Source organism: Rhodohalobacter halophilus (assembly GCF_001715195.1).
Lineage (GTDB): Bacteria > Bacteroidota > Rhodothermia > Balneolales > Balneolaceae > Rhodohalobacter > Rhodohalobacter halophilus.
Genome location: NZ_MDWE01000037.1, coordinates 1 through 57,671 on the forward strand (window position 1 = coordinate 1; position 57,671 = coordinate 57,671).

The 57,671-nt window shown below is 44.0% G+C and carries 49 protein-coding genes and 1 tRNA gene (1 of these 50 running past the window's edge); 16 read left to right on the forward strand and 34 right to left on the reverse strand.

What is annotated here, in order from left to right; all coding sequences use genetic code 11:
- Nucleotides 1-327 (reverse strand): carboxymuconolactone decarboxylase family protein, encoded by a 327-nt coding sequence (locus BG260_RS10395; protein ID WP_245683952.1) that lies wholly within the window; start codon nt 325-327, stop codon nt 1-3.
- Nucleotides 328-446: 119 nt separating this feature from the next.
- Between BG260_RS10395 and BG260_RS10400 the strand changes: the two genes are divergently transcribed.
- Nucleotides 447-1,958 carry a hypothetical protein gene (locus BG260_RS10400; protein ID WP_069132405.1) on the forward strand — a complete coding sequence of 504 codons (1,512 nt, stop codon included), beginning with the start codon at nt 447-449 and terminating at the stop codon, nt 1,956-1,958.
- A gap of 6 nt (nt 1,959-1,964) precedes the next feature.
- On the opposite strand, the gene hemG is transcribed toward BG260_RS10400, so the two are convergent.
- Nucleotides 1,965-3,311, reverse strand: coding sequence for a protoporphyrinogen oxidase (gene hemG, locus BG260_RS10405; protein WP_069132406.1), 1,347 nt, complete (start codon nt 3,309-3,311; stop codon nt 1,965-1,967).
- Between the two features lie 149 nt (nt 3,312-3,460).
- On the opposite strand from hemG, the gene BG260_RS10410 reads away from it, so the two are divergent.
- Together BG260_RS10410 and BG260_RS10415 are read left to right on the forward strand one after the other, a co-directional pair.
- Nucleotides 3,461-5,692, forward strand: coding sequence for a TonB-dependent receptor family protein (locus BG260_RS10410; protein ID WP_069132407.1), 2,232 nt, complete (start codon nt 3,461-3,463; stop codon nt 5,690-5,692).
- Nucleotides 5,693-5,819: 127 nt separating this feature from the next.
- Nucleotides 5,820-6,638: an NAD(P)H-binding protein gene (locus BG260_RS10415; protein ID WP_069132408.1), complete on the forward strand. Its 819-nt coding sequence runs from the start codon at nt 5,820-5,822 to the stop codon at nt 6,636-6,638.
- A 4-nt stretch (nt 6,639-6,642) separates the two neighbouring features.
- Here the strand turns inward: BG260_RS10415 and BG260_RS10420 are convergent, their stop codons facing one another.
- The 3 genes from BG260_RS10420 to BG260_RS10430 are packed head-to-tail and all read right to left on the reverse strand — an operon-like array spanning nt 6,643 to nt 10,433.
- Entirely contained in the window at nt 6,643-7,311 is a 669-nt protein-coding gene (locus BG260_RS10420; RefSeq protein ID WP_069132410.1) for a metal-dependent transcriptional regulator, read from the reverse strand.
- 24 nt (nt 7,312-7,335) lie between these two features.
- Entirely contained in the window at nt 7,336-7,845 is a 510-nt protein-coding gene (locus BG260_RS10425) for a thioredoxin family protein (RefSeq protein WP_069132412.1), read from the reverse strand.
- Between the two features lie 14 nt (nt 7,846-7,859).
- Nucleotides 7,860-10,433: a PP2C family protein-serine/threonine phosphatase gene (locus tag BG260_RS10430; RefSeq protein ID WP_141691575.1), complete on the reverse strand. Its 2,574-nt coding sequence runs from the start codon at nt 10,431-10,433 to the stop codon at nt 7,860-7,862.
- A gap of 227 nt (nt 10,434-10,660) precedes the next feature.
- Here BG260_RS10430 and BG260_RS10435 point away from each other — a divergent pair, with 227 nt between their 5' ends.
- From BG260_RS10435 to BG260_RS10445, 3 genes are all read left to right on the forward strand, one after another.
- A complete protein-coding gene (locus BG260_RS10435; RefSeq protein WP_069132416.1) occupies nt 10,661-11,419 on the forward strand; it encodes an NRDE family protein in 759 nt (252 codons plus the stop codon).
- A gap of 78 nt (nt 11,420-11,497) precedes the next feature.
- Nucleotides 11,498-12,280: a glycosyltransferase family 2 protein gene (locus BG260_RS10440; RefSeq protein ID WP_069132418.1), complete on the forward strand. Its 783-nt coding sequence runs from the start codon at nt 11,498-11,500 to the stop codon at nt 12,278-12,280.
- A 15-nt stretch (nt 12,281-12,295) separates the two neighbouring features.
- Complete coding sequence (locus BG260_RS10445) at nt 12,296-13,273, forward strand: hypothetical protein (protein WP_069132420.1); 978 nt, start codon at nt 12,296-12,298, stop codon at nt 13,271-13,273.
- Between the two features lie 2 nt (nt 13,274-13,275).
- On the opposite strand, the gene BG260_RS10450 is transcribed toward BG260_RS10445, so the two are convergent.
- A complete protein-coding gene (locus BG260_RS10450) occupies nt 13,276-14,241 on the reverse strand; it encodes a glycosyltransferase family protein (RefSeq protein WP_069132422.1) in 966 nt (321 codons plus the stop codon).
- 166 nt (nt 14,242-14,407) lie between these two features.
- Between BG260_RS10450 and BG260_RS10455 the strand changes: the two genes are divergently transcribed.
- Nucleotides 14,408-15,421 carry a stealth family protein gene (locus BG260_RS10455; protein ID WP_069132424.1) on the forward strand — a complete coding sequence of 338 codons (1,014 nt, stop codon included), beginning with the start codon at nt 14,408-14,410 and terminating at the stop codon, nt 15,419-15,421.
- A 70-nt stretch (nt 15,422-15,491) separates the two neighbouring features.
- Entirely contained in the window at nt 15,492-16,211 is a 720-nt protein-coding gene (locus tag BG260_RS10460; RefSeq protein ID WP_069132426.1) for a stealth family protein, read from the forward strand.
- 284 nt (nt 16,212-16,495) lie between these two features.
- Here the strand turns inward: BG260_RS10460 and BG260_RS10465 are convergent, their stop codons facing one another.
- From BG260_RS10465 to BG260_RS10590, 26 genes are all read right to left on the reverse strand, one after another.
- The gene (locus tag BG260_RS10465; RefSeq protein ID WP_069132428.1) at nt 16,496-17,080 is read right to left on the reverse strand and encodes an MlaC/ttg2D family ABC transporter substrate-binding protein; all 585 of its coding nucleotides are present in this window, start codon (nt 17,078-17,080) and stop codon (nt 16,496-16,498) included.
- 12 nt (nt 17,081-17,092) lie between these two features.
- On the reverse strand, nt 17,093-18,475 hold the full coding sequence (locus tag BG260_RS10470) for a TolC family protein (RefSeq protein WP_083750258.1): 1,383 nt from the start codon (nt 18,473-18,475) through the stop codon (nt 17,093-17,095).
- A 152-nt stretch (nt 18,476-18,627) separates the two neighbouring features.
- Nucleotides 18,628-18,712 (reverse strand) — tRNA-Ser (locus BG260_RS10475).
- Nucleotides 18,713-18,716: 4 nt separating this feature from the next.
- A complete protein-coding gene (gene atpG, locus BG260_RS10480) occupies nt 18,717-19,607 on the reverse strand; it encodes an ATP synthase F1 subunit gamma (RefSeq protein WP_069132432.1) in 891 nt (296 codons plus the stop codon).
- A gap of 3 nt (nt 19,608-19,610) precedes the next feature.
- Complete coding sequence (atpA, locus tag BG260_RS10485) at nt 19,611-21,227, reverse strand: F0F1 ATP synthase subunit alpha (protein WP_069132434.1); 1,617 nt, start codon at nt 21,225-21,227, stop codon at nt 19,611-19,613.
- Nucleotides 21,228-21,245: 18 nt separating this feature from the next.
- Complete coding sequence (atpH, locus tag BG260_RS10490) at nt 21,246-21,791, reverse strand: ATP synthase F1 subunit delta (RefSeq protein WP_069132436.1); 546 nt, start codon at nt 21,789-21,791, stop codon at nt 21,246-21,248.
- A gap of 3 nt (nt 21,792-21,794) precedes the next feature.
- Entirely contained in the window at nt 21,795-22,313 is a 519-nt protein-coding gene (gene atpF, locus BG260_RS10495; protein WP_069132438.1) for a F0F1 ATP synthase subunit B, read from the reverse strand.
- 19 nt (nt 22,314-22,332) lie between these two features.
- Nucleotides 22,333-22,554, reverse strand: coding sequence for an ATP synthase F0 subunit C (locus BG260_RS10500; protein WP_069132440.1), 222 nt, complete (start codon nt 22,552-22,554; stop codon nt 22,333-22,335).
- 21 nt (nt 22,555-22,575) lie between these two features.
- Complete coding sequence (gene atpB / locus BG260_RS10505; RefSeq protein WP_069132442.1) at nt 22,576-23,640, reverse strand: F0F1 ATP synthase subunit A; 1,065 nt, start codon at nt 23,638-23,640, stop codon at nt 22,576-22,578.
- A gap of 24 nt (nt 23,641-23,664) precedes the next feature.
- Nucleotides 23,665-24,030: a hypothetical protein gene (locus BG260_RS10510; protein WP_069132444.1), complete on the reverse strand. Its 366-nt coding sequence runs from the start codon at nt 24,028-24,030 to the stop codon at nt 23,665-23,667.
- Between the two features lie 11 nt (nt 24,031-24,041).
- Nucleotides 24,042-24,254, reverse strand: coding sequence for an AtpZ/AtpI family protein (locus tag BG260_RS10515; RefSeq protein ID WP_069132446.1), 213 nt, complete (start codon nt 24,252-24,254; stop codon nt 24,042-24,044).
- A complete protein-coding gene (locus BG260_RS10520; protein WP_245683953.1) occupies nt 24,255-24,671 on the reverse strand; it encodes a bactofilin family protein in 417 nt (138 codons plus the stop codon).
- A 38-nt stretch (nt 24,672-24,709) separates the two neighbouring features.
- Nucleotides 24,710-25,558, reverse strand: coding sequence for a M23 family metallopeptidase (locus BG260_RS10525; protein ID WP_069132450.1), 849 nt, complete (start codon nt 25,556-25,558; stop codon nt 24,710-24,712).
- Nucleotides 25,559-25,604: 46 nt separating this feature from the next.
- Nucleotides 25,605-27,080: an IMP dehydrogenase gene (guaB, locus tag BG260_RS10530; protein ID WP_069132452.1), complete on the reverse strand. Its 1,476-nt coding sequence runs from the start codon at nt 27,078-27,080 to the stop codon at nt 25,605-25,607.
- Nucleotides 27,081-27,191: 111 nt separating this feature from the next.
- On the reverse strand, nt 27,192-27,515 hold the full coding sequence (locus BG260_RS10535; RefSeq protein WP_069132454.1) for a hypothetical protein: 324 nt from the start codon (nt 27,513-27,515) through the stop codon (nt 27,192-27,194).
- A gap of 80 nt (nt 27,516-27,595) precedes the next feature.
- The gene (gene purB / locus BG260_RS10540) at nt 27,596-28,888 is read right to left on the reverse strand and encodes an adenylosuccinate lyase (protein WP_069132456.1); all 1,293 of its coding nucleotides are present in this window, start codon (nt 28,886-28,888) and stop codon (nt 27,596-27,598) included.
- Nucleotides 28,889-28,897: 9 nt separating this feature from the next.
- On the reverse strand, nt 28,898-30,388 hold the full coding sequence (locus BG260_RS10545; RefSeq protein ID WP_069132458.1) for a M48 family metalloprotease: 1,491 nt from the start codon (nt 30,386-30,388) through the stop codon (nt 28,898-28,900).
- 46 nt (nt 30,389-30,434) lie between these two features.
- Nucleotides 30,435-32,309: a DUF2779 domain-containing protein gene (locus BG260_RS10550; RefSeq protein ID WP_069132460.1), complete on the reverse strand. Its 1,875-nt coding sequence runs from the start codon at nt 32,307-32,309 to the stop codon at nt 30,435-30,437.
- Complete coding sequence (murB, locus tag BG260_RS10555) at nt 32,309-33,364, reverse strand: UDP-N-acetylmuramate dehydrogenase (RefSeq protein ID WP_069132462.1); 1,056 nt, start codon at nt 33,362-33,364, stop codon at nt 32,309-32,311. Before murB ends, BG260_RS10550 begins: the two co-directional genes overlap by 1 nt.
- 2 nt (nt 33,365-33,366) lie before the next feature.
- A complete protein-coding gene (locus BG260_RS10560) occupies nt 33,367-34,758 on the reverse strand; it encodes a hemolysin family protein (RefSeq protein WP_245683954.1) in 1,392 nt (463 codons plus the stop codon).
- Nucleotides 34,759-34,877: 119 nt separating this feature from the next.
- Complete coding sequence (locus tag BG260_RS10565; protein WP_069132464.1) at nt 34,878-35,324, reverse strand: single-stranded DNA-binding protein; 447 nt, start codon at nt 35,322-35,324, stop codon at nt 34,878-34,880.
- A gap of 80 nt (nt 35,325-35,404) precedes the next feature.
- Nucleotides 35,405-36,151 (reverse strand): 2,3,4,5-tetrahydropyridine-2,6-dicarboxylate N-succinyltransferase, encoded by a 747-nt coding sequence (locus tag BG260_RS10570; RefSeq protein ID WP_069132466.1) that lies wholly within the window; start codon nt 36,149-36,151, stop codon nt 35,405-35,407.
- Between the two features lies 1 nt (nt 36,152).
- Nucleotides 36,153-37,034 (reverse strand): 4-hydroxy-tetrahydrodipicolinate synthase, encoded by an 882-nt coding sequence (dapA, locus tag BG260_RS10575; RefSeq protein WP_069132467.1) that lies wholly within the window; start codon nt 37,032-37,034, stop codon nt 36,153-36,155.
- Nucleotides 37,031-37,705 carry a dihydrodipicolinate reductase C-terminal domain-containing protein gene (locus BG260_RS10580; protein ID WP_069132469.1) on the reverse strand — a complete coding sequence of 225 codons (675 nt, stop codon included), beginning with the start codon at nt 37,703-37,705 and terminating at the stop codon, nt 37,031-37,033. Before BG260_RS10580 ends, dapA begins: the two co-directional genes overlap by 4 nt.
- A gap of 11 nt (nt 37,706-37,716) precedes the next feature.
- Complete coding sequence (lysC, locus tag BG260_RS10585; protein WP_069132535.1) at nt 37,717-39,060, reverse strand: lysine-sensitive aspartokinase 3; 1,344 nt, start codon at nt 39,058-39,060, stop codon at nt 37,717-37,719.
- A gap of 418 nt (nt 39,061-39,478) precedes the next feature.
- The gene (locus tag BG260_RS10590) at nt 39,479-40,129 is read right to left on the reverse strand and encodes a hypothetical protein (RefSeq protein ID WP_069132471.1); all 651 of its coding nucleotides are present in this window, start codon (nt 40,127-40,129) and stop codon (nt 39,479-39,481) included.
- 43 nt (nt 40,130-40,172) lie between these two features.
- Here BG260_RS10590 and BG260_RS10595 point away from each other — a divergent pair, with 43 nt between their 5' ends.
- From BG260_RS10595 to BG260_RS10620, 6 genes are read left to right on the forward strand one after another with little or no spacing between them, the layout of a single operon-like run.
- Nucleotides 40,173-41,759 carry an NFACT RNA binding domain-containing protein gene (locus tag BG260_RS10595; RefSeq protein WP_069132473.1) on the forward strand — a complete coding sequence of 529 codons (1,587 nt, stop codon included), beginning with the start codon at nt 40,173-40,175 and terminating at the stop codon, nt 41,757-41,759.
- Nucleotides 41,756-42,301 (forward strand): shikimate kinase, encoded by a 546-nt coding sequence (locus BG260_RS10600; protein ID WP_069132475.1) that lies wholly within the window; start codon nt 41,756-41,758, stop codon nt 42,299-42,301. The genes BG260_RS10595 and BG260_RS10600 overlap by 4 nt, the downstream gene beginning before the upstream one ends.
- Nucleotides 42,285-43,376, forward strand: coding sequence for a 3-dehydroquinate synthase (gene aroB, locus BG260_RS10605; protein WP_069132477.1), 1,092 nt, complete (start codon nt 42,285-42,287; stop codon nt 43,374-43,376). The genes BG260_RS10600 and aroB overlap by 17 nt, the downstream gene beginning before the upstream one ends.
- Nucleotides 43,377-43,406: 30 nt before the next feature.
- The gene (locus tag BG260_RS10610; protein ID WP_069132479.1) at nt 43,407-48,131 is read left to right on the forward strand and encodes a translocation/assembly module TamB domain-containing protein; all 4,725 of its coding nucleotides are present in this window, start codon (nt 43,407-43,409) and stop codon (nt 48,129-48,131) included.
- Nucleotides 48,132-48,143: 12 nt separating this feature from the next.
- The gene (gene rnr / locus BG260_RS10615) at nt 48,144-50,297 is read left to right on the forward strand and encodes a ribonuclease R (protein ID WP_069132481.1); all 2,154 of its coding nucleotides are present in this window, start codon (nt 48,144-48,146) and stop codon (nt 50,295-50,297) included.
- 18 nt (nt 50,298-50,315) lie between these two features.
- Nucleotides 50,316-53,699 (forward strand): BamA/TamA family outer membrane protein, encoded by a 3,384-nt coding sequence (locus BG260_RS10620; protein WP_069132483.1) that lies wholly within the window; start codon nt 50,316-50,318, stop codon nt 53,697-53,699.
- 78 nt (nt 53,700-53,777) lie between these two features.
- Here BG260_RS10620 and BG260_RS10625 read toward each other — a convergent pair whose 3' ends face one another.
- Nucleotides 53,778-54,224 (reverse strand): BrxA/BrxB family bacilliredoxin, encoded by a 447-nt coding sequence (locus BG260_RS10625; protein WP_069132485.1) that lies wholly within the window; start codon nt 54,222-54,224, stop codon nt 53,778-53,780.
- 120 nt (nt 54,225-54,344) lie between these two features.
- Here BG260_RS10625 and BG260_RS10630 point away from each other — a divergent pair, with 120 nt between their 5' ends.
- Nucleotides 54,345-55,160 carry a hypothetical protein gene (locus BG260_RS10630; protein WP_141691576.1) on the forward strand — a complete coding sequence of 272 codons (816 nt, stop codon included), beginning with the start codon at nt 54,345-54,347 and terminating at the stop codon, nt 55,158-55,160.
- Between the two features lie 306 nt (nt 55,161-55,466).
- Here BG260_RS10630 and BG260_RS10635 read toward each other — a convergent pair whose 3' ends face one another.
- Nucleotides 55,467-56,075, reverse strand: coding sequence for a superoxide dismutase (locus tag BG260_RS10635; RefSeq protein ID WP_069132489.1), 609 nt, complete (start codon nt 56,073-56,075; stop codon nt 55,467-55,469).
- A 207-nt stretch (nt 56,076-56,282) separates the two neighbouring features.
- On the opposite strand from BG260_RS10635, the gene sthA reads away from it, so the two are divergent.
- Nucleotides 56,283-57,671: the 5' portion of a Si-specific NAD(P)(+) transhydrogenase gene (sthA, locus tag BG260_RS10640; protein ID WP_069132491.1), read on the forward strand. Its footprint extends 57 nt past the window's final position; only the first 1,389 of its 1,446 coding nucleotides appear in the window; it begins with the start codon at nt 56,283-56,285; its stop codon lies off the right edge, out of view.

Sequence of the window (57,671 nt, forward strand, 5' to 3'; positions counted from 1 at the left end):
TTATACTCTCTCCACGTTTAGACCCCCCTCCCCTTCAAGAAATTCCAGCGTTTCCACTGCATGGCGCATATGAGGGATCACAATACTGCCGCCCACTACAAGCGCAACATTCAGTGCATCTACTATCTCATCTTTGGTAAATCCGCTTTTTGCACACTGTTCCAGGTGATAATCAATACAGTCGTTACAGCGAAGCACGGCTGATGCAACCAGACCGAGCAGCTCCTTGGTCTCTCCGGGAAGTGATCCGTCGCGGTAGGTGTTGCTATCAAGGTTAAAAAATCGTTTCACCCCGAGGTGGTTCAGATCCAGGATCTTGTCGTTCATCTCGGACCGTTTTTGTCGAAATTGTTCTAGTCGATTTGTTTTTTTAGACATATTCGTTTTGATTAGAGCAAACAGTACATTGAATTATCTTACAGCGGCAATTTACAAATTTTCATCACGTGTTTTTTAAACAGAAAACGTACCGACATAAACTGGTGGCCATGGGAGATAGTCTCGCCCAGGGGTTCAAAAATGGGGGAATCTATCGAACCGATCTCAGTTTTCCCTCAATTCTGAATCGTGCAATGAGCCCCGATCATCAAATGGAGCTTCCTTCCTTCTCCGCACAAGCCGGTATCCCGATCAATATGGAAGTTTTAATTCGCGGACTTGAGGAGGAACTGGGAGATGAAATCACCCTCTACAATTCGGTTCAGGCCGGACACCACATCTACTCAACTCTGAAACGAATTAAATCGTACTGGGAAGGCCAGATGATCTCCCTGAAGAATGAGGACCAGAGAGATCCCTATCACAATCAAGCTGTTTGGGGTTTTTCGATCAGTGATAGCTGGCTGCTGAATGAAAAATTCTGCCGGGAATATATTCGGAATAATAAAACTCAATATTCCGTTTTTAGTGTTCTCCCGGATCAAGCGATGTACACAACCGCACGCCTTGTTTTAAATCCAACCTTTGGCTCCCAGTACGAAAATCACAGCCAGGTTGACAACCTGAATGAGCTGAGTGACGACGGGGGTATTGAAAATCTGATCGCATGTATCGGGCATAATAATGTGGTAGGGGCGGTTACAAAGCTGAAAATTGAATTTTCTGAGGAGAGCGACCTTAACGCCCCCTACAATGAGAGAAATTGTACCGTGTTCCGCCCGGAGCATTTTGAACAGGAACTGCGAACTCTCTACGACAAATTGAGCCGGATGAATATCAAACGCGTGTTCGTCCCTACCATCCCGTACGTTACTATTCCCCCTGCTATCCGGGGAGTTAATAATGATTTCAGCACACCGCGTGATGGATATTTTGACTACTATGCCCGTTTCTGGATATGGGATGACGATTTTGACCCCAAAAAACATCCCCACCTCACCCGGGACGATGCCATCAAGCTGGATGAGATTGTGGATCAATACAATCACATCATCAAAGTTGTGGCTGATGAATTCGGATTTATCGTAGTTCCGGTTGCGCGCTATGTACAGGCTGCAGCACGACGGCGGCACCTCCCTGAAACGATTTCTCCATTCCCGAAAGGGTTCATTAAAGCGCTGAAAAAGAATCCAAAAACTTCATTTATGGTAAATGAGCTTGGAGAACCCACAATCTCAACGGATTACCTGAAAATAAATGAAGAGACCGGTAAAATTGAAAAAGGCGGAATCTTCAGTCTCGATGGGCTCCATCCATCTACAATCGGGTATGGCCTCATAGCCAACATCTACAAAATGAGCATGGAAAAGCACGGGGTACGGTTTGAACATGAGATCGACTGGGATTTTGTGATCGAAAATGAAACCCTGATCACCGACCCTCCAAAACTTCTTCACAATTTACGTCTACTGCTCCGTTTCCTCGCCGTTGGACGACAAGAGAAACTGATGATGTTTGGAAAGGGTGTTCTTCAGGAGATGGTGGAGATCTTTTCTCCAGGCCCAAAAGTGGAGCAGTAATCCTTGCTATAGAAGTTTTTCAGCCAGGCTCAACCCATTTTTAATGCAATCGGGAACCGAGATCCCATACCTGAAATTACCGGCCATGTTTAAACCCCGGTTTTGACTCTCAATTTCATTCAGCACATCCAGAACCTCATCATACCCTACGTGGTAGGCCGGAATGGACTTTGGCCAATAGATGTGATCTTTGAATTGAGGATCACCGTTAAGCCCAATCAAATCGTTCAATTCATCCAAAACGATGGTTAACAACGTTTCGCTGTCATTCTCAGCCAGATCGGGCTGCCGCCCGCCGCCGATAAAAACCGTAAGGAGGTGTGAATCCTCAGGTGCGCGATTTTCAAACAAGGTAGATGAAAAAAGTGCGCCAAGAATCTTGCGGTTCTCCGCTTCCGGCACTAAAAACCCAAATCCGTCCAGTGGATGATCTACATCTTCTTTTTTAAAACCGAGTAACATTACCGACAGAGGCGGATACTTTACGTTCTGTAAAGTCTGAAGCTGGGCATCCGTAATCGGTACAAGCTGCTTGTTGAGTTTGTATAAAGGTGTATTCATTACAACTTCATCATACGGACCAAACTCTCCCATGTTGGTTTTCAGTGTCCACTGTCCATTTGATTCTCGAACTGAATGCACTTCATGATTCAGATGTACATGGTTTAATTCGGAAGCTATAGAGTTGGGAAGCTGCTGTAATCCATTTTTGAATGATATCAGTTCCCGGTCAATCCTACCCTGCTCGTTTCGTTTTTTAGACCCCGCTATAGCTCCCCAGATCATCGAACCGTACTCCTGTTCAAGATTATCCATCAGTGGAAATGCGTGCCGCAGCGAGAGGTCTTCAGGCCTATTCGCATAGATTCCGGCTACGAACGGGTTGAGGGCATAATCCAGAATATCACTTCCAAGTCGTCTCTCTACAAACTCAGCAACGGTTTGATCCCGATCGCTATTTCTTGGTATAAACGGCTCCAAAAGAACCCTCAACTTACCTGTTATACTGAACAGAGGAGTTTTAACGGCCGACATCAACGAAGATGGCAGCGGCTCAAGATGTCCATTTTTAACAATGAATCTCTTTTCGGCCTCAGGGTTGGCAGTCACTTTATCGCCTGACAGCCCCACTTCGGTTAGAAACTCGGCCACCTGCCGATCTTTCAACAACAGAGTGTTTGGGCCATACTCTGCCTGCCACTGATCATTGCGCACCGTTTTTATAGCTCCGCCCGCCTCAGCTTTTCGCTCAAAAATTTCAACTTTGGCGCCTTTATTTTGAAGTTTCCATGCGGTAACCAGTCCGGTAATCCCAGCCCCAACAACTGCTATTTTACTATTTTTACTTGACATAAAATACTAGCTCAAATTCTTTCCTTTCATCTTATTTTAATTTAGAACAAATCTAAACAACCATTGCATGCAGGTTTTATGCTCCATAAATTTAGACTCATTCTAAATAATACGCGAAGCTAAATTGATAACCACGACGAATTAATCTGATGAATTTAAACAAACTAACTACGCTTCTATTTGTTTCTCTTCTGTTCGGTACAACTGCGATCGCCCAGGAGAGATCAACTGCTCAAAAAGATACCACAGATTCTATCGATAAGGTAATTCTCGACCGGATTACCGTAGTCGGTGCCCCTGCCTGGATCAGTAACATTCCGGGATCTGCAAGCTATGTGAGCCCGGAACAGCTCCAAAGGCAAAGTTACACAGATATCAACAGAATTTTGAGAACCGTAAGCGGAGTCAATATCCAGGAAGAAGAAGGATTTGGCTTACGTCCAAATATCGGCCTCAGAGGTGCCGGTGTTGAGAGAAGTTCAAAAATTAACCTGATGGAAGATGGCGTACTTGCCGCTCCGGCTCCCTATGCTGCACCGGCTGCTTACTACTTCCCAAACATGGGGCGAATCAGCTCTGTTGAGGTTCGAAAAGGATCTTCTCAAATCAAGTATGGCCCGAATACAACCGGAGGTGCCATCAACGTAATTTCCACACCGATACCAACTGAACGTAGCGGACGGGCCGAAGTAAGCATTGGCGAGCGATACTCGAACAAGCTCTATGCAAATTATGGAAACCGAACAGAACGCTTTGGTTACATGATTGAAGCGATGCAGATTGGAGATAACGGGTTTAAAAATCTGGACAATGGAGACGACACCGGATTTCTGGTGCGCGATTTTGTCGGTAAGTTCATGGTTCGCTCTGCTCCTGAAGCTTCCACGTTCCAGCGGCTTGAACTAAAACTTGGATATAATGATCAAGTAAGTGACGAAACCTACCTTGGTCTGACCCGTGAAGATTTTGCAGTATCACCTTTCAGACGATACGCCGGCTCACAAACCGATCAGATGAACACTGAGCACAAATCTATCATGGCACGCCATTTTGTTATGTTTAACAGCAACATCGATGTCACCACTACGCTCTATCACAATGATTTTGCGAGAGGGTGGTACAAGCTTGGCAGCGTTAATGGGACCGGAATTTCATCTGTACTGAATGATCCGGCATCCTATGCAAACGAACTGGACATTCTTCGCGGTCAGAACAGTGCAGACGATGCCCTGAATGTGCGATCCAACAATCGCGAATATTTTTCTCAAGGTGTTGAGTCAATCTTGGCTCTCAACTTCAGCGATGGCAGCATCAGTAACGAAATTGAGCTGGGCGTTCGCCTTCACCGCGATGAGGAAGATCGCTTCCAGTACGAAGATCTCTACAGAATGGAAAATGGAGCCATGATTTTAACCTCAGCCGGTGCACCCGGAACACAAGCCAACCGGGTTGGGTCTGCGACCGCACTTTCCATCTACCTGAAGGATGACATTGTAATGGATCGATGGACATTTACACCGGGAGTTCGACTCGAGAACATCTGGTTCTCCAATAAAAATTATGGTACCAACGACCCCGACCGGACCGGCTCATCACTATCAGAAAATGAATATACCGTCACAGAACTTATCCCGGGTGCAGGCGTAACATTTAAAGCATCTGACCAGATCACACTGATTGCAGGAATCCACAAAGGGTTTTCACCCCCAAGCCCAGGATCCTCTCCTGAAACTGAATCAGAATCCAGTGTAAATTATGAACTCGGTTTTCGCTTGGCAGATGACCTGATTCGAACTGAAATCATCGGATTTTACAGCGATTACAGCAACCTGCTCGGGTCAGATCTGGAAGCAGGCGGAGGAGGCGGTACATCCGCACAATTCAATGCCGGAAGTGTTGAAGTAGTTGGGCTTGAAGTTTCTGCAGAAACCGATTTCGCAGAGATGTTCGGCACAACCTCACTATCCATTCCATTCAACATAAACTACACGTACACCAAGGCTGAATTCCGGACATCATTCGACAGCAGTTTTGGTCCCTGGGGAACTGTACAGGAGGGAGATCAGCTTCCATTTATTCCTGAGCACCAATTGAATATGGCTCTATCACTCAACTGGGATAGAGTACAGTTTAACATCAACAATGTGTTCTCTCCAAAAATGAGAACCGTAGCCGGACAGGGCGACATTGAGGATCAAAACAGCACCGACAGTTACTTTATTACAGATGTAAATGCAACGTATAATGTAATGAATAACATTGACCTCTTTGTAAATGCCCGAAATCTATTGAACGAAACCTATATCGTTTCTGACCGGCCTGCAGGTGTACGTCCGGGCCTCCCAAGAACATTTATGGGAGGATTTAGAGTAAATCTCTGATATTCGAATATCCATCCTCAATCCAAAAAAGCAGGCTCAATATCGGGCCTGCTTTTTTCATTTCTCCTCTTTTTTAAAAGTCCCCCTTTGTGATTACCTTCCCATCCCATAAAAAATTCATTAAAAGATGACGATATCTATATTAGGGTGCGGTTGGTTAGGTTTTCCGCTTGCACAAAACTTACTGAGCCTTGGTTTCTCGGTTAAAGGTTCCACTACATCAGAAAAAAAAGTTAAAACACTCAAACAGGCCGGTATTGAAACCTACCTGATAAAACTCCCCGAACAGTTGGAGTCGGAAGAAAACCGTGATTTTTGGAATTCGGATATTCTGTTTTTGAATATCCCGCCCTCCAGAGGGGATTCCGATGTAGAAAAAAACTATCCTACTCTTATACAGAAAGTTGTTGATAAAGCAACATCTGCCGGAATTGATTGGATCATCTTTGCCAGTTCAACATCAGTATACAGCTCTACCGGTGGAGTGACTGACGAAAGTGATGCGAAACCGGGAAGTGCATCCCGGCCGTCGGGTGAAGCCGTGTTAAGAGCGGAACAAGTTCTGCAAAGTTCAACGCTCGATGTATCGATTATACGTTTTGGCGGACTCTATGGATATGGGCGCCATCCGGTTAAATATTTAGCCGGAAGAAAGGATCTGTCTGATGCCTCAAAACCGGTCAACCTGATCCATCAAACAGATTGCCTGAATATTATTCAGAAAATTATTGAGCTGAATAAGAGAAATGACGTATTTAATGCCGTTTCGGACGGGCACCCGCCCAGAAAAGAGTTCTACATTTCGGCGGCGCACCATTTTAATCTGCCCGAACCTCAGTTCAGTAAAGATGGCCGAAAAGATTACCGGGTGATATCGAACGAAAAGGTTAAGAGAGAACTGGAGTACACATTCTCCTATCCAAATCCTATGGATCACACGCCATAGGGATCTAGCCGTTCTTGTTCACAACGTAGATATCTGACGCCACAGAGGCACCGATTGCCACACCTTTCTCCCCTTCAACAAAGATATGGATCGGACCGTCAAAAGGTTCACGCCTGGAGACTTTAATTTTTACCCCGGGAATCAGGTTTCTCTCTTCGAGGTATCGGAGCAGATCAGGGTCTTGATTTTTCACCCTGCGTATTATGCAAGGGGTCTCCTCTTTAATCTCCAACAGAGAAAAGAGATGTTCCTGTGGCATGGATCCATCTTTTGCCGGGATTGGGTCACCGTGCGGATCGTACTTCGGATTGTTCAACAGCTCGGCAATCCGGTCCTCAAACTGCTCCGAAATGTGATGCTCCAGCTTTTCTGCCTCATCATGTACTTCATCCCACGAATATCCCATCATCTCTTTCAGGTAAAGCTCCAGAAGCCTGTGATGCCGGATAATTTCAAGTGCAATCTCCTCCCCGGATTTTGTCAGCCTTGACCCGTAGTATGATTCATATTCAACAAGCCCCATCTTTGAAAGTCTTTTCACCATGTTGGTGACGGAAGCACCCGCAACGCCCATCTCTTCAGCCAACCGGGAGTTGGATACACCGTTCTCACCCTCCTGATCGAGTTTGTAGATCGCTTTTAAGTAATCTTCAACAGATTGACTTCTCGACATGATTATTGTAAAAGGTTTGTAGGGTTATCTTCCCTGGTATTCCTGAAAAGTTTGATTGAGATATTCATCACTCCCGACAAAATTTAACAGGGAGCTAAACATCGGAGCTTCAATAAAACCGGGCTGTGATCCGAGTATACTGCCTTCTGAGTTGAGAAAGTATGTGGTTGGCACGCTCTCGTTATTTAAGGCAGATGCAAACTGAGCTTCCGTCATCTCATTTCCATGGTAGTTAACCATCTCCTCAGATTCTACATTGATTCGCACCCAAATATAGTGCTCTGAAATCGCCTCCAGTACCTCGTCACTTGTGTACACATCGGCATGCATTCGCTGGCAGTAAGGGCACCACTCAGCAAAAACATCGATCAGAATCTTTTTACCGGTTTCCGGTGCTATTTTCAGTGCTTCTTCAAGCGTAATCGGCTCCGGCTGTCCGGAAGTGTCTTGGCTATACAGTTCTTTCTGACCAGCGGCCAACCATACCAGCGCTGTCAACAGCAGAGTGTAAAGAGATTTTTCAAATACCTTCATGACTTCAGATAGATTTATTTCTTTTTGATCACCACGATCGTCATATCATCATGCTGATTGGCTCCATTACCAAACGTCTGCAAATCGTCTACTATTTTGCTTAGAATAGTTTCAGCATCTGCTTCGTGGTAGGCTTCAATCAATTTTTTTAGTCTGTTATCACCGTAATACTTGTTGAGATTGTTCGTAGCCTCAACCACGCCGTCAGTATAAAGAATCAAAATGTCATTTTTATGAACATCAACCGACTGTTCCATAATGTTATTTCTGAACAGCTCTTCATCGGTAATTCCCAGCCCAATTCCCTGAGGTGTAAATACATGAAGTTTTTTCTCTTTACTGTCGAAATAGAGCAAGGGGTTATGCCCGGCTCTTGAGAACGTAAATACATTTTTTTGAGAATCGAACACTCCAAAGATAAGAGAAATAAATGTTCCTTTTCGTGCATTCTGCCTAAAGAGTTTATTGACCCGGACCAAAACCTCGATTGTAGATTTGAAATTTTCGCAGACCGCATGTATAACTCCTTTGATAAATGTCATATAAAATGCCGCCTGAATTCCCTTACCGCTCACATCCCCAATGGTTACGGCCAGCCTCTGATCGGGAAGAGAGATAAAATCATAATAGTCTCCACCCGTTTCGAATGCGGGACGACAAACCGCAGAAATCTGCAGCCCTTCCACATCCGGAGTGCTAACCGGCAAAAATGAAGTCTGCACTTTCCTCGCAATCTGTAGCTCCTGTTTTATACGCTCACTCTGTGCAAGTTCATCCACATATTCAGGTACAAAATTTGGGAGATCCCGCGCAGATTTACCTGTGCTCATGCAGTATCCGCCAAATGCTACACCCACTGCGGCAATTAAAATATTCGTGTAAAAAAGGAGTGCATCCGGCGATTGCTCCATCACCCAGCCGGAAGCTGTGGTGAGGTGATTGACAAAAAAGAAGAGCGCTAAAAATACGGTTAAAAAATCATCCCGTACATACATCCAGCCAATTGCCAGCCCGACAACCCCCATCATTATGAACTCTGTGCCCATCGGTCCCACATCGATGCCCAGTGGGTTCATCACAGCAAAAACAACACCGGTCAGCAGAACAACCCAAACAGGTTTCGACATGACAGCCTTCACTTTTCCAAGAAAGATGAGGAAGATCAGTTGTGCCGCGAAAAAATAGATCGCCAGGTTGGAAAGCATCAGAACAATATTGCTGATGTAGCGCCCATTTGAGTAAAACACCGGCTCAACAGAAAGAAATCGGTCCGGAATGAGATAGTACATCAGTGCCCAGATCCCAGCCAGGATAAAAGAGTATGAAATACCCCGGATAAAGGTGGAACCGACCGGTTTATTGAAAAAATGCCCGATCCGAATCAGGTCAATCGACTGTAGTTTTTCAGGCCAGTTCTGTCGCGTGATGGAGTCGGCAATGGAGGTAATTAAAAAGTAAACCAGAGAGGTGAAAGCCGCCGTTAATCCGCCTACGATCAAAACCATTGATATCAGGTTAAAATCGAAACTTCCAAAGTTTTTGATGTATTCGTGAACTGTTTCCGAAAGGACTACAAGCGGCATGATGAATCCGGCAAGAACCGCCACAAGTATGGCAGCTTTCGTATCGATCAGCCTCATTCTAAAGCGGATGATAAAGAGTATAAGCACCCAGAACAGCACGAGAAGAAGTACAGCCCCCCGAATACCGCTTAAAATTGAAGTTGAACTCATCGAAGCTGAACCACCTGACTGCAGCGAGTGCCTCATGGAAAGTAATGCTCCGGTGGGCAGAACCGTTATGTTTAATTCGCCCCGGGTTGAAAACTCAGGATGTTCATATTGAAAGCTTACTTTTGCAGCATCCGTTACTCCAACAGGCACTTTTTCAACATTGGCAATTTCATAGTTAGACCCTGCCCATCCGGAGCGTTCCAGATAGTATTGAGCCATCTTTTCCGCAGTTGCTCTGTTTAAACGGGTTAGCTCCCCATGCTCCATATTTAAGGACAATGACTCCTCATTACCGGAAAGTTGAAATTGAATGCGTTCAAAAATCAGGCTGTCGACCGCTTCGGGTGGAATTCTCGGATGTTCGATATCGAGTGCAAACGACAGCACATCCGCATGAAAGAAGGTAGATGGCAGACGATTTTCACTGTTCACCAACTCAATGACTTCTCCACGTTCATTGAGATGCACAGAAACAATTTGATTCTGCATGGGGCCGGCCATAAAATCGTTCGCATCAGCAAGCTCAATCAAAAACTCAGATCGCCAATAAAATGCAGGGAAATTTAGCCTGTTTGCTTCAATCCGATAAAATTGATTGATGTCTGTACCGGACTGTAAAGAATCGAGAAGTGCTGACTTAACCCGGAAGTCTGTAATCGGGATATCTTGCGGCTGATACCCATACGACTGAACTACACTCTGAGCACGTTGAGATGCCGCCTCCTCTCCCAGAGAGGGATCCGCCAGGCTCAGCGGATGACTTTGACCGTACAGCCAAAAGAACAGGAAAGCAGCCAATATACCTGCTATAACAAGTAATGTATCAGTTTTAGCTGAATCGAAGGAGAAACTCAATGCGCTGTCCGGTCGTAATTGATTAACAATTTAGATGCATTAATTTACATCGGAATTTATGAAACAAAGTTTCAAATTATTTTGTGATAATGAAAAAGAAGATATATAAAATCAATCAGGACTCATGTAGCAGAAAATCCCTGAACTGAAATTCCTGAAAAATTCCCAATTATTTTAAAAACAAGACGGTACCTTACAAAATTATTCAACCGAAATGAATTTATGATATGTGCCTGATAACTTTTTCTTATAAAACAGATGACAATTTTCCTTTCATATTTTCTACCAACCGTGATGAGTTCTATGAACGCCCCACCAGACCCGCGCAATTTTGGGAAGATCACCCCCGGCTGCTCGCCGGAAAAGATCTCAAAGCCGGAGGAACATGGATGGGAATAACCAAAGAGAATAAATTTGCAGCGCTTACAAACTTTCGTGATTTAACCAACATCAAGGAGAATGCTCCCAGTCGCGGACAAATTGTAACGGACTTCCTGACCGGCGACTTATCACCTGTCGACTTTTTTGAAAAGATGGAGCCGTCGGCTGCTGACTATAATGGTTTCAATCTTCTCTTTGGGTTCACGGATGAGTTGTACTACTTCAACAATGTGAAGATTGAACTGCAAAAGATAGAACCGGGATATCACACGCTAAGCAACGCATTTCTAAATAGTGAATGGCCAAAATCACAAAAAGCACTTCGTAAGTTTAAAGAGACACTTAGACAAAACCCCCTCGACCGGGAACGATATTTCGAATTTCTGCAGGATACCGAACAGTTTCCCGACCACCTGCTACCCTCAACCGGTCTGCCAATAGAGAAGGAACGGATGGTCTCCTCCATTTTCATACAATCGGAAGATTACGGAACGCGATGCTCCACATTAATTTTTGCCGATCCAAATAGTGAAACCACATTCATAGAAAAAAGTTACAAACCCGGTACCCGCGAAGTTGATCAATCCGTCGAGTTCACTTTCTGAATCCGTAAACATCCTCTATTGTCTAAAATTAATGGTTATATTCACACAGAAAAATAATAGCAACCTGTACCTTCGCTTATGACAAATTCACCGTCCGGGGATAAAGTTAGCTGTCTGATCGTAACCGCAAATCGAAAAGAGCTTTTGCGCCGGTCTCTCGTCTCTCTGAAAAATCAGACTCATAAGAATATAGAAGTCGTTGTGATTGACAATGGTGAGGAGAAAGTTGAAAAGCTTTTGCAGATGTTCCCAAGTGAGCAGGTCAACTATACCTATATCCAACCCTCACCCGATAACATTTTAGGTGATTTGAGAAACATCTCCCTGGATAAGGCCACGGGCGATTATATGATCTGCTGGGATGACGATGACTGGTTCCACCCGAAAAGAATTGAAATACAGCTCAACACAATAAAATCGGGTTTTGATGCCTGCTGCCTGGAGGGGAATATATTTCATATCGACTCTCCGGATCTGATCGACCATCCCTATATCGGCCGTCTGCCCGACGGGTCGCCAAGTTCTATCATGCATAAACGAAGCGACGCTATACGTTACCCCTCCATGCGGCGGGGTGAAGATACCGTTTACCTAAACCGGTGGATGGATCAGGGACGTTACAAAATGCTCGATCTCTCCTACGCCTATCTGTTTGTACGGGTATTCCACGGTACGAATGTATCCGGGAAAAAGCACTTTTTGCGAAGGCTTAAAAATTCCCCGAAAAACTGGATTCAATACATGTGGCATGCAAAGGTAAAAAGGGATCTTTTTGGTCACCCAAAATTTCAATTAACCGCGGATGAACAGAAAGCATTTGACATGTTTTTAAAGGACTCCAAAAAGCTGGGGATTCTCTGAGTAAACCACCACTTTATGATTGAGTCAATACATAACCGGGTGAGAGTGCTGCGAATGCAGTTTAAAGAGTTCAGGGAATCACCCCGCGGGAAGATCATCTTAAAATACCTGACCTATGCAGTACAGGTATTAATTATTGCCATCATTGCAATACAGCTCACGGGAATAGGGTGGATGAATATTTTCAACTCACTCCCAACAACTCCCTGGTTTTACCTCTTATTCCTGTTTATCTATTTCCTGCTCCCTTTCTCTGAAACTCTGGCCTATAAAATCACTTGGGGAATTCCATATTGGAGAAGCATTTCGATCTTCATCAAAAAAAGAATTTTCAATAAAGATGTGATGGGTTATTCCGGTGAGATTGTCCTGATGCAGTGGGCCACGCAGCACACCGAAAAATCAAAAAAACAGATTTTTAAAGATGTGAGAGATATGAACATTCTCTCCTCAGCTGCATCCACCATTATTGCATTCGGGTTGCTTGGGGTTCTGTTTTTGACCGGTCAGATTAAAGCCTTCGACAGCCTCATCCGGGATGATTTTCTTTCAGATGCAACTGTTTTTGAATATGGACTGATTCTGGTAATCGTTATCATTCTGATTGCAGTGATTACCCGGTTCCGAAAGTATCTTTTCAGCATGCCTGCGGGAACATCAGCCAAGATTTTCTCTATTCACGCCACACGGATGATACTACTCTACGCTGCACAAATACTGCAGTGGCACCTGGTGCTGCCCGATATCTCTCTTGAAATCTGGTTCACCTTTTTAAGTGTAAATATTATTATCAGCCGAATTCCGATCATTCCAAGCCAGGACCTTGTGGCAACCGGAACCAACATCGAAATAGCAAAGATACTGCAGGTTCCGGTAGCACCTGTAACGGGGATTTTTCTGGTACACGATGTACTTGGCAAAGTATTGAATTTCATTCTCTACCTGTTTCTCACAGTTACCGGGAAGAGAGGAAAATCAGAGATTACGTTGTAAACTCACTCACGACCTACCAACCCCTCCCACACCCGATCGGCAAAATCATAAAAAGGCTTTTTTTGATGATACCAACCAAAATGAAGGCAGTATGGAGTAACTCTCATAAAATCTCCCTTACCAGGTACCAGTGAAAATAACGATATAAGAAGCTTTCTTAACAGCCCCGATCGAACAGCTTTGAAATCGTACACAAACCGATCGTTATACAGCGTACAGGTTACCTTACTGAAATCTTTATTATGAGACGTGTAGCTTTCAATATAATCCAGCTGGGGGCTGTTAAACCCATTCAGCCAAGGAAGGATTGGGATGTTAAGTTTAGACATTGCCATTCCAAGACTCCACTCACAACTCTCCTCATTCCGTCCGGTCTCACTCTTCCGGCTCCGGAAATGGGTCTCATCCCTTCTCGAGAGAAATTCCTTTGCAGCACGGCACACATCCTCAGCAACATCTCGATCGGCTGCATAGATCATCCCCGTTTGTACTCGGTTCAGGTAGGTTAGTCCGAACTTCTTTAAAGTCCTCTTGCGTCTCTGGAAGATCACATCTGCCACAATTCCTATTCCTTTAGGTCCCCCGAAAAAACCGTCTGCGATATGATTGCCTGAAATGGTAAAATGAAAGGTTTCAAGCACACTCCACAATGGATCAGGATCGCGGCACCAGATAATATCACTATCCAGGAACAGATTTTTCTCATACGGCATAAACTTATGAACCTGGTGCTTAAAACCGGTTATTGATCTATTCTCCTCAGGTAAGAAATGGATCTGATCAAACAAATCAGTCAAGCCATTCTTTTTCAATATTTGAATGTGTTCATTTGAGCAGTAGAGTGCTACCGGTCTGTCTTCGTCGTACCTGCGAAGAGTTTTAACACTCGCAACTGCATGTCGCAGATACTTTTCATCACCATAAGAGGAGTATATGTACCCTTCCTTTTTCAATCTATTTTCGGGCATCTAATCTGACTGTTTATTCTCATAAGCTCTCTGCTGCTAAACGTATTCGATCAACTTTATAGCAAACTACAAATTACGAGATCTAAAATGTCTTATGAAAGATTTTTATATTATGAAATTGTAAATCATTGTCCGTTATCACAATCCCCGGTAATTAATAATACAGATGGCACAGAATAATCATTCATCCGACCCGATCGATGCTGTACTCACGTGGGTGGATGGAAACGATCCGAAACACGCAGAAAAAAGAGCCAAAGCTATGAACGGATCGAAAAACCATCATAGCCACCTCCCTTCCGGGAACCATAAAACTCGTTTTTTAAATAATGGTGAGCTTTACTACTCCATAGCCTCACTGCGAAAATTTGCGCCCTGGATTCGTACTATCTACGTGGTTACGGACAATCAGGTTCCCAAATTTCTTACTCCTGAAATTCAAAATATACAAAACATCAAAATTGTTGATCATCAGGAGATTTTTAGAACGTATGAGTGGGCACTTCCAACATTCAGTAGCATGTCTATTGAAACCGCTCTTTGGAGAATTGAGGGGCTCTCTACAAAATTTCTCTATCTCAATGATGATTTTATTCTGACTGCACCCGTACAGATTGAAGATTTTTTTGCCAGAGATAAAGTCATTCTTCGCGGAAGATGGAAAAGAATGGCAGAGTACTCACCGCTTCGCATCAAGTTAAATCACATTTTCAGTCGGTTTGTAAAGAAATTTCTGGGAATTACCCGATCACTTAACCTATTGACACAAATTCGTTCTGCTAAGCTTGCCAACTTCGCTGATCGATATTTTTATACTCCACATGTCCCTCACCCAATACGAACGAAAACCGTAAGTGATTTTTACAAAGCACACCCGAAGACTTTCGAAAATAATATTCAACACAAGTTTCGCAGTACAGATCAGCATACAATACAGTATCTTGCCAACCATATAGAGATCAAAAAGGGAAATGCTCTGCTTAAACCGCCAGACGACGTTTTGATGATCAATGGTGAGTCAGATTTTCGGTTCATGATTTCAAAAAAAATCAAACGGATCAAAAAAGGAGACGTCAAATTCTTATGTATTCAGGGATTTGAATCGATCGATGATGAGTTACAAGATGAACTACATACACTGCTCAACGATTATTTCTCTGATGTCTACGTAAATGCGTAGTGATCTGCTTATTCACTCCGGATGTACAAATCACTAATCTAAATGTAGATATTGACGTTTTTCTACCAACATGAGCCAAACGATTACCGAACCAATTGACGCCGTTGTAATCTGGGTGGATGGTAATGATCCCTATCATGCTGAAAAGCGGACGAAAGCTCTGCGGGATGAAGGATTGATTACATCTGATCAATTACCGACCGGACATCATAAAACTCGTTTCATTGATAATGGCGAGCTTGAATGGTGTATTAAATCCATCCGTAAATTTGCCCCATGGATTCGAAATATCTATTTGGTAACAGATAACCAAATCCCGGCTTTTTTAAATAGACAGGCCCAAAAAAATTTTAAGGTAAAAGTGGTTGACCATACAGAAATTTTCAAATCGTATGAGTGGGCTCTGCCAACTTTCAATACACGATCTATCGAGTCTGTTCTCTGGAGAATTCCCGGTCTTTCTGAAAAATTCATCTATTTCAACGATGATTTTGTTCTAACGGCTCCGTTAACAAAAGAACACTTTTTTAAGGGCAGAAAAGTGGTCGTCAGAGGAAATTGGCGGAAAATCACACATTATGGGAATTTCCGACTCAAGCTGAATCACCTGTTCAGTAAAGTTATTAAGAAACTTCTGGGAATTACCCGTTCGATGCACCTTCTTCTGCAGATTCGTTCAGCTCAGCTTTCCGGTTTTAAAAAAAGATATTTCTACGTTCCGCATGTACCCCATCCTGTAAAAAAAATCTACCCTCGAGAGTTATTTCAAGAACAATCCACAGCAGTTTGAAAAAAATATCCGGTATAAATTCAGAGATACTAAGCAGTTCTCAGCTATCTTTCTCTCTTATCATTTGGAGATAGCCAATGAAAATGCAGAACTAATACCTCCCAAAAGTGCCATGATGATCAACGGTGAGATGGACCTTTCACCGGCTGTGTCGAGAAAAGTTCAAACTATTCAACGGGGAGATATTGAGTTTCTCTGTATTCAAGGTATGGAGGTCATCAGGCCCAAACAAAAAAAGCACTTAATAGATACATTAAGTGCTTTGATTGAAAATTAACTTTCTGTTACGCTCTTGCGGCTCGTCTGCGTAAGCTTTCCAACAGTGCATCAAACCCCCGTTGGCGAATAATGCTTTGAAACTGACGGCGATAGGATTCTGCAGTGGAAACATCATCAATACTCATATCGGTGATGTACCACACGCCATCCCGCAGTTCCATATCGTAATCTACAGAAGTTCTGACGTTATCCATCTGGGCCATGGTTTTAACTTCAGCATTTCCGTTTTCAACAGTAATTCCATTATAGGATACTTCTGCCCGGTAGATATCAAGCCTGTTCAGGGAGTTATCCCGAATGATTGTTGCAAAAAGTGACACAAACTCTTCACGCTCTTCATCCGATATTTCATGGAATGTATCGCCCAGGGCAATTTCAGACATCGACCTGAAATCGATCACATCATTGATGATATCTTTCAATTTGTCACGCTGCTCTTGCGTATACTCACTTCCTTTGGGCCCGAGTAACTCTTTAATTTCGTCATCCCGCTCATTCAACATGGATCGAATTTCATCCGCCTCAGATTGTGCGATTCCAATATTCACAAAAAGGAAAAACGTGATGAATAGTGTTGTTAAATATTTCATTTTAAATAGCTTTTAATTTACGCTCAACTGTTTTACTGAGATTCCCGATGCTCTGTACAGAGCTGCTACCTTTTTATTCAAATCGAATACATTTTGTTTCAACTCAACACGTAATTCTAACTCTTTCTGCATTGCATTGAGTAACTCCTCCACATCTCCGAAACCAATATCATAATTCAACTGTTCGTGCCGTACCCAGTTTCTTGCCGTGGAAAGTGCCTGTTCTGTTTGATTCGCTTTCACTTCAGCTACGGATGCTTCACGGTAGTTTTCATTCAACTCCAGATAGATACCGTCCATTAATGCATCCTTTAAATCCCGAACACGGCTAAACTCAATATCAGCCCGGTCTATTTGATTTCTGATGGATCTAAAATTAAGATTTTGTCGGATACCAAACCCAACAGCGGCAGATGCATAGTTGGTGTTGTTGATGATAAACGGATTTGTTTGGCGCGGTCGATTAGGTGTATTCGCATAACTTCCCGATATCCCTAAAAACAAAGCCGGATATTGTTGGGCTTTCACCGCATCTTTTCCTTTTTCGAGTGCCTCAATTCCGGCTTCCACACCCTTCAACTCCGGGCGGTTCTGCACTGCCAGCTGCTGATAGTAATCATAGGGCTCTAAATCAAATGCCACAGGATCCAAAAATCTTTCTTGCGGCTCATATACTGTTCTTTCATCCCCACCCATCACATAATTCCAAATTCGTGTTATAGATGCCAAACTCTCCTCAACCTCTCTGCGCTGCACTTCAAACTCGGTTTTGAAGATCTCAAACCGAAATACATCTGCTTCTTTCAGATCGGGATCACCATCTTCTCTCATCTGTTCAATTTGCCGCTCTACCCTATCTACCTGTTCCTCAGCGTCTGCTAAAATTCGCTCCACTTCATAGGCCAGTAAATAACTGTGATAGAGCTCAAACAATTGCACTTCTGCCTCAGCCGTTACTGCGCTAAATTGATAGTCTGCGGCCCTGGCACCGGCCTCGGCCGCTGCAATAGCATTATTGATAGCTCCCCAGGTATAGACCGGCTGAATGGCACTGATCTCGGCTCTGGTGAAAATGCCCCAATCCTCCCAGTCGTTCTCAAGGTTTGGATCCAGATAGTAATGTCCCTCCGAAAGTCCTTCAACCTCGCTTTTTACACCCGGAACTACACCATGTTGCGAGTTGAACTCTACTCTTGGCAGAATTCGTTGGTTCCGTGCTTCCCGGACCCGATTTTCTGACATACTCACAGAATTGCGCTCATAAGCAACCTGACCGGATCTTTCAAGACCGCGATCGATAAATTCCTGTAGATTTACTTTTAACGTATCCTGAGATTGTGCCGTGTTAAAAAGTAAGAACGGTATCAGTAAACTCAGATATATAAAACGATGCACAGTAATTAGTTTCTTTATGATTTAGCTTACTCAACAACGAAGTGGCTAAGCTTTTATTTACCAAACAGTGACTTGATATTACAAAACTTTCTGCCATTTCGATCAGATACAAAAAAAGCCCCTTTAATAATAAAGAGGCTTTTTTATAAAAGCGGAGGGAGAGGGATTCGAACCCCCGGAGACTTGCGCCTCAACGGTTTTCAAGACCGCCGCATTCGACCACTCTGCCATCCCTCCAAAATTATGCATCTTCAAGTGCCGCAGCACCGGAAACAATTTCGGAAATTTCGGTCGTAATTGCACTTTGTCGAGCCTGATTGTACTTCAATCGAAGATCACGCTCGAGCTCTTTTGCATTTTCCGTAGCATTATCCATGGCCGTCATTCTGGCTCCTTGTTCAGAAGCGTTCGATTCAAGCACGGCACGCCACAGCTGCATATTCAAGTGAACAGGTAACAGATCATTTAAAATCGACTGTCCATCAGGCTCATAAATATAGTCAATTTCATTCAGATTTGAAGAATTTTCTTCCTCAAACTGGTCTGTTTTTAGTGGCAATACTTCATCAACCAAACGGTTTTGAGAAATTACAGATTTGAACTCATTAAAGGCAACCAAAACTTTATCATAGTCCCCTTTGACAAACTTATCTGTAACTCCATTCATAATGGATGAAGTTGTTTCGTAATTCAAATCATCAAAAAAACCAACGTATGAGTCAACAACGTTATATTTTCTCTTTTTAAAATAACCGTCAGCTTTACGACCAATTGTGATCAAGTCCAGCTTACCGGCTTGCTGATATTGAGAGTAGTCAGAATTGATTCTCTGTTCAACCAGTTTAAAAAGGTTATTATTGAATCCGCCGCAAAGACCGCGATCTGAGCCCACAACAATCATTACAATGGTATCAACTTCTTCGGGTTTACGAAGAATCGGATTATCACTTCCGGCACCAGAAATTAATCTCGAAACCACACTGCGCATTTTCTTTGCATACGGTCTGGTCGCAATAATACGCTGTTGAGCTTTTCGCAGTTTAGCCGCAGCCACCATTTTCATGGCTTTGGTAATCTGCTGAGTATTCTCAATAGATGATATCCGATTTCGTATATCGCGCAGGTTTGCCATCGATTACTCCTCTGATACGGCTATAAGTTGATCAATTGTACTTTCAGCAGTTTTAACAATCTCTGCACCAAATGTATCATCAAGCACACCAGACTTAGCGAGTGTTTTCATCTGCTCGGAGTACTTCGCACCCACCGTTTCAATAAACATATTCTCAAACTTACGGATCAGATTAACCGGAAGTTTGTCAAGCAAACCTTCACTGTTCACTTTTAACAGAACAATCTGTTGCTCAACAGGAAGCGGTTTGTATTCACCCTGTTTCATCAGTTCAACTGTACGCTCACCGCGTTTCAACTGTCGCTGTGTAGCAGCATCAAGATCCGAACCAAACTTAGCGAATGCTTCCAATTCACGATACTGAGCCAGGTCCAGTTTAAGTGTTCCGGAAAGTTTCTTCATCGATTTAACCTGAGCAGATCCACCTACTCGAGAAACCGAGATACCCACATCAATCGCCGGACGAACACCTGAGTTAAAAAGATCGGTATCAAGGAAAATTTGACCGTCGGTAATAGAAATTACGTTTGTCGGAATGTATGCAGACACGTCACCGGCCTGAGTTTCAATAACAGGCAGCGCAGTTAATGAACCGCCACCTTTCAGCTTCGGCTTAAGCGTATCCGGCACATTGTTCATCAGTTTAGCTACGTCATCATTGTCGATAATTTTCGCAGCACGTTCCAGCAGTCGGCTATGCAGATAGAATACATCTCCGGGATATGCTTCACGTCCCGGTGGTCTTCTCAGCAAGAGAGAGAGCTCTCGATAGGCTACAGCCTGCTTCGACAGGTCATCATAAATTACCAGAGCATGGCGACCGGTATCACGGAAATACTCACCGATCGCGGCACCGGCAAACGGTGCAATGTATCTCATTGGGGCTGATGAACTGGCAGGTGCAGAAACAACGACCGTGTAATCCAATGCACCGTGCTCCTTCAACGTGTTTACGATCGAGGCAACTGTTGATCCCTTCTGCCCAACCGCTACATAAATACAGAACACCGGATTGTCTGAATCCTGGGTGTGCTTTTGGTTTATAATGGTATCAAGCGCAATGGCAGTTTTACCGGTTTGACGGTCACCAATAATCAACTCACGCTGCCCTCGACCAATAGGAATTAATGAGTCAATTGGTTTAATACCTGTTTGAAGTGGTTCGGCTACCGGCTCACGATAAATTACACCGGGAGCTTTTCGCTCAAGCGGCAGTGTAATGGTTTCGCCGGCAATGGCGCCTTTCCCATCCAGCGGACGCCCAAGAGGATCGATAACGCGACCCAACAGACCGTCTCCAACCGACAGAGAAGCAATGTTTTTAGTTCTTTTAACCGGATGGCCCTCTTCAACAGAATTAGAAGAACCGAAAAGTACAATACCAACATTATCCTCTTCGAGGTTCAATACCATACCTCGTACGGCATTTCCGTCGTTATCTACAGAATCAGGAAGCTCAACCAGCTCACCTGCCTGCACTTTAGAAAGACCATATACACGAGCGATACCGTCACCCACCTCGAGAACAGTACCCACATCATAAGTATCAGTATCGCCACTGAAACCTGTAAGTTGTTTTTTTAAAATAGCCGAAACTTCGTCAGGTCTGACTTGACTCATTTGTAATTCCTAATCTTTTTATTCAACTGTTGCAGCCTTAAATTCTTCTTTCAGCTGACTTAATTTATGCTTCACTGAACCGTCAATAACGGTGTCATCAATTCGAACTTTTAATCCGCCCATCAACTCTTCATTTACAGATACGTGAAGGTCAACGGTTTTCCCTGTAGATTTTTCGAGCTTGCTTTTTAGTTCATCTACCTGATCTTCATTCAGCTCAAAAGCAGATTCAACATCAATATCGATAATACCGTGGTGAGCCTTGTGAAGAGCCACAAAAGCCCGGGTTATATCGTGCAGTAATTTCTCACGACTCTTTTCGGAAAGCAGATGTAAAAGATTTTTGGTTAAATCTGATATCTTATCCCCAAAAATTTCGTCCATTGCACTAATTTTAACGGCTTTTTTAATCAACGGACTCTTGAGAAAAAGCTGTAGATCCCGAGAATTGTCAATCGTTTCCTGTAGAAGAAGCATATCCCCGTATACAGTATCGAGAATATCTTTTTCCAGGGCCGTCTTTAAAAGTGCGCTGGCATAACGCCCGGCTGCTTTAGGTATCATTCGTTAATTCTTGTTGTTTAGATCGCTGATAAATGAATCAACAAGCTTCTTATTTCTTGTCTTATCAAGCTCTGCATCAATAATTCGTGATGCGGCTTCGATTGCGAGGTCAGATACTTCTTTTCTTAGTTCTGCCATAGCACGCTGTTTTTCCTGTTCGATTGCCGCCTTGGCATCAGACAGAATTTTATCAGCATCATTTCTGGCTTTTTCAATTTTTTCTGATCGCAATACTTCTGCGTCTTCGAGAGCTTCTTTACGAATTTTCTGAGCTGCGATTTCGGCTTCTTTCAGAGCCTTGTCGTTGTCTTTAGAAATTTGCTCAGCTTTCGCAATTGCCTTCTCAGCAGATTCCAGAGAATCCTTAATTCGATTCTCCCGCTCATCCAATGCTTTCATGATGGGGGGAACCAAAAATTTTTGCATCAAAACAAGAAATACCACTGTTGAGATCAATACCCAAATGGCAAAACCTGTATTGAATGAAAGGAGTCCTCCCCCACCCGCTAAGAAATAGTGCATAATGCTGGTCCTTTATAAATTATTGACCAACACCGAGAGCAAGAAGAATACAAACAATAGCACCGATAAGAGCGACACCCTCAATAAATACGGCGGTCAAAAGCATAGCTCCGCGAATATCGCCGGCCGCTTCAGGTTGTCTTGCAATACTTTCTGTAGCACTTTTACCGATAATACCGATTCCAAATCCGGCTCCAAGTGCAATGATTCCGGCTCCAAGGCCTGCTGCTAAAAAACCCATAATTAAATATATGTTTTGTTATTAGTGATTAGTTTCGACTTCAACTGCCTGTGCATGTGCAACGGCCGTTTCGTCGTCGTGATGATGATGCTCTTCTGCTGCCATACCAATAAATACCGCAGACAACAGTGTAAAAACGTACGCTTGAATAAGTGCAACAAGTGCCTTCAGGAAATAGAGCGCCGCTGTTAACGCCACCCAAAACACACTTGAACCTACTCCTACATACGCTCCAAAAAGATCTGTAAAGATAAAAATCAATCCCAGAATACTGACAATCATAATTTTACCGGAAAGCATATTTGCAAAGAGACGAATAGCAAGCGCAAATGGCTTGGTAAACAGCCCCAAAATTTCAACCGGTGTCAAAATAATTCTAGACCAAGCGGGTACACCCGGGAACACAAACACATGCTGCCAGTAATCCTTCGTTCCGCTGAATTGTGTTATAAAAAATGTGATCCCCGCAAGAGTTGCTGTTACTGTTAAGTCTGCCGTTGCGGATGCGGCCCATGGCAACAAACCAAAAAGATTCATGAACATGATGGCCATAAAAACTGAGAAGAGATATGGAACATATCGCTTATATTTTTCCGGGCTAATAAATTCTTTCGCAATTTCATCCCGAATAAATACAAAGAGCACTTCAAAAATATTCTGCATGGCTCCCTTTGGCTCTGTTTCAGCCCCGAGCCCGCGCCTGTAGCGACCGGCTGCCCACATCGTAATGAGCAATGTAAAAATGATCGCAAGCCATACATACACCAAATGAGATGTAATGGACATATCCAGAGAGATTTCAGCTCCGTCAGAACGAACCAAACCACCCTCTTCTGTTTCCATAAATTGACCGGATTCAATCGCTGATTTTGTATTGGAATAGAAATACCACTCACCATCAACCAACAGAATACGGGGAAGATAAATTTTTACACCAACAATCTCTACATAGTCGTGATCGACAACTTTACCCATCACATCAAAAGATCCACCGTCGCTCTCTTGAGTATCAGCGGCGAGAATCCCCGGGTTAATAGCGAATAAAAATAGAATTGTTACGGTTAATCGGCGCAGGAATTGGCTCATCTTATGGTTTAACAATTTACCCGACTAATCAGTGAGTTTTTGGTTAAGAAATATCACTTCGTTTACAGAATGCAAAATATACGAAATTATAAAACTAACAGTAAAGCTCATTTCATCAATTTTTGTTATTAAAAGTATGGCAACGAATAGAGCCAATAAAACCACAAAACGGATGAATAATCCGAAGTAGTAACTGGCAATAAAATCACGAAGCATACTTTTATTTGAGAAGATTGAGGCGCCCAGGTGCAGAACTACCGCCATCAAACCAATAAAGTACCCAGTGTACCAACCGACCATCATCCCCGACGGTAAAAAAAGACCAACAACTATAAATATTGCGGCAATAACAGTTGTAGCTATTACCAGTTTTCGATTCACTTCAGCCATGAGTGAGCGCTCTACTTCTCTCCTACATTTTTTATCAGTCGTATAAACATACCAATCATTAAAAACATCCCAACGGCAACCCCGCCAAGCACGCCCCACGGCGATGTCTCAAACCGAACATCCATAAAATAGCCGATCAGTATCGGTAAACTGAATGAAACAGCAATTTCGCCACCTAATGAGAGATACTCTAAATATTTTTTAAACCTTGGATCTTCAACCAACTATTTTTCTTCCTCTTTCTTCACCTTGGTCTCTTTTACAAAATCGGAATCACTGCTTTTATCCAGATTTGCAGAGTCACTTCCCATTCTGCAGGCTCCATTGATTTGAGCTCCCTCTTCCACCAACAGGCTTTTGGTGTAGATATCACCGTCAATTACCGCAGAGCTGCGAAGATTCAGTTTATTAGTTACACGAATGGTGCCTTCAATTTTACCGGCTATATCGGCTTCGGCTACTTTAACATCGCCCTGTACTACTCCGGAAGATGTTACAATCAGTTTGCCTTTAGATATCCCCTCGCCTTTCAATTTTCCGGCAATTCGAATATCGTTTTGAGAGTTGATGGTTCCTTCGAGCGTTGTCCCCTCACTTACCATATTGAGGGTCGGTGATTGATTATTGGCTGTCTTACTCACGGTATTGTTGTTTTTGTTATTGAACATAAGATTCAGGTTCAGTTGTTTAAATACATTAATGGATTTTGTGGCACACCATTTTTCCAAATCTCTAAATGCAGATGTGATCCCGTGCTCAGTACTCCGCTGTCTCCAATTTGCCCGAGAATGTCGCCCTTCAGCACAAAATCACCCTTCGAGCGAATCAGGCCGGACCCGTGCTTATACACACTCACAATCCCACCGGCATGCTGAATGTAGATCACGTATCCGTAGTTGATGGTCCAGCCTGCATTCAATACCGTTCCATCTGCCACCGATTTAAATTCCGTGCCGGGACGAGCAGCCAGATCAATGCCAAAATGACCATCTTCGGAGCTGTACCCTTGTGTGAAACGACCCTCAATCGGGTAATCTGACGGAAAATCGGGCGCGTTATTTAATGACCCTGAAAAAATGATCTCATTCTGCGACAACATTTCAAACGTCCGAACATTCGGAATTTCACCGCCTGAGGGGTAGTAATCTTCATTCATAAAAATTTCTGACGTTGCATCCACTGCTAAGATTGTATCTGAAGCCATACGAAGGATCTCCTTCATGTCATTTAATTGTGCATCGCGTGCCATTAATGAATCCTGCAGTGATCCCACACGTTCAGAAATTTCCAGAACACTCTGCCTCAGCGAGTAATCCTCCTTGTGCTGATAGAGCGAACCAAGGGGGGTTGCAAAAAAGATCGTTGTTGTGATTAAAACAGAAAGCAAAATCACAACAACTGCCAATTTTATGATATCCCTCGCACGCAGTTTGAATGAGCTTGAGCCATCCGGATCATGTTCATCCAGTACTACAACTGTAACATCGCCTTCACGTTCCGAAAAAATTCGTTTAATAAATTCCCACATGGAGATTTTGCAACAATTGCTTGTTTAATACTGAGGTTCTAAATGATCAGGATACAGAATAGTTCGGTGCCTCTTTCGTGATCTGTACGGTATGAGGGTGACTCTCCTTGTAGCTTGCGGCCGAGATTTGAACAAACTCCGCCTGTTTAAGTTCCTCGATGGTCGTTGCACCCACATACCCCATAGCAGCGCGCATTCCACCAACCATTTGATGAACAACTTCACTGAGATATCCCTTATACGGCACTCTTCCTTCAATCCCTTCAGGAACCAGTTTCAGGTCATCCTCCACATCCTGGAAGTATCTGTCTTTAGACCCTTTTCGCATTGCACTTACACTGCCCATTCCACGGTAGGATTTATACTTCCGCGATTCATAAATAATTGTCTCACCCGGGCTTTCATCCACACCGGCAAACATCGATCCCATCATTACGGCATCTGCTCCACCGGCCAGTGCTTTCGGGATATCACCCGTCTGTTTAATTCCACCATCTGCAATTAGACCGATATTGCGTTCATTTGTAAAATCTGCGATTTCCATGATAGCTGAAAGCTGCGGAACACCCACTCCTGTTACAACTCTGGTTGTACAGATTGAACCGGGCCCCACTCCCACTTTCACTACATCTGCGCCGGCTTCAACCAGTGCCTCGGCAGCCGCGCGTGTGGCGATATTACCGCCCACAACATTCAAATTTTTATACTTCTCTTTTATTTTGCGCACCGTCTGAATAACTCCTTCAGAATGGCCATGAGCCGTATCTACCGTTATGATATCGACGCCGGATTCAACAAGTGCATCCACCCGGTCCATTGTGTCGGGGGTTACGCCCACCGCGGCGCCAACCCTCAGGCGCCCCATTTCATCCTTACATGCATTCGGAAAATTCATCTTCTTCTCAATATCCTTGAAGGTAATCAGCCCAACCAGTTTATCGTTTCCGTTAACGATTGGCAGTTTTTCTACCTTATACTCTTGCAGTATCTGCTCTGCCTCATCAAGAGTCGTTCCCTCCTTGGCTGTTACAAGATTTTCGCTGGTCATGATGTCGCCCAGCTTTTTATCTACGTAGTGTTCAAAGCGTAAATCACGGTTTGTTACAATTCCAACCAGTTCATTATCACTTTTCACGATTGGAATCCCGCCAATTTTGTGCTTTTTCATCAAAGCGCGGGCATCTCGCACGGTGGCATCAGCCGGCAGAGTAACAGGGTCAACAATCATCCCGCTTTCACTTCTTTTTACCAGACGTACCTGCTCTGCCTGCTCTTCGATACTCATATTTTTGTGGAGCATGGCAATGCCGCCTTCTCGAGCCAGTGCAATAGCCATCCGGTATTCGGAAACCGTATCCATGGCAGCACTGAATATAGGTGTATTGAGCCTGAGCGTTGGTGTAAGCTGAACAGAGGTGTCTACATCTCTGGGCAGAACTTTAGAGTGGTTTGGGACTAACAGAACATCATCGTACGTCAGCCCTTGGCGGGTTATTCGTGAGAAGGGAGAGGAGTTATCCATGAAAAATTCTTCGCTTGGTTTACGTTTTGGCAAAGATAAGAAATCCTGCCAAACTTCTTTAGCTCAAATCTTCACAAATAATCGTCTCAACTTTAGGCAGGCATCAACTTTTTATAACCTGTTCACGCGCAGAGAGCTTACCGCCGTTTCCATCGAGCAAATTCCGTCCATATAGCTGTTTACCCAAAAGTCTACGCTCTCTCTTCTGCGCTGAACCCATTCCGAATTTGTGCAGAACTGTCCTTTCAGCTCATCGATATACCCTTTCACATCTTCTTCGATAACCATTTTGAGTTCGTCCGGCAGCTCACCCCAGCCAAGAAGCGCGAGCATCTCTTCTACTTCGCGGTACTCTGCTTCCGCTTTGTGAAAGATAAGGTTCAGAACTTGATCTTCGGGAGTTACCTGAGTTTTTTTAATGGCTGCATTCATCATGATTGTGTGGTTTATTTTTGATTTACACACAATCTAAAGCCGTGGAGTGACATCAATATGTCACCCCTTAAAAACTTTTTTTACAGACCGGCTCTTTCGAAGATTTCATCCACTCTGCGCGTGTGGTGCGCGAGATTAAACGCCTCTTCGATTTCGTCATCCGAAAGATTATTCTGAATCGTCTCATCTTTCTTGACGATCTCCTTAAAATCACGTTTTTCTTCCCAGGCTTTCATTGCCAGTGGCTGAACCGTATCGTAGGCGGTTTCCCGATTCAGTCCTTTATCGATGAGCATCAGGAGCAGACGCTGAGAAAAGACCAATCCGTGAGTTTTGTTCATGTTTTCCAGCATATTCTCAGGATAGACCATCAACTTCTCCATCACACCAGAAAATCGGCTCAGCATATAGTCCAGAAGGATGGTTGCATCAGGTAAAATAATGCGTTCTACAGATGAGTGAGAAATATCACGCTCGTGCCAGAGAGGCATATTTTCGTATGCAGAAATCATATACCCCCGAAGGACCCGGGCGCAGCCTGTTATATTTTCTGAACTGACAGGATTTCTCTTATGCGGCATGGCCGATGACCCTTTCTGCCCTTTGCGGAAAAACTCTTCCGCCTCGCGTAGTTCCGTTCTCTGAAGATGACGAATCTCAACCGCAATCTTTTCAAGCGTTCCCCCGATAACAGCAAGTGTTGCCATGTAGTAGGCGTGCCGATCGCGCTGCAGGGTTTGGGTTGATACAGGTGCCGGTGAAATACCCAGAATTTCGCATGTATACTTTTCCACCTCGGGCGGAATATGAGCAAATGTACCCACGGCGCCGGAAATTTTCCCAAACTCCACATCTTTAGCCGCATGCTCAAAGCGCTCCATATTTCTTTGCATTTCTGCATACCACAGAGCACACTTCAAACCAAAGGTTGTCGGCTCAGCGTGAACTCCGTGAGTCCGGCCCATCATCACCGTTAGTTTATGCTCTCTTGCTTTATCAGCAAGGGCTGCAGTAAATCTTTTTAGATCCTCACGTAACAGCTCATTTGCCTGTTTTAATCGATAGCCGTTGGCCGTATCCACCACATCGGTGGAGGTCAAACCGTAATGTACCCACTTCTTCTCATCACCAAGAGATTCTGAAACGGTTCTTGTAAACGCAACGACGTCATGTCGAGTCTCTTTTTCTATCTCTTTGATACGATCAATATCAAAGGTAGATTTTTCGTACAGGCGGTCGACTTCTTCGGAGGGTATTTTTCCAATTTTACTCCACGCACGGCAAGCGGCAAGTTCCACATCAAGCCAGGCCTGAAATTGATTTTGTTCCGACCAGATGTCGGACATCTCTTTTCGTGAATATCGTTCAATCATAAGGTTTGTTTACTGGACTGGTATTTTTAGTAAGGTTCCGGGTTCAATCATTGTATCAAGTTCCACCTGATTGATGATGGCAATATCTTCCCGCTCAATATCCATGGGGAGCTCGCCGGGAAGGAATTCGTTAAACGGCCGGCGGCGATCCGCCTCAACAACCTGCAATCTGACCGGCTGAATACTCAAGAGAGACTCATCCCGAAGCTGATCAAATCGAGAAGTTACTAGGTTAAAGTCATCAACATGGTTATCGTATTGTGCCGCTGTTGTATAGTTAATAAATCGATAAATTCTGTTCATAAATTCAACTGAGTAAACGTGAACCCCCAGCGTGGTTCCATCCTGCTCTATCGTACCTTCAGCCCGGTATGCATTCCACGTTTGTGAGCTTCTCGCCTCGCCCGACTCATTCAGCGAAAACCCCTCCTGATTAACAAACTGGTTAACAGATTCTCTGGGTGTCGAGTTTTGCGAATCAATTCGCATAATCATCACTGCCTCACCCTCACCTTTTACAAGAACAACCTGCGAAGGCTGATTAATCAACTGCCACTGATTTGGAACGGGAAAGTAGAACTCCAAATCGGGGTGAACAAATCGACCGTCATCCAAAAATCCCTGACGTGGATTGTCGCCAAAAACTATTCCGTTGATCAGTTGCAAATACCGCTCTGTACCGTAAATAGTTTGTTCATACCCTTGTTGACGCCACTCTTCAGCAAGTTGTGGAATCGTCTTTTCACGCTCTCCCGGATTTGGGTGGGTAGATAACATATTCGGAATGCTTTGTCCCGACTTTTCTGAAATTCGTCTTAGGCTGGTAAAAAATTCCGATCCTTCAGCTGCTACATAATTTTTCATGGCCGAATACTCCACACCGAGCCGGTCTGACTCTCGTTCGTGATCACGGCTATAGCTCATAAAAAGCAGTTGCGCAGCCTGGCTGCTTAAATTCAGAAGTGACTGGCCAGGTAGGCCAAAAAGCTCCTGCCCTAAAATCGACCCCCCAATAACGGCCACCTGCCCAATTTGCTGACTCAATGCTCTCTGCGATGCATGCCGTCCGGCTACGTGGCCAATTTCGTGCCCCACAACTACGGCAAGTTGTGCTTCATTATTCAGATGACTGAGCAGGCCACGGGTTACATACACATACCCTCCGGGCAGTGCAAATGCATTCACCACCGGGCTGTCCAACACTCGAAACGTAAACTCCGTCTGCTTGAACATATCAGCAGCTCCTTCACGCCTCATATGGCTAACTTCCAACAACTCTTCACCCAATTGGGTTACATATTCACCCAGGTCAGAATCGTCGTAAAGACCGTATTGCGACACAATTTCGCCGTCAGCACTTTGGCCAATTTCAATCTCCTGCTGCCATGAGTAGGCGTAGGCTCTCTTATTTCCTGAAACAGGATTTTGCTGCACTACACAAGATGACGCAAACAGCACAAAGCTCAGTACGATCAATACATTTGTATAAACTCTTTTCATAACGATCCTTATTGATTCTGTAAATTTTTCACTTCACATTCTGTTATCACTCTATCACTGCATTTTCATAGTTCGATGAATTCCTCATCAGTTCAAGAAGATGCTCATAAATTATGAATAATGCGTAAGAATCCATGGCACAATAGCGCCTTAGAAGGGTTGGAATTTCAGCAGACTCCTCTTTGGATAACCGACCGGTCTTCAGCGAAATATATGCATTCATTGCTGCCTCACCATCATCAATTTTATATGTAGAGTGTTGCAGTAAGGAGTATGGATCAAAGTTTGTTTGATGATTCACTTTGCTGAAATCGACTTCCCTATCATAAATATTCGCGACGCTTTGACCCGACTGACCCGACAGCACCTTCAGCTTAAAAACACTTTGCAAAATCTGTTTTAGCCCAATACTGCCATCCATAAACTTATTGTAATAACCTTCACGCACGGATCTGCTAAGATCAAAGATCCGATGGTTGTGATGTTCCCCATCCTTATAGAGAAGTCGTTTTAAAATATCGATCTCCTTACTGTATAGCATAGAATTACGCTCCATCTCCTGAAGAAGAAACCGAAGCGCTTGTGATTCAAATGGCGAATATTGAATCAGGTTCCCGTCAAAGATGGAATCTACTTTACCAAGCTGATGAATGAATTCAAGGTGCGGGTATCCGCTGTCTGCACGATCATCCAGCCACTCGGCATGTACTATTTCCCCGGATTCATACAAGGTGTGACAGGAAAATTGAAAGTAAACGGGACTATAGGCTCCCATCCCCCGCTTCATCGGTATGGCGTAGGTAGCCGCTTCAAAATCGATAAAGTGCAGTGGATATAAAATCTGATCAAACCCAAGGGCATTCGATTTCAGCCACACATCAGGTATTTTTTTATGATGCGCTTTGAGCAGTTGAAGTTCCCGTCGCTGCTGAATGGTTATGGCTCTTGGATTATTCTTTCGAAGCTTATCAAATGATGTTGCCTCATCCGGCAAAGGACAATCTTCCTGAAAGTACTTCTCTTCTGAGAGCAACTGCTGATTGCCGTGACCGATTAAATCAAACACATGCTTCTCCGGAAACGACTTCCGGTCCCCATCGAAATATGAATTCCAGCACCTCGCTTCGCTATCTGATCCCTCTCCTCTGAATTCACACCTTCCGCACTCCTCATGGGGAGTTACATTCAGAGAGTTTGGATGGCTAAAATTTCCTTCAGATAAATCCGTCAATACATCATATATGCTCCGGCCGGCAATCTGGTGATGAGCGATCGACTCAGGAATGGCAATTATGGCTGCTTCTGTTGCTGCAGTCGCATCCATTGAGGTGAAAAGATGATCTATCTCATCACGAAGTTTTTCACGGTCAGAATTCTTCTGATTGGACTTCAGATCGAGCAGCAGATTATCAAACCCTGAACGATATCGTTTATCCGGAAAGAAGAATTCAACCTTACAATCATCCGGCATGAGGGCCTTCTGTAAAATAGCCATACGATACGCAGCTTTTACAAGATACCCCTCTGTAGATTTACTCAAAGGCGGAACAGGCACCACTCCACCATGTTGCCGCCTTCGTAATTTACCGTGTATTTGGACGATCGTGTAAACATTTCCCCGTTTAGACAATAGGGGTATTCTCGTTACGAAATCACCCCATTTTACTACCGCTCCGCAGATCGTAACGCTATCACGCTCTAAAAGTTTGTCTGTCTCTTTGATCGCTTCTTGAACAGAATCTGACGTTTGAATGGCATCAGCATATTTGGATGCAAGTATATCACGTAAAAGAAGTTTATTACGCTGTTTAAACGGCAAATAGGGCTTTCTGTTATGAAATCCACTTCGAACAAAATGAAACTTGAGCGGGCAGGAGATACTCTTTAAAAAGAGCGAATCATTGATTTCAGAATTCCCCATCACTCTACCACATTAACTTCCGGAACCAGTTCAATTCCAAACTTCTCTTCAACAGAATGTTTGATCGTCATGGCATAATTGTAGATCTCTTCTCCGGTAGCTCCTCCGTGATTTACAATGACAAGCGCTTGATTTTTGTAGGTTCCAACATTTCCAACTCTCTTTCCTTTCCAACCGGCCTGCTCAATCAACCACCCTGCGGGTACCTTCACCTGATGATTATCTACAGGGAATGATGGCACATCCGGATAATCTCTCTTTATTTTCTCAAAAATTTGATTCGATACAATGGGGTTTTTGAAAAAACTTCCCGCATTTCCAATCAACTTCGGGTCAGGCAGTTTAGATTGACGAATCTCTACAACAGCATCATAAACATCGCGAATTACCGGATCGAATATAGCTCTCTTCTTCAAATGATTTTCAAGGGCATAGTATTCGGTGTTGATCGTGTGAGGCGGTTTACTCAGAGTCAGCCTCACATTTGTGACGATGGCTTTGCCTTTCAGTTCATTTTTAAAAATGCTGTCTCTGTAGCCAAAGTGGCACTCCTCGGGCTGAAAGGTTTTAAACTCCCCCGATTCAATCATAAACGCGTCCAGAGACTGAAAAACATCCTTCAATTCAACTCCGTACGCCCCAATATTTTGAATAGGAGCAGCGCCGGCAGTTCCCGGAATCAGAGCCAGATTTTCAATTCCGCCAAAATTTTTCTTCACGCACCAAGTCACCAGATCGTGCCATAAAACTCCCGCTCCGGCCTCAACGGTAACTTTTCCACCTTTATCTTCCACCACTGAGATTCCCGGAATAGATACTTTCAAAACCGGAGATGTCAGATCCGACTTGATCAATACATTGCTTCCGCCGCCAAGTATAACCGGCATACTGTTTTGAAAAATGTTTTGATCAAAAAGGTCAGACAGTTGATCACGTTTCTTGATTTCGTAAAATGTATCGGCTGTGGCAGCTACTCCCAAGGTGTTGAAATTCCGTAAATCCACATTGGATTTGATAAAACTATTGTGATCGGCAGACGTGGAAAGTTTTGACATGTTTATACTTGGGTCCTGCTCTGTTCAGCCGGCACCGGTTTAACCCGCAACTTCTTAACGCGGTTATTTTTCACGGAGTGAACCGTCATTTCAAGATTTTTATAGGTCATACGCTCTCCCACATTCGGAATTCTTTCTGTGAGGTGATAGACCAGGCCGCCAAGAGTTTCAAATTCATCATCATCAGAAGAGATAGAAGTGTTCAGAATCTCATCCAGATCATCAAGGTCAATTTTTGCATCAAAGATGTACACTCCGTTTTTAAACTTTGTATAGAGCTTCTCTTCCTGGTCATCATATTCATCTCCAATATCCCCGACAATCTCCTCAAGAATATCATCGAGAGTTACAATCCCTTCGGTTCCGCCATACTCATCCACAACAATGGCGATGTGAGTCTTCTCGTGCTGAAAGTCCCTCAACAGGTCATCGAGTTTTTTTGTTGCCGGAATAAAGAGTGCCTTTCGGGCGATCGTTTTCCAGTTGATTAGATTCTCACTCATCGGCGTATTGATATACGGTAAAACATCTTTCGAATAAATTACGCCTGAAATATTGTCCAAATCATTTTCGAAAAGAGGCATTCTGGAAAGCCCCTTCTCACGAATCAGCTGAATCACATCTTCGAGAGTTGCCGTAACAGAAACCGCCACAATATTTACCCGGGAGGTCATAATTTCCCGAACCGTGATATTTCCGAACTCAATCACATTTTCGATAATTTCACGTTCATCTCCTTTCAGCGACCCCTCCTGCTCACTCATTTCGGCCATTGTTTTCAGGTCTTGGGCCGTCATCTTATTATTCGGCTTCGGAAGCGTGCGTTCCAAACTCATGGTACTCTCGGCAATTAGTTTTGAAACCGGAGTAAACAGGATGAAATGGGCATAGATGAATCCAACCATTCTGCGACTCACCTTCAGCGGATTATTTATGGCAATCACTTTCGGTGTGATTTCACTCAGAATCAGAATCATAAAGGTTAAGACAATAATCTCCACTGTATAGACAATCACTTCAGAAAACCCGTAGAAAGCCGCAATTTTTCCGGTCATAACTGCAGCGGTTACTGAAGCAATAATATTGGCGAAGGTATTACCAATAAGAATTGTAGCAAGCAGCCGGCGTGGTTTTTGAAGCATCTTCAGGATTTTTTTATCCTTTCCCCCGCTCTCTCCTTCTGGTTTAAGCTGCTCTATTTGATTTACCAATGAAAAAAACGCCACTTCTGATCCGGAATATAGTGCGCTGAGCAGCAGCCCGATCAACATCAAAACAATTTCGATGGAAAGTTCGGTGTAGCTCAGAGATTCCAGTTGCGGGGCTGCATTAAGTAGAATCTGATTGGAAAAAAATAGTATCGGATGACTAGGAGGTTCGTCGATCGTTTCCAAAAAACAGTACTTAATTAGTGTTAATTAAACAGATAAAACAATATGAATAAAAAAAGGTGGCGATCAAAGGATCGTCCACCTTAAAATACGAAATGTTCTGTCAATTCACGCTACGCGAATTAAAATGGAAGGTCATCATCCATATCATCAAAATCATCGCCTAAATTAACAGACTGAGCAGATGCAGGTTTGCCTCCGCCGGAGTTTTGTTGTGGCGATCCGCCACCTTGATCCCCGCGGCTGTCAAGCATCTGCATATTAAAGGCTTTTACTTCTGTCGTATAGCGCTTCTGCCCCTCCTTGTCTTCCCACTCACGGGTTTCGAGTTTACCTTCAAAGTAAACCAGCGACCCTTTCTTGAGATACTGTTGACAAATTTCTGCGAGACGATTCCATACCACCACACGGTGCCATTCGGTCTTCTCCTGCAGTTCACCGTTTCTATCCTTATATCTGTCGGTTGTTGCAACGCTCATGTTTGCAACTGCTGTATTTGATTGCGTGTATCGTACATCGGGATCGGCTCCCAATCGGCCTATTATCATCACCTTATTTAATGAACTCATAATTGTTTAATCATTTTGTTAACGTTCTATCTATAAGAACAGAATTTTTCAGGTCCCTTACAGAATTTATTCAAATTTTTTTATCGAAGCGCGCTTTCAAGCTCAAGGGATGCATCACTTCCCTCATCTCTATATTTAATAATTACAGGGCAGTATGCGCTTAACTCTACCGATTTAGCCCACTCATTTTTTATGGGTCTTGAACCGGGGATCACTACCGCATTTTCCGGGATCGGTGCTCCTTTACCCAACAGTTTTTCGTTCACAACATCATAAACTGGAACTGATTTTGAGAGAGTGACTCCCGGTGCAATGACTGCACCTTTTTTCACCAATATCCCTTCCACAATTACCGAACCGGCACCAATAAAACAGTCATCTTCAATTACAACCGGGCTCAATCCAACAGGCTCCAGCACACCGCCTATCTGAACTCCGGCTGAAAGATGTACATTTTTTCCAATTTGAGCACAGGAACCAACCAATGCGTGGCTGTCGATCATGGTCCCTTCATCCACATACGCCCCAATATTTACATATGCCGGCGGCATGATGATCACCCCTTTTGCTACATAGGCTCCGCGCCTGACCGATGAACCTCCGGGTACCAGGCGAACTCCGTCTTCAGCTTCAAACATTCTTGGTGGTATGTTGTGCTTATCCACAAAACCGTCGTAAATCCCGCCATAGTTCACATTATTACCTTCCCGGAAGGCTGCCAAAATCGCTTCCTTTACATCAATGTTTGCGCTCCAGGTGTCACTGTTTTTTTCTGCTGCCCTCACGGTACCTTCTTCCAGTTGATCTAATACTTCTTCCCAATTCATATCAAGCCTTATTGTTCTTATACCAGTTTATAATTTCTGTGTCTATCTTCGTCAATCGTTGTTTCTCTTTTACATCGGCCGCAGTTAGCGGTAATCGCAACATTTCCGATTCAATGATGCCTTTTAGCTTTAACAGAACCTTTGCCGGCACGGGATTTGGAGCAGAAAAAAGTGCTTCAACAGCTTTTTTCCATACAGGGAAAAGAGAGTCTGTATCACCATTCAGGCAGCAATCAACATAAAATGAAGTCTCTTCGGGCCAAACATTAGATGCAACGGAGACCAAACCTGCAGATCCGGCTGCTGCAAAAAACGGCATCAAACCGTCATCACCGCTAAACAGCGGAACATCAGGTAACTTTTCCCTGAACTCCATGTAATCGTTGATACTGCCACTGGCCTCTTTTACTGACCAAAAGTTTGGGTGATCTTTCAAATCAATCAACACCGACGGCGGTATTTTCACACCTGTTCTGGATGGGATATTGTAGATCATGCAGGGTTTTTCGGCTTCATCAAGCAACGATCTAAACCAAGCCTTCTGTCCTTCAACCCCGGGTTTTGCATAGAGTGGAGCAACCAACAGTAAAGCATCTACGTTTTTACCATTGCAATAATGTATCCAATCTTTCTGCTCATCAACTTGAAATCCTCCCACTCCCGCCATCACAGGAACCGACAGGTTCAATCCATCAGCAAAAGCGATTATTTCTCTTTTTTCTGATGCGGACAGTGCCAAACCCTCACCGGTGCTTCCAATCAGTAGAATTCCGTTACCGGCACGTTCCTGCCGACGAATCAGCTTCTCTAAATCTTCAAAATGAATTTCTCCCGACTGTTTCATCGGGGTAATGAGTGCGGTCCAGAGTTTTAATTGCTTCATAACAGTTCTGAAAATGCCTGATCAAAAATTGATGAAAATGAATAGACTCCTGCCGGTATTTCGGGGTGCTTCAACAAGTAGTTCACAGTCCAGATTGCTCCCTGTGCAAATAACTTTCGATCGTGAGCTTCATGCTTAAGATAGATCGACTCAAATTCAGTTTTGATATGCAGGTTGTGAATTCCTTTAACATCACCCTGCCGATCTGAAGAGATCAATGCATCCCGATTTAACCACTTTTGCCATGAGAGTGCGGTACCGCTCGGGGCATCTTTTTTATGTACATGATGAACTTCATGGATGTGATACTCCGGGTCTTCGAGCAATTCGGCACCCTTTCCAAAGATATTCAATGCCTTTCGGATCAGGTTCATTCCAAGGCTGAAATTTGAGCCGATAACCCAACGGGCACCGGCTGCTTTTACGCGGTCCGGTAAATCTTTAGGCCACTCGTAGCCGGTTGTTCCCCAAACTGCCGGTACTTTAGCCTCCAATAGCAACTCCACAATTTCGTCAGCAGCTTCACCCGGTACAAATACAATTGCAATATCAGTTTTTTCAATTTCTTCTACAGTGGCTCTTCTTTCTGAATCGAACCGAATGGCGTCTTTACCCAACAGATCTGCAACTGCACCCCCTGTTTTTCCGGTCCCTATAACTGAAACTCTCATAACTCTGTTTGTTAAATGAACTTTTCGTGGAGTGTCCGGACCACGCTCTCTGCACGGTCTTCATCAACCAAAAAGCAGAGATTGTGTGAACTTGCGCCGTGGCAAATCAGCCGAATGTTAATACCCTCCAGCGAACTAAATACCGGCCCGCTTAACCCCGATGTAGTATGCAGGTTATTCCCAATTAAAGCAATAAGGGAGAGATTTCGCTGAACCTCAACCTCACAAAATGTTTTTAACTCACGAATTGCCTCATCAGGAAGATAACCCGTACCCGGGGTGGTCACATCCGTATCAAGCGTAAGGGATACACTTACCTCACTTGTTGTTACTAAATCCACACTGATTTTGTGATCTGAAAGTACTTTAAACAGGCGGGCCAGAAAACCGTGCCGGTGGAGCATATCCAAACTGTGCACCGTTAGCAATGTTTGATTTCTTCTCAGGCTGATGGCTCGAATTACAGGACGACTTTTCGTCTGTTTCAATATCCAGGTGCCCGGCTGGTCCGGTTCAAGACTAGACCCAACATAAACACGAATATTTTTTCTGATAGCGGGCACCATTGTGGCGGGATGAAGAACCTTAGCTCCAAAAACAGAAAGCTCAGCTGCCTCATTAAAACTGATTTCTGTGATCGGCTTGGCCTCCGTTACAATTCTTGGATCTGTAGTATAGACTGCTGTTACATCGGTCCAGATTTCAAGTACATCTGCATTCACTGCCTCAGCAAAAAGCGCCGCAGAATAATCACTTCCTCCTCGACCCAGTGTTGTGGTCACTCCACTTTTTGACCTTCCGATAAATCCCTGAGTTACAAAACATCGGTTTTTGAGGTTTGGCAAGAGCTTCTTTCTGGCATTGACCTCAATCTGCTCTATATCCGGTTCGGCTCTCCCGTGATTTTGATCGGTTGCAATGATCTCCCTTGCATCGAGCCAGGATACTTTTTCCCCGGCCTGCTCTCTTAAAACCTCTGCAAAAATTGTGGACGATAATCGCTCACCATAAGAGAGAACCTCATCCCTATACTGAGGTGTCATCGGCCCGCCAAGGGCTCTATCCTTAAGCTGATCGAGCAGAAGAGTAACCTTATTCAGAAGCTCCTCATTACCGGTCAGCTGTGAGCATATTTCTAAATGTTTCTTATGTATCTGATCTGCCAAATCCAGCTTTTCACTGTCGGATCGGCTTTCTGCAATGGCTGTCAACAGGTTGGTGGTTCCTGCCGTGGCACTTACTACAACAATTTTTTTATCCGGATCGGACAATACAATAGCGGCACACCGTCGCATGGCGTTAAAATCGGCCATACTCGTACCGCCAAACTTGGCAACTTTCACTAAATCTGGCATGGAATTTTGTTTTAAAATGCGGTTGCGAATATAGGAATTTACCGCCCCCATTTCATCTTTAAATGGATGTTATTTACTTCTTCCAGGCTCTTTCAGATGAAATGTTCTCAACATTGTATGTGTTGTGGCTACTGAAATACTAAACCTACTTTTCTCAGATAGTATAGATTTGAAGAAAAGATTTTGTATTTTGTTCGACTCATTCAGATGGCGGTGTTTTATAATATCGCTCTTGGAACAAGAAGTTTAATTTAATCAACCGGGTGATTATTCATGCCAAGCGGAAAGAAAAGAAAACGAGCAAAGATTGCTAAGCACAAACGGAAAAAGCGACTGCGCAAAAACCGTCATAAGAAAAAAAAGTAAGCTGATTACTTACACTGAAATTCAGGGCACTCATGTAGTGCCCTTTTTTATTTCAGGCAGCCACGGTAGCCACGTTGTTATCAGCAATTTTAATGATCCGATTTGCCTTATAGAGTAAATGAGTTAGCTTTCTGCTAACAAACTCATTCACTTCATTCAAACTCTTTAAATCGGTCATTGTAAATTGGAAGTATGAAATCAGATTTATAGCGGTCAGATACTTTCCATACTCGTCTCCATCGATTTCAAGATGCCACCGGGTGATGATGTCATCACTTATCAACAGTTCATTTACCTCCTTGCTGACACGATCCATCCACTCACTTGCTTTTTGAATTCTGTAGTTGGTATCTCCGTTGGGCTGATCAGGCTGACTTTTACGTTCATCAAAGTGCCAAACCAACTCCACGTCAATAGATGGAGAAATATTCACTTCCGTTAAATGCTTCTCTTTCAGCATCGGATGTTTATCCGTACCATTCAGTTGATTTGCCAGGGTCGCTTCACGGAAGCTGTCCCAGTCGAAATTTATGTCGAGCTGTTTAAGATGGTTCGTGGAATCTTTCAGGTCAATGACAATCTCCAGACCGGCAGCATTTATTCTCGATTCCTCCCAAGTTTTAAACTTTACAACATTAATATTTCTCTTGTTTAGCAGGCTGTTTATTTTGTTTACAACCGATTGAAAAATAGGATATTGCATATCAGAACTCTTACAGGTTTAGTCAACATTTACTCTCGCTCGAATGAATAATTTTTATGCTCTAATATATCTAACCGAAGAGTTAAAACCCAAATTTTTGGGTCAGCCTTTTCACTTTAGCTACTCTCCGCACAAGGATGTTTGGGAGGGATACGTTGGCCACGAAAATGACTCTCAACGCCTTATTTTCGGCACTAATCCATCCGAAACGGCACTTTTTGCGGATAAACATCGGGGTGCCAAAAAAACAAACGTTACAGAATTTTTTAATGAATTGAAGAGAGAACGAATTACCGAGATTGAACTGGCAGAACAGGATCGTATCCTGACGATCTATTTTGGGCCTCATAAAAAACTTCTTTTCCAGATCTTTGGTAATAAACCGAATGTCTTCCTGATAAAAGACGGCATCATCACTGAATCATTTAAAGGTGGGCGTGAATTTGAAGGTGAACCTGAACCTAAACCTCGTCCGCCCAAGGAAAAAACCTGGCCAGACAAAAAGCTCTCCGCAAAACGTTCTATTCTCCATTTCTTTCCGGCATTTCCCCGCCACCTCGTTGATCCGGTGATAGAGCATTTCAACCTGGAAAACAAACCGATGATTGAAGTTCAAAAAGCAGCTGAGTCCATTGTTGATGCGATGCTGAATCGACCGGAGTTCAGAATACTGTCTGACGGAAATCTCTGTCTGATTCCCCAGGATCTTCTCCCGGCTGAAAATCTAAAGGTTTTTGACAACGTTAATGATGCCATCCGTTTCGCCTATTACAAAACCTCGCGTGAACGGCGCCTGGCCGCAAGAGTTCAGACATTTAAGCCCAAACTGGAAGAGACACTGAATCGAAATGAATCTACGATCCATCAGCTCGAAGATGCTGAGAAAGGGTTAGAACGGGCCGAAAAATATGAGGAATTTGGTCACCTGCTTATGGCTCATGCCCATCAAAAAACGGATGGCGGCACGGAATCCATCACGATTCCAAATTTTTATGATGACAATAAGCCGGTTGAAATCCCTCTGAAGCCCAAACAGTCGATTGCTGAAAATGCGCAGCGATATTACGACAAATCAGCGAAGGCCATCCGGAGTGTTGAAGAATCAAAAAACAGACTTAAAAAGCTCAAAAAAGAGACTAAAAGTTTGAAGGCAATTCTTCGATCCTTTCAGGAAATTGAAAAGATCTATGAGTTTGATGATTGGTTTAAAGAGAACGAAGATGAGTTAAAAAGGCTGGGCGTACTCTCCAAGGCCAAGCAGGTTACATCTCTTCCCTATCGCCGGACAACCATTGAAGGATATGAAGTTTGGATCGGGAAGAATGCTAAAAGTAACGACCAACTTACAACTGACGCCCATAAAGAAGATATTTGGCTTCATGCCCGCGGAGTGTCAGGTTCTCATGTTGTAATCCGGATGAATAATCAAAAAGAGATGCCGCCGAAACGAGTCATTCAAAAAGCAGCCGCCCTTGCGGCCTGGAACTCAAAAGCAAAAGGGAGTAAATTGGCGCCGGTAATCGTTACCAAACGAAAATATGTGACAAAACCCAAAGGATCACCCACCGGAGCGGTGCGGGTACAGAGAGAGGAAGTAGAAATGGTTCAACCCCAAAAAGAAGTTTCATGAGTTCGCAAATACTATCTCAGCCGCTGTTTCTTTGTGGAATGATGGGATCCGGCAAATCCACCATCGGGAAAAAACTCGCAAAACAGCTTGGAGTAAAATTCTCCGATATTGATTCTATAATTAAAAAAGAGACCGGAAAATCCATTCCTGAAATCTTTGCCGACGAGGGTGAAGACGCATTCAGAACGTATGAAAGAGAGATTGTTCTCCGTGAATCTCAAAAGGCAGAGGGCGTTGTGGCTCTTGGCGGCGGCTCACTGCAAAATCAGTTGATTACAGACCATTTGAAACTCCAGGGCTGGCTTGTCTATCTCAACTGCCCGCCGGAGATTCTTGTTCAAAGGTTGAAGAGTGCACGAAACCGGCCCATGATTGCAGGGTTAAGTGAGAAAGAGATTGGCGATAAAATTGAGTCTTTACTCTCTGAACGTTCCAAATATTACGAACAGGCACATTTTTCTGTAGATTGCACCACCCAATCAATCAACCGCATTTTGAAAAATTTAATTAATAAGCTGAAACTTTATGAACAAAAGTATTGAGGTGAACTCTTCTCAAAGCCACTATCAGTGTAACGTTGGGCAAGATATTTTTACCGAAGAGGTTCACCGTATTCTGGACCGAGCACAAAGCTCAAACTGCTTTATTTTGATTGATGAAAATGTGGAACGACTTCATGGTGATTTAATCAGTCAATCGTTTGATGAAGCCGATTTGGAGACCTATATGATGACCGTTCCACAGGGTGAAGCGAGTAAGTCCGTCTCATTTTGGAACAGTTGTGTAAATTTTTTGTTGGAAAACGGCGTACGAAGGAACAGCCCGGTATTTGTTATCGGAGGCGGAGTAACCGGTGATGTTGGAGGATTTGCGGCAGCCACTGCTTTACGTGGAGTGCCTCTCATTCATGTGCCAACCACAATTTTGTCGATGGTTGACAGCTCTGTTGGGGGAAAAACCGGTGTAAATCACTCTGTGGGAAAAAATCTGATTGGAGCTTTTTATCAACCGGAAGCGGTCATTGCCGATATCTCATTTCTTAAAACCCTGCCGCGCAACGAGTGGACAAACGGCCTCAGCGAAATTCTCAAATACGGAGCCATTCGGCAATCAACTATTTTTGATCAGGCTGAAATATTTCTGTCTGAAGATATCCGGCAGATAGATGAACAAAAATTGATTGATCTCATTTCTGAAAGTATCCAAATTAAAGCCGACATTGTGCAGGAGGATGAATTTGAAGGCGGTATACGAGCCTATCTCAACTTTGGGCATACGTTTGCCCATGCATTGGAAAAATCGTGTGATTACAAGAAAATAAGCCATGGTGAGGCAGTTTACCTCGGTATGCTTGCTGCCATCGAGCTATCACGCAATCTGGGTGCCCAAATTACGGCAGATCCTATTCTTAAATATCGTTCATTATATCGTTACAGAGTATCAAAAGAAGAGCTATCTTTGAATGATTTGATGGACCATATGAAATTTGACAAAAAACGTACCAATGAACACATTCGGTTCGTTCTGCTCAAAGAGTGGCAACACCCATTCCTTGAAGAGGTTCAGTCAGCCAAGGCTATTCGGCAGGCCTGGAGTTACGCTTTAGATAACCTGTAAATTTAAACCCAATAAACTCAACCATACTCTTTGATCTACCGATGGATATATAACATTTGGAGATTTATTCTGATCTCCGTAACCGTTATCGGTGGATTAGTACTCTCCCTTCTGCTCATTGCAGTCGGCATTTTGCAGCTTCCTCAATCCAAAAACTACCTCAAAACGCAAATTGAAAATACGTTTAATGAGCAGTTTGAAGGATCGCTTTACATCCAATCGATTGAAGGATTTATTCCGTTTCAAATCAACTTTACCGGGGGGCAGTTTTATGCCGCCGGTGATATTTCTCACCCTGTTATTACCTTCGAGAGTGCAAATGTTGATGTGAGCTGGTGGGATCTGTTGCAAAAAAACCTGACGATTAACTCCTTCGAACTGGTGGAGCCGGCAATTCACCTTGCCCGAACCGACGGAGAACTCAACATCGCCAACATTTTTGTCCAAGCTGAAAGAGTTGGAACGACAGAACAGAATCCTGAGGCCGATGATCCATTTTATGAAAATATTCGGCTAATAGATGAAATCAACCTTTTTGCTCCCCGGCTTATTATCGTAAACGGTACGATGCTCTCCTCCGATGAAATCGGAATACCGGAAATTGCTCAGCTTCCCACGCCGTTGAATATCCAGAATTTAAATACTGAAATATTTCTGGAAATTACCGAAGCACAGTTATTTGCCGACATCACCAGATTCAGTGCCGATTTACCGGACACCCCGTATCAGTATGTCCGTTTACAAGCTCAATTCTACAACGATGAGCGCTACTTTGAGGTGAACGGGTTTAACATTACCACTGCCGGTAACAGCCTCGATTTAAGCTTTGAATCACAGCCGGTTTCCATCTTCAGAAGTCAACAGCCACTGGGTGATCAGCTTAGAAATGCTGAACATCGGTTAACCATAAACCCAAGCACGGTTTCAAATGATTTATTTCGGCGATTCATCCCTCAGTTTCCCGACTTTGATGAAGAGATAAGCCTGGAGGCAAACGTGGAAGGAACCGCCGATGAACTTTGGGTAGATCGTTTTCAAATGCTCTATGGTGAAAGCGCCGTTATTTTAACTGCCAATCTGCAAGATCTGTTTGGTGAACTTACCTACGATACTCAGATAGAAAATTTTGTTCTGATGCCCGAACACGTTCAGTGGCTTTCCGATACATTCCTGAATGGAATGGATACATCTCTGTATGAAAATATAATCCTCCGGGGGGATCTCTACGGGAACCTTCAGGAAACCACAACCGACATCACGCTCGATACAGATGCCGGTTCCATGATGGTAGATCTGTTTTTGAACCATCGTGAAAATTTAGCATTTGAGATGCTGGCGGAACTCGATTCTCTTAATATCTCCCCTGTTTTCAGTGATTCACTCTCCAACTCCATGCTAAATGGCCGCATTGCGGTTTCAGGTAACGGTGTTGACCGAAGCTCTGCAGTATTGGGATCCGTAGATCTTGCCGGTTCTTCAATCAAAGGGCATGAATTTCCACGCCTGATGGGAGAATTTGATTATGGTGATAACCAACTCTCATACTCTCTGCAGGCTCAGGATCAATCCGGCACCCTTCAGGCCGCCGGCAGAGTCGATCAGCGTTCTCAACATCCTCTTTATTCAATCGAAGGAAATCTCCGGAATTTTAATGCTTCACTTTATACAGACTATTTTTCCGGCGAGAATACCGATTTTAACGCAACGTTTTCAGCCAACATCAACGGTAACAATATTGATACAGCCCACGGCAGAGTAAGTATAGAGATGGAACCATCCATCATTGGCGCTGATACACTCCGGGCACATCAGCTCTATGCAGACTTAAGCGAGCCTGATCAGCAGCCGAGAAATCTTCGGTTTACCAGTTCATTTGTTGATGGTGAAATTGAGGGAACCATTGCTCCAACAACCATTAAAAAGTACGCATCGTATTGGAATCAGTATCTTCAGGAGAGAATCCGCCGCGAGTTTCTGTTCGACAGGGAGTTTACACTTGCAGATATACCTCTTTCGGATGAACCATTCGAGTATCCGGAACTTGAGCTCACCCTTCAGCTTACAGTAAAAGATTTAAACCTTCTTCGGCACTATCTAAAAGAAGTACCCGAAATTGAAAGCCGGGCGCGTTTGACTGCCTCACTGAATGTAACGGAGGAGAACCTCCTGATATCCGGAACACTCTTCGAAGAACTCTTCAGATCAGAGAATATTCGTGCATCCAACGTGAATACCTCTATTAATGCGGAATTTAATCACGGTGAATCCATTCGGGACTTTGGCAATCTGGATCTTCAGGTAAACAGCGGTGAGGTGAATGTAAATGAGATGACATTCTACGACAGCTACCTCAACTTCTCTATGAGGAACGACTCCCTGCAACTGCAGCAGCAATTTGTTCGGGATGATAATATTGAGCTCCAAACATCACTCACAGGAGCACTTTATCCCGGGCGTTTTGAAGTAACCGTAAACGACCTGCTGATCGGATCACCACAGTATAACTGGCGGTCCGGAGGGGAATCACAGTTTATCTATACAGATGAGCATAAGTTGACTCTCAACCAGGTGCGCCTTACCAGCGATGAGGATCTGCTCGAGATTAATGGGACGTTTAGTGAGAATTTTGAAGACTCCGTTGACTTCAAAGTTGAAAATCTTGACCTCACACGTATCTCAGACCTGATTGGCGGCAGAATCTCTTTCTCCGGAATATTGAACAGTGAGTTCATCACCCGGTCATTGACGCAAATTCCAAATATTCAGGGTGAAATAGAGGTTACAGAGGGGCGAATCAACAACCGTTTGATCGGGGATGTTTCTCTGATCAGCGAATTGAATCCGGATGAAAATCAGTTTGACACCAGCATACGCGTCTACACCGACCCGCAAAAATATACCGATTACTACGCCCGAAACGATAGTACCGGTCAAGATTTACGGATGAACGGATATTTTAAAATACCCGATGAACTTGACGAACCCGATGATGATCTGTTCTACTTTGATGCAGATCTCCGGGAAATTGATCTTTGGATTGTCAGCTTTATCGTACCCAACGTAATTGAGAGAATTGAAGGGAAAGCGAATGGCACGGGCTTTATTTCCGGCAACCGGTCAGACTTCAATTTCAACTCAGATTTTACCGTAGAGAATGCCACCGGTGTTCCCCGGTTCACAAATGTTGAATATGATCTGAATGGAGAGCTTAATTTTAATAAAACCGACGGATTGACATTCCAACAGGTAAATCTAACCGATCACAGAGGCGGTACTGCACGGTTAACCGGTACCGTTGATCTGAACGAATTTCAACCGGGAACTTATCTGGATTTAACACTCGACCTGAACGACGTCCAGTTTATGAATAACCCATTTGATCCGGATATCCCGTTTTATGGATCCCTTTATGGCACCGGACAGGCACAAATTGTTGGCTCCAACACCAGCCCGCTGCTCCGCACAAATGGATCCGTTAACCTATCGTCCCGGTCTCAAATCTCTATTCCTTTAGAAGAAGAGACTGAATTTGAACAGGACCGCCGGTTTATTCAGTTTGTTGACACATTTGACCTGGAGGTACTTGCAGAACGTATGCGGCGCCAGCAAGAAGAGCAGGACAGTAACGGTCAAACACCGGATGAGTTAACATTTGTTGAGCTCTTTACCATGGATTTACAGTTCACTGCAAACGATCCGATCAATGTACGCCTGATTTTTGACCCGGTTACCAATGAAATTCTAAATGCTAACGGCACCGGTCAGGTTCGGGTTCTGCTTCAGGATCAGGATGTGAGTATGTTTGGCCGGTTCAACATTGAGAGCGGGGACTACCAGTTTGTAAGCGGTGATATTTTCACCCGCCGATTCACGCTTCAGGAAGGCGGGTCCATTAGCTGGCAGGGAGATTTAATTGATGCCGGCCTGGATGTTACCGCTGTTTACCGGGCCCGACCGGTAATCTCAACCTTACTCTCGTCCAATGCGGCTTCTGCCTCGCCCGAAAGTGGTCAGCGGATTCCAATTGAACTGGTTCTTCAAATTGGAGGCACTATCACACAGGTAGAGAATGAGTTCTTTTTTAGGGTTCCCACAGGAATTGAAGGCACACTCGACCCGACTCTCGCTACTCAGATTAACAATCTGAACCAGAATGAGGAGGAGAAATTAATTCAGGCTACAAGTATTTTGTTAAGCGGTAACTTTATTCCATCCAATCAGGCTCAGGGGCTTGGCTTGGGAGAAGGTTTTTCGGGCACGGCTGCGGTTGTCAACCCTCTGCTCTCAAGTCAGGTTATCAATCCGCTGCTGTCAAATCAGATCAACTCCCTGCTCCGAAGTGATATCACATTTGACATTGACCTGAACCTGACGGCCTTTAATGAGGTTGATTTGGGAGTGGCGTTGCGTTTGTTCGATGATCGCGTCATCTTGAGGCGGGAAGGTCAGATTACAGGGGAACAGAGCGACATCGGTGATTTAGGTGCTACATACCGGATCAACCGTACATTTTCGCTCACTGCGTTTCACCGACAAGACCCTACCCTGAGTTATACAAGCAGTATCGAAACCCGGCAAACTCAGGAAATGAATGGAGTTGGTCTCGAAGCTCAGTTCCAATTCAACACATGGCAACAATTTAAACAGAGAATTTTGAACGCTTTCCGGGGATTATTCGGTTTAAATAAACGGGATGAAGAAGAGTCATCAGAAGAAAACAGTTCCGGTGACGCTCTCACAGAAATAGATGAATGATAAAGTTAGAAAATGAGTAAAAAAGACAGATTAAGTTCTTTAGAAAAGAGAATCATAGACATTTTAAAATCCTATCCGGATGCTTCCATACCCATCCCCTTATTGATGGATGCATTGTCACTTCCCAAAAAAGGAGAGAAAAAGATTAAGAAATCCGTCAACCGGCTAAAACAGCTTGGACACGTATTTGTTACCAAAGGAAATCTTGTCCGGCTGAATGAAGCAGCCGAAGATGACAGTAATGTGTATACCGGCAAACTGGACGTAACCAGCCACGGGGATGGCTATGTGATGGTTGAAGGCCGGGATCAGGACATAAAAGTATCTCACAGGTTTCTGGGCACAGCTCTGAACGGCGACACTGTTAAAGTGAAGCTCACCGGTTACCACAAAAAGAGCAACAAGCCGATGGGTAAAATTGAGTCGGTTGTTGAGCGGGCAGACTCCCTTCTGGTTGGCACACTGAAAGAAGTAGCCAAAAATACCTTTTTGATTGAAACCGATCATCAGTCATCACGAGTGGACTTCTTTGTAGATCCTAAAGATATAAACGGAGCCAAACCGGGTGATAAAGTTACATTCAGGCTGATACAGTGGGAAGATGTGCGGGGTTACCCACAGGCAAAAATACAGCAATCTTTTGGGCAGGCGGGGAGCAACGAAGCAAACATCCTCTCCATTCTTGCAGAAAAACAGTTTGAAGCATCGTTCCCGCCGGAAGTTGATAAATTTGCAGATGAGATTCCGGATCAAATTACAGAGGATGAAATCAGCCGAAGACGCGATATGCGGGATGAGGTTGTTCTTACCATTGACCCGGCTGATGCCAAAGACTTTGATGACGGACTCAGTATTCAAATCCTGGACAATGGAAATTATTATCTCGGGGTTCACATCGCAGATGTCACGCACTACATGCCTCGCAGCACGGTATTAGACGACGAAGCAATTGAACGGGGAACAAGTGTTTACCTGGTAGACCGAACCATTCCCATGCTGCCCGAACGACTCAGCAACGGGGTCTGTAGTTTGCGCCCGCATGAAGACAAGCTCGCCTATAGCTGCTTTATGGAGATTGCGCCAAATGGAAAACTTATTGACTACTCCGTTGAAGAGACGGTTATTCACTCCAAACAGCGATTCACTTACGAGGAAGTTCAGGATATTCTGGACGGAAACACCAACCATAAATTTAAGTCGGAGCTTAAAACCCTCGAAAAACTTGCCAAGATTTTGCTGGATCAGCGATTCAGACAAGGGTCTATAAACTTCGAAACTCCCGAACCTAAATTTGTTCTGGACAACAACGGCAAACCCGTGGATGTGATTGTCAAGGAGCGGATTTTTGCCCACCGGCTGATTGAAGAGTGCATGTTGATGGCCAACAAAACAGTTGCCAAGCACATCGACTCGCTGCGGAAAAATCAGCGGGGAGAAAAGACTGCCAAAAACGACCACCCGTTTCTGTATCGTGTGCACGGTGAGCCCGATCTCGAAAAATTGAATAACATTAAGGAGACGGCCAAACCGCTCGGTATTAATTTAGACCTGAAAGGTGGAATTAGCCCCAAAAAGATAAACGATCTTCTAAAACAAGTTGAAGACACATCACTTGAGAATATTATCAACGGACTGATGCTGCGTGCCATGGCTAAAGCAGAGTATTCACCGAAAAATATTGGTCATTTTGGGTTGGGTTTTAAGCATTATGCACACTTCACAAGCCCGATCCGCCGTTATCCCGATGTAATCGTTCATCGACTTTTAAAACGCTACAGCTCCGGAGCCAATGAGTACTCATTCGATGATCTCGCAGAACTCGGGGAACACTGCAGCGAGAAAGAACGGTTAGCAGTAGAAGCTGAACGTGATTCCGTAAAACTTAAACAGGTTGAGTATCTTTCAGAGCGAATTGGTCAGGACTTTCAGGGTACCATAAGCGGTGTAACCGAAAACGGCCTTTATGTTCAAATAAATGATATATACTGTGAAGGAATGGTACGCGTTAGCGATTTAAAAGATGATTACTATGTTTATCATCCTAACATGCACTGTTTAATCGGACGATCAAAAGGTAAAAAATTCCGTCTTGGCGACTCCATCAAAGTTAAGGTAACCCGAACAGATCTCGATAAGCGACAAATAGACTTAACCCTTGCCGGGTAAAACATAATCCCTGTTTTTATGAAGCATTCATACAAATTTCTGCTTGTTTTACTGCTCACACTGTTTGCAGGAACTGCACTTACTGAGCAACTCTACGCGCAATATTTTTCCTATGGAAAAAATCGTGTACAGTACGAAACGTTCGACTGGCGGTTTATTGAAACAGATCATTTCGACATCTACTATTACGATTCGAAAAATTACCACCTTGCTCAATTTACCGCAGAAACCCTGGAAGCTTCCCTAAAACAACTGAACCAGGATTTTGATGATCAACTGACAGATCGTATCCCGGTTATCATCTACGATTCTCACAGTGATTTTTCGCAAACCAATGTGGTCCAGCTACCGGTCGATGCGCAGGGAATCGGCGGTGTTACCGACAAATTAAAAAACCGGATGACTCAGCCTTTTATGGGAGATTATGCTGATTTCCGAAGAACTCTGCAGCATGAGCTCCTTCACGCCTACATTAATGATGTGTACTATGGAGGTAATTTACAGTCTATTGCAAGAAACAATATTCAGCTTCGGTTCCCCCTTTGGTTTGAAGAGGGACTGGCCGAATACCTTGCGCTTGGCTGGGATACTCAAACCGATATGTATATTCGGGATGCTATCTTAAATAACTACCTCCCTCCAATTTCACAGTTAGGCGGGTTCTTCGCTTACAGAGGCGGGCAGGCGTTCTGGTATTACATTGAAGACCAGTACGGGCGGCCAAAAATTACTGAAATTCTACAGCGGATTAAATCCACAAGAAATATCAGGCTTTCGCTCGTGCAGTCACTGGGTCTCGAAATTGATGAACTCTCTGAAAGATGGCAAGAATACTGGCGCCAGAGATATTTCCCAGAAGTAGCTGAACGCCAAACATTATCCAGCGTTGCAACACAAATTACAACACGGGCACGATCCGGTTCTTACAATACAAGCCCTCAAATCTCCCCGAGGGGTGATCGTATTGCAATGATTACAAATCGCCGCGGTGTATTTGATGTCGTTGTCGTGGATGCCAACAGCGGTGAGCGGATCAAAACGATCGTAAGCGGTGCCGATAACCCAATGTTTGAGGAGCTCAACATTCTAAATCCTAACCTGAGCTGGTCGCCGGACGGAAGAAAAATTACACTCTCCAGTAAATCTGATGGAAAGTACAACCTGGCAATTGTGGATTATGAAACGCTCGACACAGAAACCATTCGATTCCCGAGCCTGGACGCGATCAATTCCGTAGCGTGGTCGCCCGATGGCAGTAAAATTGCCTTTGACGGCAACATGGGGCCGTACCAGAATATTTTTGTCTACAACCTGGAAACCGGAGATTTCCGAACCATCACAAACGATGTTTTCAGTGATACGGAACCTGCCTGGGGTCCCGATTCTGAAACAATTTACTTCGTCTCAAATCGTGGCGGTGTATTGGATCCAAATCTGGCAAAAGCCGGATATTCGATCATGCAGGACGATTCATTCTATGAAAAGGATCTCTACCGAATCCGTATTGGAAATAACCGGATTGAACGCCTGACCAACACCCCTAATTGGTCAGAAACTCAGCCTACATTAACTGCCGACGGGCGATTTCTCTTTGTTTCAGATCAGAACGGGATTCCTAACATTTATGAATATGACTTGAACAGCCGAACCGTATTTCCCCTGACTGATCTTCAGTCCGGCATCATGCAGATATCCATTTCAAATGATGGTACCCGCCTGGCATTTAACTCCCTCAACCGGGGGTTTCCGGACATCTTTTTAATGCGCGCACCATTCGACCGCAGAATGGATCGGCAGTTAACACCTAACCGATGGGCGCAAGAGCGTGAGGCTACCCGTCCCGGTGATCGTGTACCGGCTGTACAATACACACAAGAGATGATTCAAAATCGTCCGGCAGGAAATGTTGTCTCCAGCCGTCTTCTACAGGATGCCCCTGTAACCGGACATCAGCGTATGATTACCGTTCAGCCCGACACAACTGTACAGGACACGACGCAACAAGATACCACCCGAAGAACCGATCCAAATCGAATCGATTTTCGAAATTACCAATTTGGAGAAGCCGTTGTTCAGGATACAACCATCGAGCTGCGTGACGATCCAAGAAAATTTGAACCTACAACCAATGCCACGGAAGACGGGCTATATCAACCTAAAGAGTACAGGTTGAGTTTTACTCCCGACTTCAGCTATGCAGCCGGACAAATAAGCACCTATTACGGAACCTCTGCATTTGCATTTGTTACACTGACCGATCTTTTTGGTGATCATCAGCTCTCTTTTGGTTCAAACCTCGTTTTTGATCTGCGAAACAGTGACTATACATTTCAGTATGGTTATCTGAAAAACAGAACCAACTTTTTCACCTCATTTTTCCATCAGTCACGAAATTATCAGACGTTCAGCGGAGAATTGCTCCGATTCAGAACGTTTGGCTCTTCGGTAGATTTTCAATACCCGTTTAACAGGTATCAACGAGTTGATTATGGAGTTTCAGCGATCGGGCTTGCACGGGATTTCAGCTCCGTTACCGGAGTTGGAGGGCAGAGTCTGACCAGTGACAGAACCTACTTCCTCTATCCTCAGGTTACATTCACCGGCGACTACACCATTCCGGGTTTCATTACACCACGAGGTGGTAACCGCTATTCAGTACAGTTGTCGGCAAGTCCTCCGCTTTCGAGTGAAACCCCGGCTTTTGCTACTCTGCTTGGAGATTACAGGCAATATATTGATCTGGGTTCGCAGTACTCAATTGCACTTCGGGGAGCGGGAGCAGTTTCATACGGGCGCGATTCTCAGACCTTTTTTATGGGCGGTATGCTTGGATGGATCAATCAGAGATGGAGTGATGCCGAAATCCCGTTCGAAAGACTTGCAGATACCTTCTTCACCCTTCCCGCAACACCGCTGCGAGGCCATGAATTTAACACCATTTTCGGTGACAAGTTCTCTCTAATCAATGCTGAGTTCAGATTCCCGCTCTTTGCAGCCGTACTGCCGGGACCGATTCCCATCCTGCCGCTTTGGAATATTACAGCCGTCGCTTTCGTTGATGCCGGCGCAGCGTGGGGTTTTGAAGTTCCCTATTCTCGGTTTGTAGATCAAAACGGGGAACCAATTGTCTACTTCGAGAACCCGTCTGGGCTCGACTGGAAAGTTGGAACCAAGCGGGAAGAGTTCATCAACCCTCAAACCGGACTTCTCAGAGAGGGGGAACCGCAACAGGGTGATATTCCGGCAAGTTTTGTGGATGGTGATATTTTGATCGGTGCAGGATTCGGACTTCGTACAATTCTTCTTGGCCTCCCCTTTAGATATGATATTGGATGGCCTTACGAACGAAGCGGATTTGGAAGCAGCCCGATCCACTACTTCTCCATTGGAATTGACTTTTAATTCGGTAACGACTTAAAAACAAAAAACCTCATCAGGTTCTTCCCGATGAGGTTTTTTTATAGAACTGTTTGTACGGAATTACTCTGCATCCTCACCGGAAAATGCATTGTAAACCATCAAAAGATCTTCGGCCACTTCCTCTTTGCTACGCCCTTCAATTCTATGGCGGGGAATCATGGCTTTAATTTCGCCATCTACAAAGTAGGCAAATGCAGGTGATGATGGCGGATATTCGCTAAAATATTCCCGAGCCCTTGCCGTAGCTTCCTTGTCCTGACCGGCAAATACAGTTACCAGGTGGTCCGGTTTTGCATCCGTTTTCTCGAGCGATAAGCCCACGGCAGGACGAGCGTTTCCGGCAGCACAACCACAAACTGAGTTGATAACCATCAGCATCGTGCCTTCATTGTATTCTTTCATAATTCGGTCAACATCTTCAGGTGTTTTTAGTTCTTCTACACCTAAATCCGTAAGTTCTTCGCGCATCCAGGATGTATCGGGTCCTACTCCAAATCCAAATTGCATAGTCTTTTTATTTTTAAATGCTAAATTTTACTTGCTCAAATATAACGATATTTAATCACAATATTTGATAGCTGAAACGTATTTCAGTAAGCTATCATTATGAGAAATCAACACAGCTCCATGAACTTTCGTTTATCCACAATTACACTTCTTACCGCACTCCTTTTTACTGCAGCCTGTGGAAGTACCAAACAGTTTCAGCCGGCTCCGCTCGATAGAGACCTCACCATAGATGGCAACCTCTCTGATTGGAATACTGGCCAGGCTCTGTTCGACGAACGTGAACAAGCAAATTACTACTCAGCTTTCGATGACGACTTTCTCTATCTCTACATTGATATCAGAAGTGCATTCAAGGATGCTGCAGTCCGCCGATCTGGGTTTACCGTTTATTTAAGTGATGATGAGGATCGACGAAATCATATCGGTGTTGGATTTCCTCCCGGTACGTTTAACCTGCTTAGAGAATACTCCAACGCTTTTAACGATTTTACCCGAGACGGGGAATGGATGGGGAAATCGGAAAACCGGGAGTTGATGGAGAGTTTAGAAGAAGAGCTCTTTGAGCGGGTGATGATCGTGGAACGAAGTGATCAAAATTCTGATCCCTCCTACGGGTTTATCGACTCCTCACAGCTTGAAGTTGACGGAATGGAAATTGCCGTAAACCCTGACAGCCGTACCATAGGCCTGGAAATGAAAATACCGCGGGATGGCTCTTCCATTTATGGATTTCGAGGCAACCAAGTGTGGGTAGGGTTTGCTATTGAACCACCTGAATTCAGAATACAAGGCAGTAATGAATACTCTGCAACCAACACTCAGCGCGATCGGTATGGAAACCGGGTTCGGCAACAACCTCGTTCCAACAGGGCGAATATGGCCCGTTCTCTTGGAAAAATGGAACGATGGCACATCATTCAGTTCGAGGATTGAAATTTTTATTTTTGATATGATCGAGTAACATTTTCAATCCCATCAAATTGATATAAAATCCATTATATCAACTCTATTTCTATCACTGCTTTTTTATAGCTGTTTCTGTTGCCAATTTTATGAAAGCTTTAAATTAAATACCGATGCGCTTAGCAACTCTGAAACCGAAGCCGATTCTCTTTACGTTGTAGTTAGCGAAAACTTCATCAGTGAACCGGTACTCTATTAGTTCTAACGTGTATGCTCAAATAAAAAAGGCGCCTGAATTCAGACGCCTTTTTAAATCATTCACTATTTCAGGAAAACTTATTTAGCATCCTGATAGTTTTTCTCAACCTGGTCCCAGTTTACTACATTCCAAAAAGCACTCAGGTAGTCAGGTCTTCTGTTTTGATAGTTCAGGTAGTATGCGTGTTCCCAAACATCCACTCCAAGAATTGGAGTCAATCCGTCCATATATGGGCTGTCCTGGTTTGCAGTTGAAGTGACTACCAACTCACCGGAGTCGTTCACGCAAAGCCATCCCCAGCCTGATCCGAATTGAGAAGCAGCCGTTGATGAAAACTCTTCCTTGAACTTATCAAAGCTTCCAAACTTCTTGTTGATCGCTTCAGCAAGTTCACCTGAAGGCTTTCCGCCACCGTTTGGCGACATCACAGTCCAGAAGAGATTGTGGTTTGCATACCCGCCTCCATTGTTAATTACAGCTTGTTTCTTATCGGCAGGTACTTCATCTATACGTCTTAGCACCTCTTCAATATCCAGATCAGCAAACTCATGACCTTCGAGTGCAGCGTTCAATTTGTTTGTATATCCCTGATGATGTTTTCCATGGTGAATTTTCATGGTTCGTTCATCAATGTGCGGTTCTAACGCATCGTAATCATAAGGGAGTTTAGGTAATTCGAATGACATAATTTGTCGTTTTTGAATTCAGGTTCTTGTTTCATTGATAACGCGCTCTATCTCAATGCGTTATCGCTTCTTTCTACTGATTAAAAAAATTACATAGAGAAAACGTTCCAACAAAATTTAATCTATTTTTAGTTTTTGTTTGATGTTGGGAGCCTTAGATAGGTAAATTTAGTCTTATTATTGTTTTAAATAACCAAACAGAGATTTATGAATTACGATTATGATGTAATTATTATCGGGAGTGGCCCCGCCGGGTTTTCCTGCGCCATGCAGAGCACCAAGTTCGACAAGAAAGTTTTAATTGTAGAGGCCGACGAAAACCATCTCGGCGGAACCTGGCTCAATAAAGGAACCGTACCCAGCAAAGCATTGCGTGAAGCGGCCGACCTGATTCTCGATTTCCATTCTCAGTTTGGTGATGAAAAGGGGCGAAAACCATTTGAGAAATTCCGAATGGAAGACCTACTCAGTTATAAAAAGAGCGCCCTTGAGAGTAAAAACAAGAAAGTTAAATCGGATCTTATAAAGAATGAGGTGGAAACCGCACGCGGTTGGGCCAAAATTAAAGATCCAAACACAGTGGAGATTCAGGATAATCTTAATCAAACCAAAACCTACACCACTGCCAACATTCTGATTGCCACCGGCAGCAGTCCTTTACTGCCCGAAAAGTTTGATGTAGATGACAACCACATCCTGGATTATAACTCAATCCTCAACATTACACATATCCCGCGGCGCTTGGTAATTGTGGGTAGCGGTGTGATTTCATTTGAGTATGCCACAATTTTTGCATCCCTCGGAACACGTATCACAATTCTGAATGATTCAGACGAATTCCTCCCCTTTCTGGACAGTGAAATCCGTCAGTCAATCCTGAAAACATTGAAAAAGCGGGGAATAGTACTTCATAAGCTTTCGGAGATGATGGATGTAAAACCAAATCCACTCAGAACCTGTATGGAGGTCATTTTCAAAACGGAAAGTGAAAACAGAAAGCAGGTGATTGAGACAGACCACATTCTCTACGTTGGAGGGAAAAAACCAAATACCGATAATCTACTTGCGCCGGGGGTTGATGTTGAACTGGATCAATACGGCTATGTGGTGGCAGATAAAACCTATCGTACAACCGTAGACAATATCTACGCTGCGGGAGATGTTACCGGCGAACCGACCTCAGCCTCTTCATCTTTCGTTCAGGGTCGTCTGGCTGCCTGCAACATGTTCGATATACCCACTGAATCTCCCTCCGGAGATATCCCTTATGGTATTTACTCGATTCCCGAAGTCTCCGGAATTGGCCTGACTGAAGAACAAGCCAAGGAGCAGGGAATTGATGTGACGGTAGGCCGAGCCTATTATGAAAACCTGACCTATGCCGACATCAATCACAGAACCGACGGTATGTTAAAACTTGTCTTTCGGACTGACAATTTAAAACTTTTGGGTGTTCACATTTTTGGTGACTACGCTACAGATTTGGTCCACCTCGGGCAGAGCATCATGGTGCAAGGCGGCACAATTAAGTACTTCATTGAAAACGTACTCAACTACCCAACTTACTCTGAGGCATACAGAATTGCTGCGTTTAAC

Coding starts and splice junctions, on each gene's coding strand:
- purB (WP_069132456.1), bottom strand. CDS start 28,888: ATGATTGAACGATATTCACGAAAAGAGATGTCCGACATCTGGTCGGAA.
- rnr (WP_069132481.1), top strand. CDS start 48,144: ATGAGTAAAAAAGACAGATTAAGTTCTTTAGAAAAGAGAATCATAGAC.
- atpB (WP_069132442.1), bottom strand. CDS start 23,640: ATGAGCCAATTCCTGCGCCGATTAACCGTAACAATTCTATTTTTATTC.
- BG260_RS10410 (WP_069132407.1), top strand. CDS start 3,461: ATGAATTTAAACAAACTAACTACGCTTCTATTTGTTTCTCTTCTGTTC.
- BG260_RS10425 (WP_069132412.1), bottom strand. CDS start 7,845: ATGAAGGTATTTGAAAAATCTCTTTACACTCTGCTGTTGACAGCGCTG.
- BG260_RS10395 (WP_245683952.1), bottom strand. CDS start 327: ATGAACGACAAGATCCTGGATCTGAACCACCTCGGGGTGAAACGATTT.
- BG260_RS10465 (WP_069132428.1), bottom strand. CDS start 17,080: ATGAAATATTTAACAACACTATTCATCACGTTTTTCCTTTTTGTGAAT.
- BG260_RS10580 (WP_069132469.1), bottom strand. CDS start 37,705: ATGAGAGTTTCAGTTATAGGGACCGGAAAAACAGGGGGTGCAGTTGCA.
- atpA (WP_069132434.1), bottom strand. CDS start 21,227: ATGAGTCAAGTCAGACCTGACGAAGTTTCGGCTATTTTAAAAAAACAA.
- hemG (WP_069132406.1), bottom strand. CDS start 3,311: ATGTCAAGTAAAAATAGTAAAATAGCAGTTGTTGGGGCTGGGATTACC.
- BG260_RS10450 (WP_069132422.1), bottom strand. CDS start 14,241: ATGCCCGAAAATAGATTGAAAAAGGAAGGGTACATATACTCCTCTTAT.
- BG260_RS10460 (WP_069132426.1), top strand. CDS start 15,492: ATGAGCCAAACGATTACCGAACCAATTGACGCCGTTGTAATCTGGGTG.
- BG260_RS10620 (WP_069132483.1), top strand. CDS start 50,316: ATGAAGCATTCATACAAATTTCTGCTTGTTTTACTGCTCACACTGTTT.
- BG260_RS10440 (WP_069132418.1), top strand. CDS start 11,498: ATGACAAATTCACCGTCCGGGGATAAAGTTAGCTGTCTGATCGTAACC.
- BG260_RS10630 (WP_141691576.1), top strand. CDS start 54,345: ATGAACTTTCGTTTATCCACAATTACACTTCTTACCGCACTCCTTTTT.
- BG260_RS10570 (WP_069132466.1), bottom strand. CDS start 36,151: ATGAATTGGGAAGAAGTATTAGATCAACTGGAAGAAGGTACCGTGAGG.
- BG260_RS10565 (WP_069132464.1), bottom strand. CDS start 35,324: ATGAGTTCATTAAATAAGGTGATGATAATAGGCCGATTGGGAGCCGAT.
- BG260_RS10510 (WP_069132444.1), bottom strand. CDS start 24,030: ATGGCTGAAGTGAATCGAAAACTGGTAATAGCTACAACTGTTATTGCC.
- atpF (WP_069132438.1), bottom strand. CDS start 22,313: ATGCACTATTTCTTAGCGGGTGGGGGAGGACTCCTTTCATTCAATACA.
- atpH (WP_069132436.1), bottom strand. CDS start 21,791: ATGATACCTAAAGCAGCCGGGCGTTATGCCAGCGCACTTTTAAAGACG.
- guaB (WP_069132452.1), bottom strand. CDS start 27,080: ATGGATAACTCCTCTCCCTTCTCACGAATAACCCGCCAAGGGCTGACG.
- lysC (WP_069132535.1), bottom strand. CDS start 39,060: ATGCCAGATTTAGTGAAAGTTGCCAAGTTTGGCGGTACGAGTATGGCC.
- BG260_RS10525 (WP_069132450.1), bottom strand. CDS start 25,558: ATGTGGGAATTTATTAAACGAATTTTTTCGGAACGTGAAGGCGATGTT.
- BG260_RS10445 (WP_069132420.1), top strand. CDS start 12,296: ATGATTGAGTCAATACATAACCGGGTGAGAGTGCTGCGAATGCAGTTT.
- BG260_RS10600 (WP_069132475.1), top strand. CDS start 41,756: ATGAGTTCGCAAATACTATCTCAGCCGCTGTTTCTTTGTGGAATGATG.
- BG260_RS10435 (WP_069132416.1), top strand. CDS start 10,661: ATGTGCCTGATAACTTTTTCTTATAAAACAGATGACAATTTTCCTTTC.
- BG260_RS10550 (WP_069132460.1), bottom strand. CDS start 32,309: ATGGGGAATTCTGAAATCAATGATTCGCTCTTTTTAAAGAGTATCTCC.
- BG260_RS10635 (WP_069132489.1), bottom strand. CDS start 56,075: ATGTCATTCGAATTACCTAAACTCCCTTATGATTACGATGCGTTAGAA.
- BG260_RS10455 (WP_069132424.1), top strand. CDS start 14,408: ATGGCACAGAATAATCATTCATCCGACCCGATCGATGCTGTACTCACG.
- BG260_RS10545 (WP_069132458.1), bottom strand. CDS start 30,388: ATGAAAAGAGTTTATACAAATGTATTGATCGTACTGAGCTTTGTGCTG.
- BG260_RS10590 (WP_069132471.1), bottom strand. CDS start 40,129: ATGCAATATCCTATTTTTCAATCGGTTGTAAACAAAATAAACAGCCTG.
- BG260_RS10500 (WP_069132440.1), bottom strand. CDS start 22,554: ATGGGTTTTTTAGCAGCAGGCCTTGGAGCCGGAATCATTGCACTTGGA.
- aroB (WP_069132477.1), top strand. CDS start 42,285: ATGAACAAAAGTATTGAGGTGAACTCTTCTCAAAGCCACTATCAGTGT.
- atpG (WP_069132432.1), bottom strand. CDS start 19,607: ATGGCAAACCTGCGCGATATACGAAATCGGATATCATCTATTGAGAAT.
- dapA (WP_069132467.1), bottom strand. CDS start 37,034: ATGAAGCAATTAAAACTCTGGACCGCACTCATTACCCCGATGAAACAG.
- BG260_RS10535 (WP_069132454.1), bottom strand. CDS start 27,515: ATGATGAATGCAGCCATTAAAAAAACTCAGGTAACTCCCGAAGATCAA.
- BG260_RS10415 (WP_069132408.1), top strand. CDS start 5,820: ATGACGATATCTATATTAGGGTGCGGTTGGTTAGGTTTTCCGCTTGCA.
- BG260_RS10625 (WP_069132485.1), bottom strand. CDS start 54,224: ATGCAATTTGGATTTGGAGTAGGACCCGATACATCCTGGATGCGCGAA.
- BG260_RS10595 (WP_069132473.1), top strand. CDS start 40,173: ATGAATAATTTTTATGCTCTAATATATCTAACCGAAGAGTTAAAACCC.
- murB (WP_069132462.1), bottom strand. CDS start 33,364: ATGTCAAAACTTTCCACGTCTGCCGATCACAATAGTTTTATCAAATCC.
- BG260_RS10420 (WP_069132410.1), bottom strand. CDS start 7,311: ATGTCGAGAAGTCAATCTGTTGAAGATTACTTAAAAGCGATCTACAAA.